Source organism: Psychrobacter sp. SHUES1 (assembly GCF_001652315.1).
Taxonomy (GTDB): Bacteria; Pseudomonadota; Gammaproteobacteria; order Pseudomonadales; family Moraxellaceae; genus Psychrobacter; species Psychrobacter faecalis.
This window is the reverse complement of sequence record NZ_LXWA01000037.1, coordinates 1-42167: the sequence shown is the minus strand read 5'-3', so window position 1 is coordinate 42167 and position 42167 is coordinate 1. Positions and strand designations below refer to the sequence as shown.

The 42167-nt window shown below is 44.7% G+C and carries 32 protein-coding genes and 2 tRNA genes; 22 read left to right on the top strand and 12 right to left on the bottom strand.

Going from position 1 to position 42167, the window contains the following annotated elements; all coding sequences use genetic code 11:
• Positions 1-239: 239 nt before the first annotated feature.
• From A7325_RS04390 to A7325_RS04380, 3 genes are all read right to left on the bottom strand, one after another.
• Complete coding sequence (locus A7325_RS04390) at positions 240-1496, bottom strand: cytochrome P450 (protein ID WP_227514938.1); 1257 nt, start codon at positions 1494-1496, stop codon at positions 240-242.
• Between the two features lie 165 nt (positions 1497-1661).
• Complete coding sequence (gene narL / locus A7325_RS04385) at positions 1662-2321, bottom strand: two-component system response regulator NarL (RefSeq protein WP_068404992.1); 660 nt, start codon at positions 2319-2321, stop codon at positions 1662-1664.
• Between the two features lie 134 nt (positions 2322-2455).
• Positions 2456-4507, bottom strand: a complete 2052-nt coding sequence (locus A7325_RS04380; protein ID WP_068404991.1) for a histidine kinase — start codon at positions 4505-4507, stop codon at positions 2456-2458.
• Positions 4508-4796: 289 nt separating this feature from the next.
• Here A7325_RS04380 and A7325_RS04375 point away from each other — a divergent pair, with 289 nt between their 5' ends.
• From A7325_RS04375 to modB, 16 genes are all read left to right on the top strand, one after another.
• The gene (locus A7325_RS04375; RefSeq protein ID WP_068404990.1) at positions 4797-6176 is read left to right on the top strand and encodes a NarK family nitrate/nitrite MFS transporter; all 1380 of its coding nucleotides are present in this window, start codon (positions 4797-4799) and stop codon (positions 6174-6176) included.
• Positions 6177-6561: 385 nt separating this feature from the next.
• Positions 6562-10320, top strand: a complete 3759-nt coding sequence (locus tag A7325_RS04370) for a nitrate reductase subunit alpha (RefSeq protein WP_068404989.1) — start codon at positions 6562-6564, stop codon at positions 10318-10320.
• 73 nt (positions 10321-10393) lie between these two features.
• Positions 10394-11932 (top strand): nitrate reductase subunit beta, encoded by a 1539-nt coding sequence (narH, locus tag A7325_RS04365; protein WP_068404987.1) that lies wholly within the window; start codon positions 10394-10396, stop codon positions 11930-11932.
• Positions 11933-11978: 46 nt separating this feature from the next.
• Positions 11979-12788, top strand: coding sequence for a nitrate reductase molybdenum cofactor assembly chaperone (gene narJ, locus A7325_RS04360; RefSeq protein WP_068405004.1), 810 nt, complete (start codon positions 11979-11981; stop codon positions 12786-12788).
• Between the two features lie 14 nt (positions 12789-12802).
• The gene (gene narI / locus A7325_RS04355) at positions 12803-13528 is read left to right on the top strand and encodes a respiratory nitrate reductase subunit gamma (protein ID WP_068404985.1); all 726 of its coding nucleotides are present in this window, start codon (positions 12803-12805) and stop codon (positions 13526-13528) included.
• 230 nt (positions 13529-13758) lie between these two features.
• Positions 13759-14940 (top strand): globin domain-containing protein, encoded by a 1182-nt coding sequence (locus A7325_RS04350; protein ID WP_068404983.1) that lies wholly within the window; start codon positions 13759-13761, stop codon positions 14938-14940.
• A 289-nt stretch (positions 14941-15229) separates the two neighbouring features.
• Positions 15230-16252, top strand: coding sequence for a peptidylprolyl isomerase (locus A7325_RS04345; RefSeq protein WP_082894284.1), 1023 nt, complete (start codon positions 15230-15232; stop codon positions 16250-16252).
• Between the two features lie 377 nt (positions 16253-16629).
• Positions 16630-17925 carry a gephyrin-like molybdotransferase Glp gene (gene glp, locus A7325_RS04340; RefSeq protein ID WP_068404981.1) on the top strand — a complete coding sequence of 432 codons (1296 nt, stop codon included), beginning with the start codon at positions 16630-16632 and terminating at the stop codon, positions 17923-17925.
• 272 nt (positions 17926-18197) lie between these two features.
• The gene (moaA, locus tag A7325_RS04335; RefSeq protein ID WP_068404979.1) at positions 18198-19301 is read left to right on the top strand and encodes a GTP 3',8-cyclase MoaA; all 1104 of its coding nucleotides are present in this window, start codon (positions 18198-18200) and stop codon (positions 19299-19301) included.
• Between the two features lie 67 nt (positions 19302-19368).
• Positions 19369-19899: a molybdenum cofactor biosynthesis protein B gene (gene moaB, locus A7325_RS04330; protein WP_068404978.1), complete on the top strand. Its 531-nt coding sequence runs from the start codon at positions 19369-19371 to the stop codon at positions 19897-19899.
• A gap of 3 nt (positions 19900-19902) precedes the next feature.
• Entirely contained in the window at positions 19903-20673 is a 771-nt protein-coding gene (locus tag A7325_RS04325) for a molybdenum cofactor guanylyltransferase (protein ID WP_068404976.1), read from the top strand.
• A 71-nt stretch (positions 20674-20744) separates the two neighbouring features.
• Positions 20745-21290 (top strand): cyclic pyranopterin monophosphate synthase MoaC, encoded by a 546-nt coding sequence (gene moaC, locus A7325_RS04320; RefSeq protein ID WP_082894283.1) that lies wholly within the window; start codon positions 20745-20747, stop codon positions 21288-21290.
• A gap of 79 nt (positions 21291-21369) precedes the next feature.
• A complete protein-coding gene (locus A7325_RS04315) occupies positions 21370-21660 on the top strand; it encodes a MoaD/ThiS family protein (protein ID WP_068404975.1) in 291 nt (96 codons plus the stop codon).
• A gap of 135 nt (positions 21661-21795) precedes the next feature.
• A complete protein-coding gene (locus tag A7325_RS04310) occupies positions 21796-22287 on the top strand; it encodes a molybdenum cofactor biosynthesis protein MoaE (protein ID WP_068404974.1) in 492 nt (163 codons plus the stop codon).
• 173 nt (positions 22288-22460) lie between these two features.
• Entirely contained in the window at positions 22461-23366 is a 906-nt protein-coding gene (gene modA / locus A7325_RS04305) for a molybdate ABC transporter substrate-binding protein (RefSeq protein WP_082894282.1), read from the top strand.
• A gap of 209 nt (positions 23367-23575) precedes the next feature.
• Positions 23576-24277 carry a molybdate ABC transporter permease subunit gene (modB, locus tag A7325_RS04300; RefSeq protein WP_068404973.1) on the top strand — a complete coding sequence of 234 codons (702 nt, stop codon included), beginning with the start codon at positions 23576-23578 and terminating at the stop codon, positions 24275-24277.
• A 49-nt stretch (positions 24278-24326) separates the two neighbouring features.
• Here modB and A7325_RS04295 read toward each other — a convergent pair whose 3' ends face one another.
• The 5 genes from A7325_RS04295 to msrB form a co-directional block, all read right to left on the bottom strand.
• Positions 24327-25343, bottom strand: a complete 1017-nt coding sequence (locus A7325_RS04295) for a D-cysteine desulfhydrase family protein (RefSeq protein ID WP_068404971.1) — start codon at positions 25341-25343, stop codon at positions 24327-24329.
• 189 nt (positions 25344-25532) lie between these two features.
• Positions 25533-25609: transfer RNA gene (locus A7325_RS04290), tRNA-Asp, on the bottom strand.
• Positions 25610-25660: 51 nt separating this feature from the next.
• Positions 25661-25736, bottom strand: a tRNA-Val gene (locus tag A7325_RS04285).
• Between the two features lie 296 nt (positions 25737-26032).
• Complete coding sequence (locus A7325_RS04280; RefSeq protein ID WP_068404969.1) at positions 26033-26518, bottom strand: glutathione peroxidase; 486 nt, start codon at positions 26516-26518, stop codon at positions 26033-26035.
• A 131-nt stretch (positions 26519-26649) separates the two neighbouring features.
• Positions 26650-27072, bottom strand: coding sequence for a peptide-methionine (R)-S-oxide reductase MsrB (msrB, locus tag A7325_RS04275; protein WP_068404968.1), 423 nt, complete (start codon positions 27070-27072; stop codon positions 26650-26652).
• Between the two features lie 424 nt (positions 27073-27496).
• On the opposite strand from msrB, the gene A7325_RS04270 reads away from it, so the two are divergent.
• Entirely contained in the window at positions 27497-29128 is a 1632-nt protein-coding gene (locus tag A7325_RS04270; protein WP_068404966.1) for an aminotransferase class I/II-fold pyridoxal phosphate-dependent enzyme, read from the top strand.
• Between the two features lie 95 nt (positions 29129-29223).
• On the opposite strand, the gene A7325_RS04265 is transcribed toward A7325_RS04270, so the two are convergent.
• Both A7325_RS04265 and A7325_RS04260 read right to left on the bottom strand, forming a co-directional pair.
• Entirely contained in the window at positions 29224-30834 is a 1611-nt protein-coding gene (locus A7325_RS04265) for an inorganic phosphate transporter (protein WP_068404964.1), read from the bottom strand.
• A gap of 667 nt (positions 30835-31501) precedes the next feature.
• The gene (locus tag A7325_RS04260; RefSeq protein ID WP_068404962.1) at positions 31502-33187 is read right to left on the bottom strand and encodes an ATPase; all 1686 of its coding nucleotides are present in this window, start codon (positions 33185-33187) and stop codon (positions 31502-31504) included.
• Positions 33188-33469: 282 nt separating this feature from the next.
• Between A7325_RS04260 and A7325_RS04255 the strand changes: the two genes are divergently transcribed.
• From A7325_RS04255 to A7325_RS04235, 5 genes are all read left to right on the top strand, one after another.
• Complete coding sequence (locus A7325_RS04255; RefSeq protein ID WP_068404960.1) at positions 33470-34180, top strand: FFLEELY motif protein; 711 nt, start codon at positions 33470-33472, stop codon at positions 34178-34180.
• Between the two features lie 451 nt (positions 34181-34631).
• Positions 34632-35441 (top strand): bifunctional demethylmenaquinone methyltransferase/2-methoxy-6-polyprenyl-1,4-benzoquinol methylase UbiE, encoded by an 810-nt coding sequence (gene ubiE / locus A7325_RS04250; protein ID WP_242465429.1) that lies wholly within the window; start codon positions 34632-34634, stop codon positions 35439-35441.
• A gap of 200 nt (positions 35442-35641) precedes the next feature.
• Positions 35642-36337: an SCP2 domain-containing protein gene (locus tag A7325_RS04245; protein ID WP_068404996.1), complete on the top strand. Its 696-nt coding sequence runs from the start codon at positions 35642-35644 to the stop codon at positions 36335-36337.
• 90 nt (positions 36338-36427) lie between these two features.
• Positions 36428-38086 (top strand): ABC1 kinase family protein, encoded by a 1659-nt coding sequence (locus A7325_RS04240; RefSeq protein WP_068404951.1) that lies wholly within the window; start codon positions 36428-36430, stop codon positions 38084-38086.
• A gap of 179 nt (positions 38087-38265) precedes the next feature.
• Positions 38266-39702, top strand: coding sequence for an FAD-binding oxidoreductase (locus A7325_RS04235; RefSeq protein ID WP_068404949.1), 1437 nt, complete (start codon positions 38266-38268; stop codon positions 39700-39702).
• 222 nt (positions 39703-39924) lie between these two features.
• Here the strand turns inward: A7325_RS04235 and ruvB are convergent, their stop codons facing one another.
• The gene (ruvB, locus tag A7325_RS04230; RefSeq protein ID WP_068404994.1) at positions 39925-40905 is read right to left on the bottom strand and encodes a Holliday junction branch migration DNA helicase RuvB; all 981 of its coding nucleotides are present in this window, start codon (positions 40903-40905) and stop codon (positions 39925-39927) included.
• Between the two features lie 197 nt (positions 40906-41102).
• On the bottom strand, positions 41103-41723 hold the full coding sequence (gene ruvA, locus A7325_RS04225; RefSeq protein WP_068404947.1) for a Holliday junction branch migration protein RuvA: 621 nt from the start codon (positions 41721-41723) through the stop codon (positions 41103-41105).
• Positions 41724-42167: the final 444 nt, after the last annotated feature.

Below are 42167 nucleotides of genomic sequence, written 5' to 3'. Positions count from 1 at the left end.
GAGCTATCTAATCGTTGTTATGACAGTTATGAGGCTATTGTCGATGCCACTTGCTTGGCTTGGAATAATTTGCTTAAACAGCCACAAAGAATTCGGTCGTTAACTGCTCGTGCTTGGGCGCAACTTTAATTGTTGGGTTTGGTATTAGTTATTCATAATAGCTTTTTATCGAAAACAAAAACCCACTTAGCAAACGTTAAGTGGGTTTTTAATGCACGCTACACTTATCGCAATTTACTCTAGCCTAACACCACAGGTACATGACTGTAACCACCTAAGGGCGGCTGCTCACGCTCCAAAGAAAAACCCGCCGCTAAGGTGATATCTGTGAAATGGGCTAATAGTGCTTGAGTAGCAATTCTAAGCTGCCAAGTAGCAAGCAGGCGCCCTGGGCAGACGTGCTTGCCAATACCATAAACCACGTTAGCAGCGGCATGCTTTTGAGGGTCGAAACTGTTATCACCAAACACCGCTTCGTCGCGATTGGCTGATGTCCAGTTTAATTGTACACGCGCGCCTTTAGGTAGCTTATGCGCGCCAATAGAGACGGGACACGTAGTGATACGGCGGTTTGAGACGAAAGGATCATCAATTCGTAATACCTCGTCGATAATAGTCTCAAGTTCGCTATCAGTAGCCTGCGACCAGAAATTTACTTGCTCAGGATGCTTGACAATATGAGCGATGATAACGCCGACACACAAAGCGATAGACCCCAAATCGCCGCCAGTCCAATTACGCAAAATAGACACCAGTTCGGCTTCGCTCAGCTCCCGCCCATCGATGCGCTCACGGCACAATTGAGCGGTGACGCTATTCATATCAAGGCTGTTTTTAGCGATATTATTTTTAGCGATGTTGTTTCCAGCAGTGTTATTTTCAGCAGTGCTCGCTTTAAACATGCCAGCCACTTCGTCAGTATTGCGGTACGGCTGTAACACCGAGCGGATAATATCATCGAAGTCTTGCGCGACTTTTGCCATTTTTACGTCGTCTTTTGAGCGAGTAGCGCTGTGATTATTGCGCATCCACTGTAAAAGTTTCGGTTCTAATTCAGTAGGCCAGCCAAGCCACGCGCACTGCGCGCGGACCGCAAATACCGCGCCGATATCATCGACTGCATTGAGCATTTTACCTTTTGGTAGCTCACTCATTAATTCGGTTGCGACCTTTTTAAACACAGGGACATAAGGCATTAGCGCTTCTTTACTAAGGTAGCTATCAATCAGCGTCCTGAAATGCTCGTGCTCTGCGCCGTCCAAACCATTGGGTACTTGCAAAAAACGCGACACCTGACTAGAAAAACGCTTATCATCTAAAGCCGCCGCCACCACATCAGCATGGCGTAGTAACACCCACTCCCCTGCGTCATTTTTTATCACATCATGCGCTTGCCGTAAGTTATCGGTCAGGGCGCGCAAATCACTGTCTTTACAAATAGTGACCTCAGCAGTCGCATGAACGGTTTTTTGATCAAATAAGTTAGATGTCATCATAAATCCTTACAGCAGGTATTCGGTTTTGTAGCGCCTCTCAATTCTCTACATGTTGAGTTTATACTGCTAGGCAGCTTTATAAACAATAACCATCATACACGCAAATCCATAAGTTTTTAATGAACAAGGAAGTAATGGATAAGGAAGTCACGCTTAAAGCTTTCTTTATTTAGATAAATGATTGACCGTCCACACCGCCGCTTCTACACGCGTGCGCAGACCCGTTTTATTGAGGATATGTTTGACATGGACTTTTACTGTCGACTCGGCAATATCCAAATTATTGGCAATCATTTTATTACTCAGCCCTTCAGCAATCATCTGAATCACTTGCAGCTCTTGGCTGGTCAAATTACTGGCGATATCTTCGATACTGGGTGTGCGCAAGGTTTGGGCAAGTATCGATGCAAGGTTTGGACTGATGACCAGCTCGCCGCGCAGGATTTTTCTGATATCAATGATAATCAGCTCAGGCTCCATATCCTTTAATAAGTAACCATCGACGCCCAATTTTAATGCCTCTTGGACGTCCTCACCGCTATCTGAAACCGTGAACAATACGGTCTTGGTATTGATATTTCTGGCTTTTATTTCGCGTAAAGTTTCGATACCGGTCAGTACCGGCATTTTATGATCAAGTATCACCAAATCCACGTCGTTATTTTCTAAAAATGCCAATGATTCTTGACCGTTGCTGGCTTCGCCAACGACTTCGACATCGTCCTCAAGGCTTAGTAGTTCAGAGATACCGCGGCGTAACATCGGATGGTCATCGACCAATAGTAGGCGCGCAGGCGACGTGCTGGTATAAACTTTAGTGCTCATAACATACTCACAAATTAGAAAAAATGGTACAAAAACTCTCTTACTCAAAAAAAACTGCTTAAAAAATCAAAAAATGGCAAAGTAAAAACAGCGAAAATGATAAATCTATTATCTAAAAGAGTAATTTTATTCGATTATAAATAAGCGTCTTGGGTATTTTTTTCATCAAAGAAGTTGGGCGCAAATCTAACCGTGACGATGGTACCCTGCGGTTGATTGTCTGTGACAATAAGCTCACCGCCGATGTTATGGGCGCGCTCTTTCATAATGATGAGGCCGTGGTGTTGGGTTTGATCGACACTTCCTGACATGCCAACACCATCATCGATGATACTCATGACGATATATTTATCACCGTCCTCATACGCCAATTGAATCTCTACATTTTTTGCTTTGGCATGACGGCTGATATTCGATAGCGCTTCTCTGGCAATCTGTATCAAATCTATCTGTTCAGTGGCGCTTAAATTGAGCGTCATAATTCGATTGTGCACGGTCATATTAAAATCGCCCTTGGAGGCAAACTCACTGGCAGCATCACGTAGTGCTTCATCAAAATTATCATTATCAATGGTCAAGCGGAACGTCACCAACAAGTCTCTTAGCTGCTGATAAGCGGAACCCAAACCTATTTTTATCTGCTCAATGTTTTGATAGACAGGCGCTTGTACTGGCTCGCTACCCGCATTTTTTAGATGTCGCTCAAGGACGCTGACTTGGATTTTTAAATAAGATAACGACTGCGCCAAGGAGTCATGCAACTCTCTGGCAATGGTTGAGCGCTCTTCAAACAAAATCAGCTGATGCTCTTGCTGTCTTTGTTTGCGCAGTGATAAGGCGGTACTGATTAAATTGGTCAGCGCCACAATCAGCTCGTCATTTTGCGCATCCAACTCGGCACTGACAAACGGGAAAATGCTGCCCGCTTCGGTCATTTGAATACGCTGTTCTGGTGTTATATTACTATGATTATCAGCATTATCGTCGCCATCCGTGACAAAAGAGCGATTCATCACCAGCGTCGACTTTGGACGTACGCGTAATTCCCCAAAGGTTTCTTGTTGATGGACGATAGGATAAGACTTGGTATGTTCGCCATTTTTAATGCCACAGCTTTCACAGCTCAGCTTTTTGCACAGCTCTTTCATTTTTTCGCCGTGCAGCACGATAGCATTTTTATTGGTGATATATTTATTTTGAATACATAAGGTAAATTCTAAATGCGGCAGCGCCTTGCTAAAGTCTGCAATCAAGTCATCGAGCTGGTATAAGCTCACTTGGCTGGTGGTCAGCGATTTTGAAAAGTCATAAAACAGCGATAGCACTTGATTGGCTTTGACCAAATGCTGAGTTTTTATTTGTACTTCACTCTCAAGCGAGCGCTGATAGGTTTCAATCGTGCCCGCCATGTCATTAAATGAGCTGCCCAATACTTCAAATTCTCGGTAGCCCTTGATGCACACACGCGTCTGAGTCTGCCCTCGTTTGAATTGGTTATTGGCTTTAATCAATTGCTGAATGGGCAGCAGTACCGATTTTTGCAAACGGCGCATGCCGATTAATACGATAATAGCGATAAGCAGCAATGAGAGGATTTGTAAGTTTTGTTGCCATGTCTGGCGCTGCTCGTTTCGGTATTGCAGCTCACCGACGAAGTCATTGACATCTTCGATATAACGCGACGAGACGCTATAAAACCCTTGCTTATCTTGCGCCAATAACGCTGGCTTTAAATCTTGATACCACTGCTCTTTTATCTCTTTAAGCTGCTCATTGATGCGCACATGTCGATTGGCGCTCGTTAGCTGATAGACCTGCAATTCTTCGAGACGATTTTCCATATCGCGGCTGAGAATATCTACCTTTTCAGCGGTCGTTTTATTGGCAAAGTCTAATTTATCCTGTTTGGCGCTCTGCGCATTGGTTTTATCGCCTACGCTGTTTTGTCCAACATGTAAACTTGGACTAAAAGGATGGTCATCTGAAAAATCCGTCGCTATCTGAAAATTGAGTCGGTAAGTTGCCATACGCACCGAACCTGCCACATTAATGGCCTCAGCATCCGACCTTGCTACCCATGCCAGCGCGCCACTTCCTAGCGTAGACATCACCGCCAAGGTGGCTATGATCAAAATAGCGCCCCAAGCATGCAGCGATAAAGACTGTCTGTGTTGTTTAGACCTCATGAATGGCATTCACCTAGCAAATTAGCGAAAACAGGGGATAAATAACACTATTAGAATCGTTCATTTTAAAACCGTCGACATTCAAAACCATCCGTATTCAAAATAACAAATGCGCTTATTAATCATAAAAAAAACCAAACTTTTGGTAATAATTCTATGACTACTATACCCCTTTTAGCCATCAGTATACCACTATGTATGAATACTCATTATCCCGATAACAAAGTACCGTGAGTTATCATTTTTTATAAATACTTATTTTTTATAAAGACAATAAGTGAGGAAGAGTATGGGCAATAAATACAACTTCAAAGGTGGTACGCTCATTACTGACTGGCGACCTGAAGTAGAAGATTTTTGGCAAGGCGGCGGCAAAAAAGTCGCCACGCGAAATTTATGGATATCTATTCCATCTTTGCTATTGGCGTTTGCAGTATGGATGGTATGGAGCGCGGTCATCGTGCGCTTGCCAGAGATTGGCTTTGCTTTTGATGGCGGACAGCTATTTTGGCTGGCTGCATTACCGGGGCTGTCAGGGGCGACGCTGCGGATTTTTTATTCTTTTATGGTACCTATTTTTGGTGGACGTCGTTGGACAGCGATATCCACCTTATCTTTATTAATACCCGCGTTATGGATGGGTTTTGCGGTACAAAACCCTGATACACCGTTTATTATATTTGCCATTATCGCGCTGCTGTGCGGCTTTGGCGGTGGTAACTTTGCGTCGTCTATGTCCAATATTTCGTTCTTTTATCCAAAAGCCGAACAAGGTACAGCGCTTGGGCTAAACGCTGGTTTGGGTAATTTGGGCGTCTCGGTGATGCAGTTTGTGGTACCGATGATTATCTTGGTTGGTGCCTTTGGTAGCTTGGGCGGCGACCCGCAAGTATCTGACAGCGGTCGATTGTTTTATCTCCAAAACGCGGGCTTTATTTGGGTGCCTTTTATCCTGCTGTTTGCTGCATTGGCATGGTTTGGCATGAATGACATTGCCACCGCTAAAGCCTCGTTTAAAGACCAATCGGTTATCTTTAAACGCAAACATAACTGGATTATGTGTATTCTTTACATGGCGACGTTTGGCTCTTTTATTGGCTTTTCTGCTGCCTTCCCGATGTTGATTAAAAACTCCTTCCCTGCTATTGACGCACTTAAATTTGCCTTTTTAGGGCCTTTGGTTGGTGCGCTATTTCGCCCATTAGGGGGCTGGATATCTGATAAAACCAGCGGCGCAAAGGTTACATTCTGGAACTATATCGTGATGGTATTGGCGGTATTGGCAGTGATGTACTTCTTACCTAGTGAGACCAGTGATGGCAGCTTTGTCGGCTACTTTATCTCCTTTATGGTGCTCTTTATCACCACCGGTATCGGAAACGGCTCAACCTTTACCATGATTCCGGTTATTTTTAGAACCTTTCATGACCGCCGTGAGCCTGAAAAAGCGGGGACAGAAGAGTTGTTTGTCGAGATACGTAAAGAGTCAGCAGCAGTGGTCGGCTTTACCTCAGCCGTTGCCGCCTATGGTGCGTTCTTTGTGCCCAAAATGTTCGGGTCAGGACTGGGAATAGATGGCACCTTTATCACACTTATCATCTTTTATGTCCTCTGTATTGCATTAACTTGGTGGTTTTACAGCCGCCCGAATGCTGAGATTCCTTGCTAAAACGGCTGTGTTATAAGTCCTTTAAAGCGACTTTTATACAAGCAAAACTAAATCTATAAAGTGCTACTTGCCCATGTAAGTAGCACTTTTTTTATTTTAAATTTTTACTGCTCATGATTGGCTTAACAATCAGCGTCACACGCCGTCACTGAGCAGCTATTTAGCCGCCATTTTCCAGTGCTTTTATTTTTAGCAGCTACTACTAAGGTGGTAGTGCTCTGCTCATGTTAGCGGATAGTAAGGGTGCTATGGCTTACTTAAAATGACGCTATTGAAATAATATTTACGGCTTAGGTGCATACCAATATCGAGTCAAGTACGACGATACCAGCATGCGGCACTCAGCTTTAGATACACCATAGGCAATAAAACAGAGGATAGCGAAATGAGCCATTTACTCGACCAATTCCGTTTTTTTAAACGTAAACAGGGCGAATTTTCCGATGGGCATGGCGAGACGCGTGATGAGTCTCGTGACTGGGAAAACGTGTATCGTAGCCGTTGGCAGTATGACAAAATTGTGCGCTCAACGCATGGGGTCAACTGTACCGGCTCTTGCTCGTGGAAGATTTATGTCAAAAACGGCTTGGTGACGTGGGAAACCCAGCAAACCGACTATCCTGAAACCCGCCCTGACTTACCAAACCATGAACCACGCGGCTGTCCTCGCGGCGCAAGCTACAGCTGGTATATGTACTCTGCCAACCGTGTCAAATATCCAAAGGTACGTAAACCCCTACTAAAATTATGGCGCGAAGCCAAAGCTCAGTATCCTGACCCTGTCGATGCTTGGGGCAGTATCGTTCAAGACCCTATCAAAGCTGAACAGTATAAATCTAAGCGTGGTCTTGGTGGCTTTATTCGCTCAACATGGGCAGAGGTCAACGAAATCATCGCTGCCAGCAACGTTTATACCGCTAAAACCTTTGGGCCGGACCGCATTATTGGTTTCTCGCCGATTCCTGCGATGTCGATGGTCAGTTACGCCTCTGGTAGCCGCTATTTGTCGCTTATCGGCGGTGTTTGTTTGTCATTTTATGACTGGTATTGTGACTTACCTCCGTCATCACCGATGGTTTGGGGCGAGCAAACCGACGTACCAGAATCAGCCGATTGGTACAACTCTGATTATATCATCGCGTGGGGCTCAAACGTGCCGCAAACGCGGACGCCAGATGCGCATTTCTTTACCGAAGTACGTTATAAAGGTACCAAAACCGTCTCTATCACCCCTGACTATGCAGAAATCTCTAAGCTGACCGACTTATGGCTCAATCCTAAACAAGGTACAGATGCGGCAGTGGCGCAGGCGTTTTGTCATGTCATTATCAAAGAGTTTTACCTCAAGCAGCCAAGTGATTATTTCTTAGACTACGCCAAGCGTTATACCGATTTGCCGGTGCTTGTAATGCTAGAAGGTGAAGATGGCGCGCGCCGTGCGGGTCGCTACCTGCGTGCTTCTGACTTGGTCGATGACTTGGGTCAAGAAAACAATCCTGAATGGAAAACCATCGCCTTAAATAATGACGGCGAATTGGTTTCTCCGCTGGGCTCAATCGGCTACCGTTGGGGCGAAAAAGGCAAGTGGAATCTTGAGCAAAAGAACGGCACCACAGGCGAAGACATCGATCTGACGCTTACCTTAAAAGACAGCGCTGAGACTTGTGTCGTGGGCTTTGACTACTTTGGTCATGTGGATCATCCGCATTTTACCTCGGTGCCAGGCGAGCCTATCCAGCAAAAAACCGTCCCTTGCAAAACCATTACCCTTGCCGATGGCAGCACCGCCATCGTTGCGACAGTATTTGATTTAACCGTGGCCAACCTTGGTGTTGACAATGGCGTCGGCGGCGAGCACGTCACCGATGATTATAACGATGCAAGCGTACCGGGCACGCCAGCTTGGCAAGAAGTAATTACTGGTCTTAGCCGTGAGCGCGTGATTCAAGTGGCTCGCGAGTTTGCTGAAAACGCCCATAAAACCCATGGTAAATCGATGATTATCATCGGTGCGGGTATGAACCACTGGTATCACCTCGATATGAACTATCGCGGCGTGATTAATATGCTCATGCTGTGCGGCTGTATCGGCAAATCTGGCGGCGGCTGGGCGCACTATGTTGGTCAAGAAAAACTGCGCCCACAAACTGGCTGGTTACCCCTTGCCTTTGCTCTTGATTGGCATCGTCCACCGCGCCAAATGGCCGGTACCAGCTTCTTTTATGAGCACAGCTCACAGTGGCGTCATGAAACCATCTCAGCTCATGAGATTCTCTCGCCAAATGCCAATAAAAAATTCTTCCCAGAGCACATGCTTGATTACAACATCCAAGCAGAGCGCGCAGGTTGGTTACCATCAGCGCCGCAGCTCAACCGTAATCCATTGACCATAGCCGCCGCCGCAAAAGCCAGCGGTAAAGACGTAGAAGAGTATGTGGTCGACTCATTAGAAGACGGCAGCTTACGCTTTGCTTGTGAATCACCCGACAACCCGGTGAACTTCCCGCGCAATATGTTTATTTGGCGCTCAAACCTCTTGGGTTCATCAGGTAAGGGTCATGAATATATGCTCCATTACTTCTTGGGCACCAGAAACGGTCTGCTTAACGAAGAAAACCCGACGGGTCATTTGCAGCCAAAAGAAGTCGATTGGGTAGAAAAAGGCCCTACTGGCAAGCTTGATTTGGTCGTAACGCTTGATTTCCGGATGTCCTCGACCTGTTTGTACTCTGATATCGTCCTGCCGACCGCGACTTGGTATGAAAAAGACGACATGAATACCTCAGACATGCACCCGTTTATTCACCCATTAACTGCCGCCACCGACCCTGCTTGGGAATCTAAATCGGATTGGGAGATTTATAAAGGCATTGCTAAGAGCTTCTCTGAGCTATCAAAAGGTCATTTGGGCGTGGAAACCGATGTGGTTACTCTGCCTATGCAGCATGATAGCCCAGGCGAGCTTGCGCAGCCATTTGGTGGCACCGACTGGAAAACGGCTGGCGAAAAACCGGTTCCTGGTAAAAACTGCCCAATGATTAAAATCGTTGAGCGCGACTATCCTAATACCTATAAGAAATTCACCTCTATGGGTCCGGCTCTAGAAAAACTGGGCAATGGCTCAAAAGGTTTGAATTGGGACATGAAAACCGAGGTCAAACAACTGGGTGATTTAAACCACCGTGTCACTGAGCCGGGTATCTCTGAAGGTCGTCCTCGTCTAAATACCGCGGTGAATGCGTCTGAGATGATTTTGATGCTGGCCCCTGAAACCAATGGCCACGTTGCCGTTAAAGGCTGGGCGGCACTGTCTGAATTTACCGGTCGCGACCATACGCATTTGGCCAAATCCAGTGAGCATGAAAAGATTCGCTTTAAAGATATCGTCGCGCAGCCACGTAAAATCATCTCAAGCCCGACGTGGTCGGGTATTGAATCTGATGAAGTGAGCTATAACGCCGGTTATACCAACGTCCATGAGCTGATTCCTTGGCGTACGATTACCGGTCGTCAACAGTTTTATCAAGATCACCCTTGGATGCAGGCGTTTGGTGAGCAAATGCAGCAGTATCGTCCGCCTATCGATACCAAGACGACGGAGATTATCCAAAATACCAAGCCCAATGGTAATAAAGAGATAGTGCTGAACTTTTTAACACCGCACCAAAAATGGGGTATTCATAGTACTTACTCTGAAAACTTGCTCATGCTGACATTGAGCCGCGGTGGTCCTTGTGTGTGGTTATCAGAAGTCGATGCTGCAAAAGCCGGTATCGTCGATAACGACTGGATTGAAGTCTTTAACGCTAACGGTGCCATTACCGCGCGCGCCATCGTTAGTCAGCGCGTCAAAGAAGGCATGACGATGATGTACCACGCCCAAGAAAAATTGGTCAACGTTCCAGGCTCGCAGCAAACCGGTATTCGCGGCGGTATTCACAACTCAGTGACCCGTACTATCCTAAAACCGACGCACATGATTGGCAGCTACGCGCAGCAGTCTTACGGTTTTAACTACTATGGCACTGTCGGTTGTAACCGTGATGAGTTTGTGGTGATTCGCAAAATGTCGAAAATCGATTGGTTGGAAGAAAAACCAGATGACTCATTACCACGCCCATTGCCAACCACCCTTGATGGTTAATAGCACGTTTATACATTGCTACTGATAAGTACTTATATTAATTGCTTTTATACAAAAGCTTGGAGCACACCCCATGAAAATTCGTTCACAAGTCGGCATGGTGCTTAACCTCGATAAATGTATCGGTTGTCACACCTGCTCGGTCACCTGTAAAAACGTTTGGACCAGCCGCGAAGGTATGGAATACGCGTGGTTCAACAACGTTGAGTCAAAGCCTGGTATCGGTTATCCCAAAGAGTGGGAAAATCAAAATAAATGGAACGGCGGCTGGATACGTAACGCCAACGGCACGATAAACCCGCGTATCGGTGGTAAGTTCCGCGTGTTGGCAAATATTTTTGCCAACCCTGACTTACCAGAGATTGATGATTATTACGAACCCTTTGATTTTGATTATCAGCATCTGCATACTGCTCCGCTCGGTAATTACTCGCCTATCGCCCGCCCGCGCTCAGCCATTACTGGCAAGCGTATGCAAAAGATTGAGTGGGGTCCGAACTGGGAAGAGATCCTCGGCTCAGAGTTTGAAAAACGCCGTAAAGATAAAAACTTTGACAATATCCAAGCCGATATTTACGGCCAGTACGAAAACACCTTTATGATGTACTTGCCGCGTCTGTGCGAGCATTGCTTGAACCCAACCTGCGTGGCGTCATGCCCAAGCGGCGCGATTTATAAGCGTGAAGAAGACGGCATTGTCTTGATTGACCAAGAAAAATGCCGCGGCTGGCGTATGTGTATCTCAGGCTGCCCGTACAAAAAGATTTACTACAACTGGAAATCGGGCAAGTCTGAAAAATGTATCTTCTGTTATCCGCGTATTGAAGCTGGTCTGCCAACGGTTTGTTCTGAAACCTGTGTTGGCCGTATTCGCTACTTAGGCGTCCTACTTTATGATGCGGACAAAATCGCCGAAGCCGCTAGCACCCCTAACGAGCAAGATTTGTATCAAGCACAGTTGGATGTATTCTTAGATCCTAATGATCCTGCGGTCATCGCCCAAGCGTTAAAAGACGGTGTACCACAATCGGTGATCGATTCAGCTCAGCGCTCGCCAGTTTATAAGCTGGCGATGGATTGGAAACTTGCTCTGCCACTGCATCCTGAGTACCGTACGCTACCGATGGTTTGGTATGTACCGCCATTATCACCAATTCAAAACGCCGCCGAAGCCGGTAAAGTTGGTATGGATGGTCTGATTCCAGACGTCGACAGCTTACGTATCCCGCTGCGCTATCTTGCCAACATGCTAACCGCGGGCGATGAAGAGCCAGTACGTTTGGCGCTAAAACGCCTACTTGCCATGCGTAGTTATAAGCGTATGCAATTGGTAGAAAAACAAGAAGTGCAAAGTATCTTGGACGATGTTGGTCTGACCAAACTGCAAGTAGAAGAGATGTATCGCTACTTGGCAATCGCCAATTACGAAGACCGTTTTGTGATTCCAACCGCGCACCGCGAAGAAGCCTTAAGTGACGCTTTTGCTGAGCGTAACGGTTGCGGCTTCACCTTTGGCGAAGGCTGTTCAGGACATTCTGACAACAGCATGTTTGGACAACGTAAAGCCAATCGCCGTGATTTCATCGATACTGTCCAAAAGTGGGAGTCATAAGATGCAAACTACTCAATTTCCTAACAGTCATTCCGTGCCTGAGCCTATGACGCCCCCGACTATCGGTGCTTCGGACTTGAAGCTGCTCAAAGTATTAAGCTTGCTGATAGATTATCCAAACAATGAGCTATTTAGTGGTGATACCCTCGCCGATTGTACCGAGATTGTCGCGCGCTCGACGCTGATTAGCCCAGAAGTACGCACGCAAATCATCGACTTAATCGAAGATTTAATTGATACCGGCTGCCTTGAAGCACAAGCGCGTTATGACGGTTTGTTTGAGCGCGGTCGTTCGCTATCGCTGTGGTTGTTTGAGCACGTACACGGCGAATCGCGTGATCGCGGTCAAGCGATGGTCGATTTGATGGGTCAATATGAAGCAGCCGGCTTTGAGATTAGCGTTAAAGAATTGCCCGACTATCTGCCTTTATACCTTGAGTTTTTAGCCTATCAAGCGTCGGTGATTAATGACGATATTCAGATTCGTATGGATATTGCCGATGTCAGCCATATTATCGCCCTGCTTGCTGCCCGATTAGAGGATCGCGGCAGTATTTATCAAGGCTGCTTTAATGCGCTATTGCAAATCGCTGGCAAGCCACTTGCTATCGTTGAAGAGTATCAAGAGCAAATCAGCAAAGAGCAGCGCGATGATACTTTTGAGGCGCTAGATAAAGAATGGGAAGAGGAAGTGGTGACGTTTTTGGATGCGCAGCAAGAAGATCGCTGCCCATCACAAACAAGCACCCAAAATCTTGCGGCCAAAGCGGGGGTTCGAACCACTCCCGCGACAAATACGGTCGATGCCCCTGTACATTGGGTCGATTTTAAAACCAGCCAACCGGTTAAACAATAATAAGGAGAGATGACATGAATATTGCAGATCCGAGTGTACAGTCTGTCGCCAACCTCAATTGGCTACAAATCTTCCTTTTTGGTGTTTATCCGTATATTGCGTTGACCATTGCAATCATTGGTACTTGGGTACGTTTTGATTTATCTCAGTATTCATGGAAATCGGGCTCAACGCAGATGCTCAGAAGCAAAAACATGCGCCTTGCCAGCAACCTCTTCCACGTCGGTATTATCGTCGTGTTACTTGGGCATTTATTTGGGATGTTGACGCCGCACTTTCTTTACGACCGCTTTATTAGCGCCGGTCATAAGCAGATTTTAGCGGTGGTCGTCGGTGGTATCGCAGGGGTATTTTGTTGGTTTGGTCTGGTCATGCTGCTATGGCGACGCTTTACCGATGAGCGTATCTCACACACCTCGACGTTCTCAGACAAGCTGGTACTGGTATTGTTATTTATTCAGCTTAATCTTGGCTTAATTTCTATCTTTACCTCAGTCAAGCATTTAGATGGTTATACCATGATGAATTTGGCCGGCTGGGCACAAGACATCACCATTTTAAGACCTTGGCAAGCAGCGGCACGTATTGAGCAGACTGACTTGATTTATCAGCTGCATATGGCGCTCGGTATCACACTGATTGCGATATTCCCGTTCACACGGCTTATTCATATTATCAGTGCACCAATTTGGTATTTCGGTCGCCGTTATCAGATTGTGAGAGAGAAACGTTCGCAATAGAAACGTTGCCAATAGAAATAGCCACAATAGTGATACAGCATTCAAGTTTAGATAAAGCTACGATACCATAAGATTCATTTCTAATGAATCTTATGGTAAAATATTAATTATTAGACCGCTAAACGCTCAATCCCAGCGTTTTTTAAAGCAGTTTAATCAAGGTTAATACGCTCATTTATTGAGCTAACGCTTCTAAACTTATCACTGTGTAAATCACTAAAGGATCCACCATGGCGTCACCAAAAACACTAGAGATCGTAAAAGCAACCGTTCCTGTACTTGAGGAGCATGGCACAGCAATTACGACCGTCTTTTATAAAAACATGTTCAACCAACACCCTGAACTCTTAGATATCTTTAACGAAACCAACCAAAAACTAGGCCGTCAGCAGACTGCACTAGCCATGACAGTTTTGGCCGCGGCAAAGCACTTGGACAAATTGGCTGTACTACTACCGCAAGTCACGCAAATCAGTCACAAACACCGCGCCTTGCAAATTTTGCCCGAGCACTACCCGATTGTTGGTCATCACTTAATAGGCGCTATCAAAGAAGTATTGGGCGAAGCCGCCAACGATGACATCATCGATGCGTGGACTGAAGCCTATGATGAAATTGCTGATGTTTTTATTCAGCTAGAAAAAACCATGTATGAGCAAGAAATGTGGGAAGGCTTTGCACCGTTTACAATCACTGAAAAAGTAGAAGCCGCGACAGATATCGCCGCCTTTACTGTCGTTCCCGTGAACGACGATATTGATTTAAGCAAATTAAGCCTGACCGCCGGTCAATACATCACGGTCAAAACCGACCCAGAAGACAGCGACCATCTTGCTCTACGTCATTATTCTTTATACTCAGCCACGAGCGATAAAGGCATCCAATTTGCCGTTAGACGCGACAACCGTAATGAGCATTATGGCTTGGTATCAAACCACTTACATGATCACTTAGACGTTGGCGATACGATTTTATTATCTGCACCCGCTGGTGATTTTGAGCTCAACCAAGACTTAATTCAACAAAATGATATTCCGTTGGTACTGGTGAGCGCAGGCGTTGGTGTCACCCCGATTTTGTCGATGTTAGAGGCGCAAGTCACCGCCAATCCAAAACGCCCTATCGTTTGGGTTTATGCTTGTCAGAATAAAGAGCATCATGCCTTTGATAGTAAAGTTAACGAATTACTTGCCGCCGCCGACAACGTAGAAAAGCACATTTTCTACTTTGAAGCTGGGCAAATCCTAGATGAAGCATGGCTTGCTAATTTACCGAAGCCTGCTGATATTTATGTCTGTGGTTCTATGATATTTATGGAAAGCATCATCGACGGCTTAATGGACTTAGACCACGGCGTTGATAGCGTTCATTATGAGCCGTTTGGCCCTAAAATGAGCCTAGAGCTGGCTTAAATGATCCATTTAATAAAGTATTGAGGGTGCGAAAAATACGCTCGATGCTTTATTAAGGAGATATAAAGTCAGTGTGCAATTGCCATAGAGCCACCTTTAAACGCTTCATTAGTGAGTAAATATTTAAAGGTGACTCTATTTTTTTGTTTAGACTTTTACAAATAGTCTTAAGTCTTATAGTTTTCATAAAACTTGTTTTAAAGCGAATTTTTATTAGCCATATTTTTCTCAGTAACATGATATCGTATTTTAAAATTTCTATTACCAAAACCCTTAGTGGAGTAACGCCATGACTGTCAGTACTTATAATCCAGCCGACCATGCAAACCATCAACACACTCATGGGCATAGTGACAATCATCATGGTCATAGCCATGCTCCGACGGGTCGTGGTGATGATATCTTGCGGGTTATGCCAACCTTAAATGATTTGCAAAAACCGCATTCTGACCAAGAGTTTATCGAAAAAGCCATGGCAGAAGAGCGCAGCAACCATAAAAATCTGATTGCCTCTAGCCGTGATGAGTTGCCATCGGTGACCGTCAATGGCGTGATGATAGATAGAACCACGATTGCCCAAGAGCTGCAATACCACCCTGCCCCAAATAAAGAAGATGCGGTGTTTTTAGCGACGCAAGCTTTGGTGGTGCGTGAACTCTTGCGCCTTGCCGTTTTAGATGAGCCAAGCCTTGGCGAGACAGCATGGCTTGACGATGAAGAAAAAGCCATCTCTGAATTAATAGAAAAAAACGTGCAAGCAACGATGCCCGATATGGCAACCTGCGAGCGCTATTATAAGCAGAATATCACTGACTTTAAGACCGACCCTATTATGAATGTCCGTCATATTTTGTTGGCATGTCCGCCAGAAGACGGCGATGAGCGATTAAAACTTAAAAAAACCGCTTACGAATTTATCGAACAAATCAAAAACAATGCCAACCCCGATGCCGAGTTTATCCAACTGGCGCGCCAGCATTCAGCTTGCCCATCAAAAGAGCAAGGCGGCGAGCTTGGTATTATTAATAAAGGTCAGACTGTACCAGAATTTGAAGGCGCGTTATTTAAAATGGATGCAGGACTGGCACCAAGCCCTATCGAGAGCCGTTATGGTTTTCATGTTGTCGACGTGCTAACCAAAGAGCCTGGCATTCAGATGACTTATGAGCAAGTCAGCCCTGCCATTCATAATAAGCTGAGCCAACAAGCCTTTCACCAATCCTTGTGCGATTACTTATTTACCTTAGCAAATGATGCCGATATCGAAGGTATCGAGATGTCACTTGAACAAGAAAACATATTCCGCGGCTAAACAATCTATTTTCATTCAATTAATTTTCATATGATAAAGCCGCATTATGATAGGTAGTGATGATATAAAATAGCTCGTATGGTATAACGTATCTTGTTAGGTTATACCATCTCGATAGCTAGATGACTTTAGGGCGTGTCTACATTTTAAAAATGGTGATAAAAATGAGATAAATTGCAGTCAAACAAGGAAAATAGCGCCGTTAATATCGGGATATTACCTAGCTATTTGATGAAGTTTGGCAAAATTTAGCCATTTTTAGCCCATTTAGATGTCCATCGATTGAATTGAAGACACGCCCTAGTCGTTGTATAAGCTAAATAGCTATCTCAGTTCAATATCAGTTCAATATATATAAATAAAATAAGTAGGGATTTATGATTACTGTCGCAGGGCTTACCGCAAAAATAACGCAGCGTATAGAAACGTATAACAATGACGATTTTCCGCTCAGCAGAAGAGACGTCGTAAGCTACGATTTATTAGACAGTCGCAATCAGATCTTGGCAACAGATATCGTCTCGCCGTTTGCTATCCCTAGACAAAATCTGTCGGCGATGGATGGTTATGCGTTGGCACAAGGCAGTACGCTTGACGCCGAAAGCACGATTGCAATCGTCGGTGAGTCGCAAGCGGGCAGTCCTTATAATGGTGACATTGTCGCAGGACAAGGGGTGCGTATCTTTACGGGTGCCGTCGTTCCTGACAGCTGTGATACGGTCGTCATGCAAGAAAACACCAATTTTGCCGCTATAAAAGACCGTATTGATAAATCAAAGCCTTATGATATGACGCTTAGCAAAACTGCTAATCCTAATGACAATATCCGTAAGCAAGGCGAAGAGATTGAAGCTAGGGATGTGGTATTACAAAAGGGTAAACGCTTAAATCCTACTGATATCAGCCTATTAGCGAATTTAGGCTTTGATAAGGTCGATGTTTATCAGCCTTTAATCGTTGGTGTACTTGCAACAGGCGATGAATTGGTGGCGATTGGCAATGAGCTAACCAGCCTAGCGCAAATCTATAATTCCAACACCCCGACGCTAAAAACCTTACTCTCAAGCTTACCCGTTACTGTTCGCGATTATGGCATCATTGCTGATGATTTAGATAAAACCACCGCTGCCGTAACCCAAGCGATGCAAGAGTGCGACGTCCTTATCTCTACCGCTGGCGTATCGGTTGGTGACTATGACTTTTTAACCACCGTCATTGAGCAGCTGGGGCAGATTAATCATTATAAAGTCGCCATGAAACCCGGCAAACCGTTTGTCTTTGGCGAGTTGACGCAAAATCTTGCCAAGCCGGTACTATACTTTGGTTTACCCGGCAATCCCCTATCAACTGTCGTTGGCAGCTTACAATTTGTCATTCCCGCTTTGTGGCAAATGGCAGGCGCTGCGCCCCAAGAGCGACCCATGCAGCTTAGCCTGACCGCCACCCTTAAAAACGATATCAAAAAATCAGCCGGACGAATGGACTTTCAAAGGGGCATTATGTCGCAGAATGCAGCCGGCGATTTTGAAGTGGAAAGCTTTAGCAAGCAGCAATCGCACCGTATCAAACAGCTGAGCCACGCCAATTGCTTTATTGTCTTGGCGCAAGATTCTGGCAATGTAGCCGCTGGCGAGCAAGTATTAGTTCAGTCTTTTTCTTGGTTATATAGTTAAGCGCTGCGTTATTAATAAGGGCTGCACTATTAATCCTTACATAGTGACTTAATGGTTACATAGTTAATAACTCTTTATGCCATTAATCGTGAGAAACTGAGGGTTTACTATCAAGTGCTATCTACTACTTTGGTGGTAGTTTTTAGCTCACTTACGGTGAATGGTTATTTGCGCGCAAGCTGTCATAATTAACTATAAATAGAATTTTCCACTCACAACCTGAGGCAACGCCTAAAAGTACACACTATACTTAATATTAATGGTAATCATCTATGAACCATCTTACCCCCAACGCAGGCAATGTGCAATTGTACTCGCCTGCCGCTGCACCTGCTATTTTTGACGGTGACTTGTCGTCGAAAACAGCTCTCTCGTCGACGTCTTCTCCGGTCACGCTCTCTCAACCATTAACCGATGGTTTCGCACGACGTCTTACCTATTTGCGTTTATCGATTACTGATTTTTGTAATTTTCGCTGTGAATATTGCCTGCCAAATGGCTATCAAGGCAAACCCCCACAAAACGAGCTCAGCGTCACTGAAATTGCTACCTTAATCCGCAGCTTTGCCCAAGTTGGCACCAAAAAAGTCAGGATTACCGGCGGTGAACCTTCTATACGCCGTGACGTGGTAGACATTATTAAAATCATCAAAAACACCGAAGGCATTGAAACGGTTGCTATGACCAGCAATGGCTATAAGCTTGGCAAGCATTTGGCTGCTTGGCAAGCGGCTGGACTGAATCAAATCAATATCAGTATGGATAGCTTTGATGCCGCGACTTTTCATAAGATGACAGGCTTTGATATGTTGCCGCAGCTGTTGGCTGATATGGATACCTTACTTGCGACCACAGATATTAAGCTAAAAATAAACAGTATTTTAATGGCAGAAACCGCCTTTGAAAATCTAATGAATGCGATCGACTATGTCAAAGACAGAGCCGTTACTTACCGCTTTATTGAATTTATGCAGACCAGTGACAACAGCGATTTGTTTTTTGCCCAGCACGCACAGTCTGACATCATCACCAATTATCTAATCAAGCACGGCTGGCAAACCCATGTCCGTGGCAGCAATGACGGTCCAGCGATAGAATATAGCCATCCAGATTATAAAGGCCGTATCGGTATGATTGCCCCTTATGCTGCCCACTTCTGTGACAGCTGCAATCGTCTGCGGGTTAGTAGCCAAGGTAAGGTGCATCTGTGTCTATTCGACCAAGGTAACTACGATATTCGTCCGTATCTCGAGCAAGACGATGTGGCCGGGCTTGTGAATACCTTGCACAGCTTTATGCCGATTAAACCTGAGCATCATCATCTTCACGAATCAAACAGCGGCATGATGAATAACTTGTCGATGATTGGCGGTTAGAATCAAAAATATACTAATAATCAAATTTTTCATTTTTTACCACAAGCGTATTTATTAAGGAACATTCATGAGTAAGCTGCAAGCACCCTTTACCCCGCTTAATATCGCCATCTTAACGGTTTCTGACAGTCGTACTCTTGCAGAAGATACCTCAGGGCAATATTTGGTCGACCAAGTGTCCGCAGCAGGGCATCAGCTGGCAGATCGTCAACTGATAATTGATGACATTTATAAAATCAGAGCCGTCATCAGTAACTGGATTGCCGACCCAGATGTGCACGCTATTATCACCACGGGCGGTACTGGTTTTTATATCCGCGACAGTATGCCAGAAGCGGTTGGCGTATTATTTGATAAATCAGTCGATGGCTTTGGCGAAATGTTCCGCTTAATCTCAAAAGACGATATCGGCATGTCTACCATCCAATCTCGCGCCGTTGCTGGTATGGCAAACGGTACGGGCATTTTTTGCCTGCCCGGTTCGTCAGGTGCTTGCCGCACTGCGTGGGAAGGTATCTTACAAGAGCAGCTCGATAGCCGCACGCGCCCTTGTAACTTTGTGCCGCACTTTATGCGCACCAATCCAGGTCACGATTGATTGATGCTGGAAGTTGCAGACAGCTTAATCAAAGCTGATGAACTCAGCCGCTTAGCCGGTATCGTTATCTTAGCAGGCGGCGCCTCCAAACGTATGGGGTCGCCAAAAGCTGAGCTTATCTTGCCAACAGCTGAGCGTTTGCTTGATTATCATGTCAGACAAGCGCTTGAATTAAGCGCTGCGATGATGAGCAATCTACCTATTATGATTGCTGATAACGGACGTGGTTTTAGCGTCAATGCAGATTTGTCTAAGAAAAAACTGCCGTCGCCAATTTTCCATATTACTGATTATCTTTCTACTAACACTCTTTCTAGTAAAAGTGTTTCTAAAAAAGATGATAAACCGATTGAAACCGGCGGCGCGTTGGTAGCGATTGAGGCAGCGCTGCAATCATTAAAGCGTTTGGCAAGTTCAAACCCATTAACGAAAAACGCAAACTGGCAGCAATCTTGGCTACTGGTCATTAGCTGTGATAGCTTGATTCCTATCAGCGATTTATGGCAAAAACTGCAACCTTATATCACGCAAGCTGACGACAAGTCTGTCATTTGCCTGACCGATGACAGTCATTTATATCCATTATTAGGTTTATATCGTTTAAGTATTGAGACTGAGTTAAAGCAATATATTGACGACGGACAGCGGCAAGTAATGAAATTTATTAAGCCGATTGTGCAGCCTGTACCCTTTACCAAAGCATGGCAAGCGTTAACCAATTTTAATAGGCCTAAAGATTTTGCCCGTGCTTGTTTAGCCTTGAACAACTTATAAAAAGGTTTATTTAAAGGTTTGGTTAAAGAAAGCAACTTTAAGAAAAATGAGCCCTTTAAGAGAAATAAAGAATGAATAGCGATAGTCAAAAAGACAACAACCAAGCGACCAAACAAGCAACTAAGCTACCAAGTAACCAGTCTGGCTTATCGCATCTAGATAGCGACGGTGATATCACCATGGTCGATGTGAGTGGTAAAACGGCTAGTACCAGAGAAGCCCATGCAAGCGGACAGGTCGTTTTTCCTGCGGACATCTATAAGCAAATCAAAGCTGCTGATGGTATGACCAAAAAAGGCAGCATTACTCAAACCGCTCATATTGCTGGTATCATGGCAGCCAAACGCACCCACGACCTGATTCCCCTTTGTCACCCCCTGCCCTTAGATAAAATTGGTCTAAGCTTTGCATACGATGATGCCCATCATAGCATTACCGTGACCGCCACCGTGAAAGTCACTCATAAAACTGGGGTGGAAATGGAAGCATTAACCGCCGTTAGCGTCGCCTGCTTGACCATTTATGATATGACCAAAGCCATCTCGCATGACATTGTGATTGATAATATCCATCTCATGAAAAAAACTGGCGGTAAATCCGACTATCAGCATAAGTAAGAATGATTTAAAAAAATAAAGTTCTGAAAAGCATACCGTTAGACAGTGAACAAGCAGTTTATAAATAAGGGAGATTGCTATGAGCAGCTTAGTAGAAAGCAATACAGACTCTAAGTTAGAAACCATGATGAATATCAACGTCTTATATTTTGCCAGCTTAGCCGATGAAGCCAATTGCCATGAAGAAAAAATCACGGTGCCACAGTCGACTTCATTGACCGAACTCTATGAGCAGCTGCGCCAAAAGCATCGTTTTAGCCGTCCGCAGTCGGAGCTACGGGTGGCGGTAAATGACTATTTTGCCAAGTGGACGGATGAGATTTATGATGGCGATAGTGTGGTTTTTATCACGCCAGTTGCTGGTGGTTAATTTAACATAGCTTTTTATTAACCTACTCATTTATCCTTTTTTATCAATCTACTTTTTATGAGCGTCGTGACTTTACGCGATGCTTAAAAGTTAAAAATCTTGTTAAACGAAATTGCTAAATAATAGGCAGAAAAAATGACAGACAACGTACATGGCCAATCGATGAGCATTAAACGCAGTATCGATGAAGCGTACCTCATCGCTGAACGTGATGGTTTTGCGCTGTTAGATACCGATATTGACGAAAGTCGCCTTAAGAAAACGCTCGATAATGACAGCTGCGGCGCCTTTGTCTGCTTTGAAGGCCGCGTACGCAACCATAATAATGCCACAAGCGTCAATCGTCTAACCTACTATGGCTATGAAGATTTGGCCATCAATCAAGGCCGCGCCATCATCAAAGAGGCCAAAAAGCGCTTTGAGATTCTCGATGCCATTGCTATCCATCGCATTGGCGCGCTAGAGATTGGCGATGTAGCGGTTTGGGTTGGTGTGGTTTCTGCCCATCGCTATCCTGCTTTTGACGCTTGCCGCTGGATATTAGATACCATTAAAGCCGATATTCCGGTGTGGAAACAGGAATACTATCAAGATGATTCTTCAAAATGGCTGAGCAATAATGGTTAATTAACGGTTAATTAATGATGACTCACTCAATAACATTGATGAAAAATAGGTAGTCGTGATATGCATATCGTTTAGAAAATAATTAAGCCAATAACTATAAAAAACTGATGTATACTGCAAAATTATTCATTTTTACTGACTATTGTTCTTTTTTAAAGTAGAGGATATAGGTTATGCAATCAAAACTATCAAATGCTCAGCATCAACCCATTACCAATTTTTCTTATTTAAAACGGTATAAATCGATAGCAACATTGGGCGCATCCGCGTGCTTGGCTTTGGCACTAGGCGCTTGTAGCCAAGAAAACAGCCCTAATGAAACCGCAGTGGTTACAGAAAACGCACCACAGACCACTCAACCTAGTGAAGCCATTCGCATTGCTGCCGCCGCCAATTTATCGGACGTATTGCCTGAAATCATCGAAGGTTATAAAAAAGATAAGAACCTGCCCAATCAAGAGATCGAGGTTACCTTTGCTTCTTCAGGTAAGCTATATTCGCAAATCACTGCCGGCGCACCTTACGATATTTTCTTAGCAGCCAACCAAGAGTTTCCGGCCAAATTGGTCGATGATATGTTTAAAGGTGACAGCAGTCGGACGCCGTTTACCTATACTCAAGGTCAACTCTCCATTTATAGCGCGGCCAAGCCGGTTGATAGTTTGAATCAGAGTACACTGACTGAGTTATTAAAGCGTGATGACAAGACGAAAATTACTATTGCCAACCCTGAGCTTGCGCCTTATGGCGAATCTGCCAAGGCTTATTTACAAGCACAGAACCTTTACGACTCTCTAACGGCACAAAAGCGCATCATTCAGGCGGAAAATATTGGCCAAGCCTTTCAATATGCCCACACAGGTAATGTCGATTATGGCTTTGTCGCCCAGTCGCAAGTGACCGCCATCAAAGCGACGCCTGAGCAATTTTATATTTTACCAGCCGACTCTTATCCTGCTATCCTGCAGGACGGTATCGTTATTACCGATGTTGCTAGCGCAGCAGATTTTACTGATTACCTGCGCTCGCCTGCTGGACAGGCTTATTTTGCTAAAGCGGGTTATTTGGCTGTTAAGTAGCTTGTTTGCAGCAATCTATCGAAAGAATAGGTACGGCTTAGGTTTGCTCAAGTGAGTACTTTAGCCCTTGATATGCTTGCCTTCGTGAAATAAGTGAAATGTGACATAAGTGACACGTTATCAAGGCAAGCTATCTATAAATAACATGGCATCATAAATAATGTCCTATCAGTGGCGCACTGGATAAAAGGTAGATAGATAATCACGCTATGACGTCCCAGTTTCTTATTTCAGACATGCTGCTGCCGGTATGGGTAAGCATCAAGCTTGCCAGCATTACCACCCTTTGCTTATTGTTATTTGCAACGCCACTCGCCTATTGGCTTGCCAAGCCTAGCCGCGGAAATATCGTTGGGCGCATAAAGATTCTATTGATGGGCATCATTGCGATGCCCCTTGTTTTGCCCCCTACCGTCATTGGTTTTTATTTATTATTATTACTCAGCCCGAGCGTCGGTATTGGACAATGGCTTATCGAGCATAATATCAGCCCTTTGGTTTTTACCTTTGAAGGGCTGGTGATCGGCTCTATCATCTACTCCTTACCCTTTTATATTCAGCCCGTCTATGCTCAGTTTTTGCGTATTCCTCAAAGCGTAATGGAAGTGGCAAGCTTATTAGAGCCTAGCCGTCTTAGACGTTTTATAAAAATTGTCCTACCGCAAGCGCGTATCGGTATTATTCTAGGCGGCTTAATCAGTTTTGCGCATACCATTGGCGAATTTGGCGTGGTACTGATGATAGGGGGCAGCATTTCAGGTGAGACCAAGGTTGTCTCTATTGCGATATATGAGCAAGTAGAGGCGCTAAATTATGAAGCAGCGCACCTGATGTCGGGGATTCTTATTATTATGGGTGTTATTATGGTGGCGCTGATTGCTACTGTCAGTCGGCTTAATCAGCGCCCATAAGCACTTGTTTTATAAACCAATAACAAGTCAAATTTCTTGTTGTAAGCAATCAAACTTCTGGCTTACGGCTTTTTTTCGCCAAATCCAAATCGCTGGCATAAGCAAATAAAGCCGGCGCACCGCCAGTATGCCAAAACAACACACTATCGGTTTTCTTAATCTTCCCCCTACGAATCATATCGATAAGTCCGCCCATCGCGCGACCAGTATAAACAGGGTCGACCAATATCCCTTCTGTTTGCGCCGTTAAAGCAATCGCCTCATTTTCTAATGCACCCACTACGCCATAGCCTGCGCCAACATAATCAGAGTTAAGAATCAAATCTGACGCGGTAAATTCATAATCTGTCTTGATTAATTTTGCCGTGCTATTAGCAAGCGCTAGCGTATATTGATCAAAGGCGACTTTATCGGTTTCGCTTTTATCAATATTAATACCGACGATTTGATAAGGTGAGTTAAAGATTTTATTGCCAAGCATTAGGCCTGCTTGCGTACCGCCAGAGCTTGAGGCAAATACGATATGGGTCAAGGATATATCCAGGCTTTGACGCTGCAATTCTAGCTCTTTAAACGCCTCTACAAAGGCTAACGCCCCAAGCTCGCTTGAACCACCGTACGGCACCACGTAGACGTTTTTACCTTGGTTGGTTAATTGCTCAACGATGCTAGGAATGTCCTCGCCTTTGCGATGATTGCCTGCCCAGTGGATATGACAACCAAACAGCTTATCTAGTAAAAGGTTGCCATTTGCCTGCTCCGGCTCTTCACCGCCCAAGACTAAATGACACTCTAGTCCTAAGCTTGCCGCCGCCGCTGCTGTCTGACGGCAATGGTTTGACTGTATCGCGCCCGCAGTGATGATGGTATCGGCACCTTTGGCAAGAGCGTCACCGAGGATAAATTCAAGCTTGCGGGTTTTGTTGCCACCCAATGCCAGCCCCGTATTGTCATCTCTTTTCATATAGATTTTGGGACCGCCCAAGGCTTGACTCAATCGTTTCAGCTCAACCAGCGGGGTTGGAAAAAAGCCTAACGGCTCTCTAGGTATGTGGTTATATTCCATGTTATTTTCTATCCTTATTAACAATAGCCATGTAAAATTTAGCTATTAGCACAGCATACAATAGAAATATAAGTCACGCCGCTACTATTTAAAATGAGCAGACACAAAAAAACCCCAAACAATCTAATGTTTGAGGCGAAACTTGCTTAGACTTAACAGTCTAAATTCGTTTTCTAATACTACAGAAAATGGCGCAGCGGACGGGACTCGAACCCGCGACCCCCGGCGTGACAGGCCGGTATTCTAACCAACTGAACTACCGCTGCTTAGGTCGTCTTTAGCATGTCGTCTTCTAAAAGACCCACTCGCTAAATGAGTGGTGGGTGATGACGGATTCGAACCGCCGACATTCTGCGTGTAAGGCAGACGCTCTACCAACTGAGCTAATCACCCTGAAAAGCGTTAAAAAATTGCACTGCAATTTTAGCTTCGCAAGGGAAATCCTTTAAATAGAATTTCCTGAAAGTTTTAACATTCAAAGCTGTCACCCTTTAAATAACTTTCAACAGAAGAGAACTAACTAAAGCCTCGCTCTGTGGGTGTGTATTATATAGATTTACACATGGCTGTCAAACCCTATTTGCCTTTTTCTTGCGTATTTTTTCTTAATTTAGCAGCAATTTATGCAAACCTATGTTTTTATTGGCTTTATATTTTACATAAAATTAATAATTTCTCTAGCTTATTATTTATTTGGCCGCTAATGCTTGTTCAATATCTGCTTTCAGGGCTTCAGGCTTCGTCGTTGGCGCATAACGGTCAATCACTTGCCCATCGGCACCAATCAAAAACTTAGTAAAATTCCATTTGATACCATCTGTCAGCAGCCCGCCTTTTTGGTCTTTAAGCCAATCAAAAATCGGATGCGCATCTTTACCGTTGACATCAATTTTTGCCATCATTGGAAAGCTGACGCCATAATTTTTTTGGCAAAACGTGCCAATCTCCTCGTTAGTCCCAGGGTCTTGCGCGCCGAACTGATTACAAGGAAAGCCAATCACCACTAATCCTTGCTCTTTATATTGTTGATACAGCGCCTCTAGGCCTTCAAACTGCGGCGTAAAGCCGCATTTACTGGCGGTATTGACGATTAATAATACTTTGCCCTTATAATCAGCAAAGGCTTGCGAGGTGCCATCCATACGTTCAGCGGTAAAATCGTAAATAGTGCTCATGATTCATCCTTAAATTGATTGTTTTATTATTTTTACTATTAACGTGCGTACTGATAAGAAAAAAGGAAGCACCGCGTACTTCCCTTTTATCATGCTAACTTTGACTAAAACATTGATTATATTAATACTTATTATTCAGCTTTATCCAAATCGATAGACACTGAGTTGATACAGTAGCGCATACCAGTGGTCTCACGTGGGCCATCAGGGAATACGTGTCCCAAATGCGCGCCGCAATTGCTACACGTCACTTCGGTACGGCGCATGCCAAGTGAATTGTCTTCGTGCTCATCGATAGCGCTATTATCGATACTCTGATCGAAGCTTGGCCAGCCGCAACCGGCGTCAAACTTATTGTCCGACTCAAACAAGCTGGCACCGCAGCCTTTACAGCGGTAGATACCTTTATCATTGACATCGTTATAAACGCCGGTAAATGGACGCTCTGTGCCCTTCTCGCGCATGACGTGATACTCGTCGGCACTTAAACGCGCTTTCCAATCTGCGTCGGTCAATTGGCTGATTTCTTCTTTGCTTAATTGATTGTCTTGCATCTTTTATCCTTATTAAATGATTGGTTATCTCATTTGCGATATGTCAGTTACTGACCAATTTATCGTACGTTTTTATAAAAACGCTAGGCTTTATCTGCTGCTGATTGTCTGACTATTCAAGGTAGTGATTATAAAAGTCCTCAATCTAGCAGTGTAAAGTTTCAGGTTTAAAGAAATAACATTAGAGATAGAGAAGTAAAATATAGCAAATTACGCTGCCGCCTAAATCAGTAAAGTTGTAATTTTATTAAACGCGCATTTGGCTCATTTTTTTATTGCTGAAAAATCACGATAGATTGCAAGTTATTCTTGCATTAAATATCAACTTTATAAAAATTCTGTCTTTAGACTTGCATTAATAAAGTGTATGCAATAATATCTTGCATTAGGAATAGATTATCTTTAATAAAAGGCTCAAACAACAATGTCTGATAGCGAATTTTCCCAAACTTCTCAAAGTATGCAAGCCGAACGACTGGTACAGCTGCGCCGCGATAAAGGCATGACCGCCGAACAATTGGCGCAGGCGATGACGGCAGCAGGGGCCAAGGTGAGTCGCGGTGCGATTTCTAATTGGGAGCGCGGCACCAATGGCATCGTGTCATCGAAGCTGCCGACCCTAGCGCGTATCTTAGGCTGTAGCGAAGGCTATTTATTACGTGGCGATTTGCAAAACGACATGGATAGCGTTGCTAATTCAAATCAACCTATCAATTCTTATAATACAACCAATATTCATAATAAAAACGAAACCCCTGGGCAGCAAAGCGTAGCCCCTACTTCTACCGCAAATTTACAACCCAACCCGATAAGTGGTCACTCTATGAATCCAATTAAAAAATCCGATAAATTACAAAACGTTTGCTACGACATTCGTGGTCCGCTTTTGCAAACAGCCAATAAAATGGAAGCTGAAGGTAAGCGCATTTTAAAGCTAAATATTGGCAACCCTGCGCCGTTTGGCCTTGAAGCACCGCATGAGATTTTGCGCGATGTAGCGATGAACCTGCCAGAAGCGACAGGATACTCGGACTCGCAAGGGATTTTTGCGGCACGTAAAGCGGTCTTACAATATTATCAATCAAAAGGTCTGCTATCAGCTGTCGATGTGCGCGATGTATATTTGGGTAATGGTGTCTCTGAGCTGATTGTGATGACCATGCAAGCACTCATGAACGATGCCGATGAGGTGCTTGTGCCAATGCCCGACTACCCGCTTTGGACAGCCGCGGCCAACTTAGCAGGCGGTACAGCGGTACATTATCGCTGTAATGAAGACGACAATTGGCATCCTGATATCGAAGATATCAAGTCTAAAATTACGTCCAAAACCAAAGGCATTGTGGTGATCAACCCCAATAATCCAACGGGCGCGCTGTATAGTGATGAGGTGTTATTGCAAATTATCGAAGTCGCCAAAGAGCATGATTTAATCATCATGGCCGATGAGATTTATGACCGTATTCTTTATGATGACATGACGCATACGCCGATGAGCACCTTGACTGATGATGTACTGGTGCTGTCTTATAACGGCTTATCAAAGTCGCACCGCATCGCCGGTTTCCGTGCTGGTTGGATGATGGTGTCTGGTAAAAAAGACCACGCTGCCGACTTTATCGAGGGCTTAGATATGCTAGCGTCTATGCGTCTATGCTCAAACGTTCAAGGGCAATATGCCATTCAAACGGCAATGGGCGGCTATCAAAGTATGAAAGAGCTCACTTCAAAATCAGGACGGCTATCAAAGCAGCGCGAACTGGCCGTTTCACGTCTTAACGCAATAAAAGGCATTTCTTGTACCATGCCGCAAGGGGCGTTTTATTGCTTTCCAAAGATGGATCCTGAGGTTTATCCTATCAAAGACGATATGCAGTTTATGATGGATTTATTGATAGAAGAAAACGTTTTAATGGTACAAGGGACCGGCTTTAACTGGGATGCACCCGACCATTTCCGCTTGGTGTTTTTGCCCAATCTGCATGATTTAGAAGATGCGATGGACAGATTGGACCGCTTTTTTGCCAAAAAACGTAAGCAGTTTGGTACCGAGTAAACATTCAAACTTGTATAAAAAAACGCTTATCAGCAGCTGCCGATAAGCGTTTTTTATTTATTAATAGAAAACCATAATAAATAACGATAAAACTTTTATTTAAAAATATTACTTAATAACAGATAGCTGATAGCCGACATCGAAGCGGCCGCAGGCAGGGTAATTACCCATGCCAAACCGATAGGCTTCATCAGCGCCCAATTGGTATCACGATTGACGATGCCAATCCCCAATACCGCACCAACCAGCGTATGCGTACTCGATACGGGCAGACCCATGGTCGACGCGCCCATGACGACGGCAGCCGCAGCCAATTCCGCGGAAAAGCCTGAAGCTGGGTGCATTTTTGCTAGATTAGTACCAACGGTTTGAATAACTTCTTTACCGATAAACCAAAGACCAACGATGAGCGCCACACCAAAGGTCAACATCACCGCAGGCGGTACAGCCGCTTCAGTCGCTATACTATTGGTACGGATAACGTCCATAATCGCCGCAAAAGGACCGACAGCATTGGCGATATCGTTTGAGCCATGACTAAAGGCAAAGGCGGAAGCAGTAAAGACCTGCATCCAGCTAAACATAATAAACGTCGCTTTGGTCAAATCTTCTTTATGCTTGCCGCGGATACTTTTGGTATAAATAAAGGTCGCAAGCCACACCAGCGCCGCGATCATACCCATGATGAAAAAGCCTTGAATCGTCGTCATGTTACCGTTGACGTTTTTTAGGCCTTTGAACACCACCAAAGAGGTCATGACCGCGCCGCCTGCACCAGCGATGAGCGGTACCCACTGTTTGAGGGCTTTTAGGGTATCAAGGTTGCTACGTTCGTGCTCAATCTTATAAAGCTGTTTGTAATAATCGGTTTCTAAATCCTCGATGTCACAATCATCATCTTTATAGATTTCTTGATCGCGCAGCATCGCTGAGGTATACGCCAATTGCTCTGACTCGGTTAGACTTTCTAGATACTCTTTGTGGTTTTGCTTGACGGTTTTTTTATCGTCTTTTAGCGTCGCAATATGCGCTTCGGTTCTATCATTATATTCAATGATTTTTTTCTTAATTTGGCCGTATAACAGGTAAGAAAATACGCCGCCTAACACTGGTGAGATGACCCAAGAGATGGCAATTGTTCCAATCGTACCCCAATCGACGGTCGATAGTGCCATGTCGGTACCACCTAAAGAGATACCGAGTACAATAGAGCTACCAACGACGCCACCGATAATGGCATGCGTAGTCGAAACGGGCAAACCTTTTTTGGTGGCAAACAACAGCCAAAATGCCGCCGCGATAAGCGCTGAGAGCATGACATAAATAAACTGATTGGGCGAAACCGATAAACCATCTAAGTCAACGATGCCGCTGCGAATGGTATCGGTGACTTCACCGCCCGCCAGTACCGCGCCCGACACTTCAAATATCGCGGCGATACCCAAAGCTTGCGGAATCGTCAACGTCCCTGCTCCCACCGAAGTACCGAAGGAGTTGGCGACGTCATTACCGCCGATATTGAATGCCATAAACACACCAAAAGCCGTCGCTACGATAAATAGCGTCGTCTGCTGATGCATGGTGTAATCTAGACCCCACCATAAAAAGTAGGCGGTCATCGCAATCAGTAAAATGGCAAAAAATAGATTGATTCTCATAGAACCGACTGCTTTGGTTGGTCCTGTAGAACTGCTGCTAATACCCATACGTTGATACGTCCTGCGTAAGCTGATTGAAATTATAGGTGATTAATGACGTTGCGGCGCTAACGATGGCGTTGTTTTCACCATCCAACATTATGATAGCGCGTCCGCAACGTGGTTTTGACATACTATGTTGAATTTGTTTCTCGAAATACTGTTTTGAATGTATGAATTTGAAAATACGTTTATAAAGAATTGCTATCTACTGCGCTCTATATTGTCCTGATAGTTTTGCGTACATGTAAATATTTACGCGCCAGCTTGCTCACCTATCAGCGAAAAACCTAAGCCACAAAATGCCATAAAGCCGCAAGTAGTCTTGCCAAATCGTCCGATTACAGCAGCTTGCGGCTTAGGTTTTATAGTGATAGCGTTGGTTATAAAAAATCTGTTGTTAATAATTAAAACATTTATAGGATAAATACCATCTCTGACTGTGCAGCTATTTTGTGAGCAGGCAGAAGTTATTACGCGCCTATTATATTAAATATAGACACAGATTGCATGATGATATTGCGAGATTTGTAACTACAAATATATCAAACAAAAAAGCCGCCTATTTAAAAGCCGCCTATTTAGTAGAAAAATGTTGTTAGTTTTTCCTAAGACTTCAAATAAAAATAATACTAACTTTTAAACTCGTATAAAGCCTTTATCACTTATCATGCATTTATTTAGTATCAGCAGTGATAGACAATGCCGCGGATAGCTGTTTAATAGCGTGGTCTAATACCTCTAGGCGCGCTTGACGCTTTTCATTAGTCGCGATGATTGCCCAAGGTGCATCCTTGGTATTGGTACGTGCCAACATATCAGCCGCCGATTGCACATAATCCACCCATTTATCACGATTACGCCAATCATCATCGGTCAGCTTAAATTGCTTATGCGGCGTCTCTTCACGCGCCTCAAAGCGTTTGAGCTGCTCCTGTTTATCAATAGCAAGCCAATATTTGATGACTATCGTTCCAGCGGCGACCAAATCTGCTTCAAAACGATTGATTTCGTCATAAGCGCGCTGCCATTCTGCGTCAGTCGCAAAGCCCTCGATACGTTCGACCAATACGCGTCCATACCACGTACGATCAAAGATAGCGATACGGCTGATACGATCGATTTGCTCATTGGGCAGCTTGGTCCAAAAACGCCATAAATAAGGATGCTGCAATTCATATAACATCGGCGCGCCAATATTATAAATCTGATATTCGCGCGGATCGAGTGGCGCAACCAGCCTTTTAATAGCGCCGCCTTTGCCAGCGGCGTCCATCCCTTCAAAAGCAAAGACCACATGCCGACCCTGACGCGCCCGTAGCAATTTGGCAAGATGTGCTTGCTTGTCAGCAAGCACTTTATGATAGTCAGATTTATCTATCTCGGTATCGTTAACCTCTATCAAAATTTTAGGGATTTTTACAGGCTCGAATTTTGCTGCTTCTTTTATATTCTGACTTTCTGCTTCACTACTGTCTGCTTTACTGCTTGCTAACGCGGTTTGCATCGCTTGCAATACTTGATGACAAAAATGAGTGGCAGCCTCTGATTTATCATCGCCATTGATAATAACCCAGTCATTCTGCTGGCGTAATAGCGCGGTTGCTACCTTATTAAAAGTGTCGACGACCTGTTTGCTTTTCCAATCGATTTGATATAAAAACTCTGGATCAGCTTCATCATCATTAAGCCGCGCCTGCAAGGTTTCAATATCGACATGAAACCAACATTTAAGCAACTTGGTTTGATTAGCAGCAAGATCTTGTTCAAAGGCTTGTAGTTTGGTGAGTTCTTGCTTTAAATAGTCTTGCCATTGGCCAATAGGCAAGGCGTTATTTTTCAGCGTCTTATTATTCTTATCTTCACTTTTTTTCATCTTATCGTCATCACTTTCATTGTCATCATCATCTAGGGTCGCCATGCGCATGACGTTATAGAGTAAGTCGGCATACCAGTTGCCAAAATACACCATCACATCGCCATGACGTGGCAGCGCTTTGGTATGCGCTTGCCAAATCGGCTGATGCTCTAAGGGACAATCTCCGATAGTCGCCTCAACCTTGAGTAAGCGCGGGTCAACCCATTGCCGCAGCTGGGTGACTGCGGTGCCCTTGCCCGCTTGCTCCATGCCGTTGACCAACACCAAGAGCCCAGTTGGTTTATTGGTAGTCGGCGGTGTTTGCTGCCGCGTGGCGCGCAGGGCAAACTGAGCGGTGACTAATGCCAAGCGCAATGTATCTTTGTCCATAGCAAAGATATTTAACGGATTGGGCGTTAAACGCTGCTCGACGACTTGCTTACTAAACTGGTCACTTACTGCTTCTGGCGCTTGGCTTTCAGTCGATTTATTTTTTTTGCTCATGTCCATACTCGCTTTATTATTAGATAATTTTTATACATCTCTTATTTATAGTTTTTATAAGCTGTCTTATTTATATAGTGAATCATAGCATTGCGTAAAACCAGTAAATAACCCTGCTATGTAACAGTTTGGCATTTGTATTCTGTGGTATTTTCTTTTAAGGTGAACAAAATCTTGCGCGCATGCTTTAATAGCTGCCCACAAAGATAAGAATTTAGTATCATTTCCACTCTTTTATTAGCAATTTTATTGCCATTTTTACTTTTTATAGGATTACTTGCCATGTCTGCGTTAGCCAATTTACAACAGCACTTAAACCGTTTTTGGGCGCTGCCACACCATAAAGATGCTGCCTTAAATACCAAGCTCAAAGAAGTGCAAGCATGGCAACAAGCACGTATTAAGCGTACCCATAGCGCGCTGTTTGAACAACCAAAAAACAAACCGATGGCAGAGTATTTTTTAACGCAGCTATATGGTGGTGATGAATTTAAAGTATTGGCAGAGCAGTTAGATCGTATTCTTCCCAAAGCCAAAAAATTAGAGCGCCTTGCTAAAGAAGCTTCTTTAGAAGCGGGCAGCATGGGCATTCAAGCGTCTATCTTGGCCATTGAGCTGGATTTACATTTGGCCGAGTGGTTGGTTGCGCAAGATTTAGCAGTCAATGAAGAGAATATGCTTGCCGCTTACCGCGCAGTCGATGAGGCCAATGAGCGCCGCGTGCAGATTAACAATCTAAAAGAGGTCTGCTACCGTACCGATAAAGATTTGAATTCATTTATGCTCAAAAAAGCCTTTGGTCTCGCAAAAGGCACGGCTTATCGCCATAACTTCCAGCCGCTTTACGACTTTATCGATTCAGGCTTTAAAGCGATGAAACCGCTAAAAAGTGTCAGCAGCTTTATTGAACCGTTTTGTGAGCGCGAGCTTGAGATTATTGACGAAGTTCATGACACCAATAATGGCGGTAAGGCAGTAGCGTTTGGTGTATGATAGGGTCAATAATGCCCGTGGCTAACTGACCGCTATAGTGCTTAAATAGGGTTTAAACCGTATGCAATCGGTGTTTAAACCCTATGCAAACAACGCTTAAATACGCCATCATAAAAACAAATAATAGGATAATCGTATGACTGATAACTCAAATAACAACCCTAGCCAAGCCGATCAAACCCATACTGATAAACCTACTTCTCATGGTCATCTGCAAGATAAATTGGTTAAAGATAGTATTGCTCATAATCAAAGCATCACCGCGCAAGTAAAAGCGCGTCAAAACCAAAGCGCTAGTACGACGCTGAATGCCAATGCTGCAGCCGATAGCAGCAATAATAATGACTTTACCCAAGTGCACGACTTACCAACCGGAACCCCACAAGGTCAACAAACGACTATGCCAAATACCATAAATAACAGCGCCAATCCTACTGCTGCGCACGCACAAATGGCCAAGCAAACGCTTTTTAACCAACGTGATGACATCAATAATCCCCATACGCCTGATACCGATGGTAATGAGCAAACACATTTCGGCTATAAAACGGTTAATAAAGCAGAAAAACAAGCGCGCGTTGCCGATGTTTTTACCTCAGTTGCCAAAAAATACGACATTATGAATGACTTAATGTCGTTTGGTATTCATCGCCTGTGGAAACGTTATGCGATTAGCCTGTCGGGCGTACGCGCCGGCCAGCAGGTGCTCGATATCGCTGGCGGTACGGGTGATTTGGCCAAAGTATTTAGCCGTGAAGTGGGTCGCAACGGCCATGTGGTATTATCAGATATCAATGCGGCGATGCTAGAAGTTGGCCGCGAACGCCTCATCAACGCCGGCTGTAATAACGTTGATTTCGTCTTAGCAAACGCTGAAACTTTAGCGCCATTTGACGATGAAAGCTTTGATTTGGTGACTATCAGTTTTGGTCTGCGTAACGTCACAGACAAGGATGCGGCGCTAAAATCTATGTATCGCGTCCTCAAGCCAGGCGGTCGTTTATTGATTTTAGAATTCTCAAAACCTGTGTTTGAACCATTATCGAAAGCTTATGACTTGTACTCATTTACGGCGTTGCCGATTATGGGTAAGTTGGTTGCTAATGACTCTGAGAGCTATCAGTATCTGGCAGAATCAATTCGTATGCACCCCGATCAGCAAACGCTTAAACAAATGATGCAGCAAGCAGGCTTTGAGAATTGTGATTATCATAATTTGACCGCTGGTATCGTTGCGGTGCATCGCGGTTTTAAAGCTTAGTTTTAAAAAATCACAGTTTTAAAAAAGCACAGGTTTAGAAAAGAATAGCTGTAGAGCTTAGTTTTGACAGCTGCTTAGATAAACACACTTTTTATGATACAAAAACGTCTGTCATTGAGCAGGCGTTTACATCGTTATAACAGCCAATATTGAAATATGCGCCGCGCTTATGGCGCTCAACCAAACATTGTGAGGGCCTTATGCTGACTGTCTTACTTTTGGCAGGTGCCGAAAAGCTGATTAATATCGCCATTGCCAGCGATGAGATTACCAAAGCTGGGCTAGCGCCGCTTGCGGGCAAAGTGCTGCGTCTCAATATGGACATGCCTGAGATTAATATAGACGTTTTATTTACCGAAGAGCGTTTGCGCTTTGAGCCGATCATGCCAGAAAGCGTGTTTGAACCAAGCGGCAGTATGAATGAGCGCCAACAGGCCAGCCTAGAGCGTTCGCGACTTGGTCATAGTCGACCAGATTGCACCATTACCGTTGATAATCCTGCGCAGCTGCTGAACCTGATGCGCGGCACAGAAGGCAACTTACCGATTGCAGGGGATTACAAAGTGCTGATGCAACTTAAGCAGCTGGTTGCAGGATTTGACCCTGATGTTGCCGGCCAGCTTGAGCCGTTTATTGGGAAACCGATGGCCAGCCAATTACACCTGCTTATCTCGCAGCTAAAAGGCAGCTGGCGTCATAGTGCCAAACGCGCCTTTAACGATGTCAGCGCCTGGGCCAATGACGTAGCGGGTAATGTTACTCCTGACCCGATGGAAGCCGCCGAAGTCAATGATCTAAAGCAGCAGTTATTAAAGCTGCGTGCGGATATCGAACGTGAAGAAGCCAAGCTTGCCGCTATCAAAGATGAGCAAGCACGTTTAACCAATCATAGATAATAATAAATAGAGTCTATGACGACCTAAACGCTAACTATGCGCCATCATAGACTCTGCCCTATTTTCGACTTTTTAGAGTAACCCTATCTCATGCTACTATCCCATCGCGCCCGCTTGCTTGAACTTTGGCGTATTGCCGCCGCTTATCGCATTGATACCCACCTTTCTGTCGAAGAAGCGCCGCAATTGCAACCTTTGGCGCGTTTAATCCGTTTACACCCGGCGGCTTGGGGTAAAAAACATCAGCCCAATGCCATCAAGTATGCGCTTGAGGATATGGGTACGCTGTTTTTAAAACTGGGACAACTGCTCTCGACGCGCCGCGATTTGGTGCCGCCTGAGATTATCGAGCAATTGGTGCAGCTACAAGACAAAGTCAAGCCTTTCGACTCTGACGTTGCTATTGCCCAGATCCAAGATACCAGATATGGTTTGGGTCAATCTATCGCCACGCTATTTGCCCGCTTTGATTTTAAACCATTAGCAGCGGCTTCTATCGCTCAAGTACATACGGCCGCTTTGCACGATGGCCGTGAGGTAGTGGTAAAGGTCGTTCGCCCTGATATTCGCACCACTATCGTGGCAGACTTTGAGCTACTGCGTGAGCTTGCTAATTGGGCATCGGCGCGTATCGAAGCGGCGCGCGCCATTCATATCGTTGATATTGTCGAAGATTATCGCCAAGTGATGCTTAATGAATTAGATTTGACCTTAGAGGCAGACAATACCACCCAGATGCGCAACAACTTCTTAGGTTCAGCACTGATGTATGTGCCTGAAGTTTATGACGCTGCTAAAAATGTCATGATTATGGAACGTATCCAAGGCGTTCCTATCTCGCAGGTTGAGGTCTTTGATAAGCTTGGTTATGACCGTGCAGCACTGGCAGAAAAAGGCTTAACGATATTTTTCACCCAAGTATTCCGCGATAACTTTTTTCATGCCGATATGCATCCGGGTAATGTCTTTGTAGAAACGCCGCCGGTTAAAACGCTCACTGCAGATATGACAGCAGTTGACCTAGATCATGAGCCACGCTATATCGGGCTTGATTGTGCCATTATGGGTACACTATCAAAAGACGACCAGCTTATTGTCGCGCGCATGCTTTTGGCGGTAATGAATAATAACTTTACCGCGATGGTTGATATCGTCAGCCGTGCTGGCTGGATACCTCCCAATACCGATAAGCATGCGCTCATGCGTGATATGAAACGCACTGTCGGTCCGATGCTGCAAAAATCTATCAATGATATCGACTTTGCTGGCGTCTTGATGCAAATTTTAGATATCGCCCGTCGCCATCATATGAGTATCCCGCCGCAATTGATGCTGCTGCTGAAAACCTTGGTGCATGTCGAAGGACTCGGTCGCGATTTATATCCTGAGCTGGATATTTGGTCGCTTGCTAAGCCCATTTTAAGCGGCTGGATTAAAGAGCAGCTCGATCCGATGCGTAATTTACAACATCTGCGTCAGCAGTTGCCAGAGATTTTATTATCAACGACTGATATTCCTAAGCTACTAGACCAAGGTCTACAAAGCCTTGCCTCACAAGGCTCGCGCCAAGATAGTCAGCTGCGAGAAATACAACAAATTCGCGCCGACATGCTCAATGATCGACGCCGAGATTGGTTAGCACTATCAGGTTTTGCGGTGTTTATTGCTATCGCCACACAAGTCGGTTGGTTTGCGCCTATTTTTTACCTATTGGCTATCATCGTCGTTATTTGGCGGGTTTTAGCTTAGGCTATTAATTTTTAACGAAAAAATATCCGTTAATTATTATCAAAAAATCCCACTTGAATAAGCTCTAATGCATTTTATTGTCCTTTATGGACAATTAAAATGCATTAGAGCTTAACTTTTTATTTTATTTAGCATGTCGTTTACCCAGTAAATATACGTCTTATATGGAGAATTTACCTATGTCGACCATATCATCTACATCACCTTCCAAGTCTCATGATTTAATCAAAAAAGATCATAGTGACGCGATTGCCGCTTTGCAAACACGCTTTGGCAAACAACTTAGCACCAATATCACCGTACGTGAACAGCATGGACATACCATGACCTGGCTTGCTAACCAGCCACCCGACGCGGTATTGACCGTGCAGGATAAACACGAAGTCGCTGCAGCGGTTGAGATTTGCAATCAGTATGAGATGCCAGTCATTGCCTTTGGTATTGGCTCATCTTTAGAGGGTCAATTGAACGCTCCCTATGGCGGACTATGTATCGATATGCATGCCATGGATGCGATATTGCAGGTTAATAATGAAGACCTGACCGTTACCGTACAACCTGGGGTCACGCGCGAGCAGCTCAATCATTATTTACGCGATACTGGCTTGTTTTTTCCGATAGACCCCGGTGCCAATGCCAGTATCGGCGGCATGGTCGCGACCCGTGCTTCAGGCACCAATGCCGTCCGTTATGGCACCATGAAAGATGTGGTACTTGCCCTTGAAGTGGTGACCGCGAGCGGAGATATTGTGCGCACAGGTACTCGCGCCAAAAAATCTGCCGCTGGTTATGATTTAACACGCTTAATGATAGGCTCTGAGGGGACACTTGGCATTGTCACCGAGATTACGCTTAAACTATTTGGTATTAGCGAGTGTATTGGTAGTGGTATTTGTCATTTCCCAACGGTTGAGGATGCTTGTCAGGCGGTGATGTTGACTATTCAAATGTGCTTGCCAATTGCCCGTATCGAGCTGCTCGACGCGATGCAAATCAAAGCTTGTAACCAATATGCCAATTTGAATTTAACAGAAACGCCTACGCTATTTGTAGAATTCCATGGCACAGAAGCCAGCGTCGCCGAGCAAGCGCAAATCTTTACCGATATCATCGAAGAGTTCGGCGGTACAGATTTTGCTTGGGATACCAACGAAGCCGAGCGGAAACGTCTGTGGCAAGCGCGCCATAACGCCTATCACGCTAGCTCTGCCCTACGACCTGAAGCCAGCGCTCTATCGACTGATGCCTGCGTGCCCATTTCACGCTTGGCAGAATGTGTTAGCGCTACGGCAAAAGACATCGAAGCGTCGGGTATGATTGGACCTATCGTCGGTCACGTCGGCGATGGTAATTTTCATGTTCTTTTATTGGTCGATACCAACAACCCTGAAGAAGTCGCTACCGCTGACGGTATTATCAGCCGCCTTGCCTCGCGTGCGATTGAGATGGATGGTACTTGTACCGGTGAGCACGGTATTGGACAAGGTAAGCAAAAATATATGGAGCAAGAGCATGGTAATGCCTTATTGCTGATGCAAGCGATTAAATCTGCCCTTGATCCCAAAAACATCCTGAATCCTGGGAAAATATGGCCTGAAGCTTTACCTAAAGCTTAATTTTAAAAAACTGCAGTATGAAAAAGCGTTTATCTTTAATCTCACAATTAAAGGTAAACACTTTTATAGTTTTAATATGGTTCATTTATTTTGAAATAAATGCGTGATTGCAGGTATCAATTTTTCGAAGCCTCTGGAGTGCAAAGCACACAGCAAGCGAGGAAAATTGATACCCGCACCATGCTATTAAAGACACGCTTCGTGCGTTTTGAACTGACTATCCTACAACATCTGGTCAATCGCCATCTGCGTCAATACCCGACCACGCGCCGTACGCAGCACATAACCTTGCTGTATTAAATATGGCTCAATCACATCTTCAAGCGTACCGCGATCTTCGGCCATCGCTGCTGCTATTGCTTCAACGCCTGCTGGGCCACCATCAAAACGCTCGTGTAATATTTCGATATAACGTCTATCTAAATGATCAAGCCCGCGTCTATCAACGGCAAGCATATCAAGCGCACTACCCGCTATCGCGCCATTGATACTACCATCGCCTCTGACTTGCGCATAATCACGCACACGGCGTAATAGCCGATTGGCAATCCTTGGCGTACCGCGCGAACGGCGCGCAATCTCTACTGCGCCATCTTCGCTCATCGGTACCCGCATCAAACGCGCCGCACGGCTAACAATCGTTGTCAAATCAGCGATATTATAAAACTCTAAGCGCTGCACGATGCCAAAACGATCACGCAGTGGTGAGGTCAATAGCCCAGCGCGCGTAGTTGCTGCCACCAAAGTAAAAGGCGGTAAATCTAGCTTAATAGAGCGAGCAGCTGGTCCTTCACCAATCATAATATCGAGCTGAAAATCTTCCATTGCTGGATAAAGAATTTCTTCAATGACCGGACTTAGACGATGAATCTCATCGATAAAGAGGACATCGCCCGCTTCTAAATTGGTCAGCATGGCGGCCAAATCCCCTGCACGCTCAAGTACAGGCCCTGAGGTAGAACGCAGATTGCCACCCATTTCACGAGCGATGATATTAGCAAGTGTGGTTTTACCAAGCCCCGGCGGACCAAAAATCAAGGTATGATCTAATGCCTCGTCGCGACCACGTGCCGCGCCAATAAACACTTCCATTTGCTCACGCACCACCGGCTGACCGATATATTCAGCCAATAATGCCGGTCGAATATTAGAGTCAGGCGCATCACCTGCCCCTTCTAACGGATTAATCAAACGATCTTGCATCATAGGTTTTATCATTTTATTAAAATCATTATTTTTAAAGGACTAAATCATAAACAGCATAACCAAACGCTGCGCATAAGTCATGCAAAACATCATAAAACAGGTAGTCTATAAAACACAGCCCAAAACGAAAATAAGCGACAATGAATGTCGCTTATCTGTTTAAAATTTAACATAATTACTTATAGTTTAAATAATTAAAAGCCAGAGAGCTGTTGCAGAGTAGCTTTTAACAAGCTCTGCGTATCGGCAAAGGTATCACCATTACTTTTCGCTGCTTTAATCGCTTGCTGCGCTTCTCGTTCTTTATAGCCCAAGCTAATCAACGCGCCCTCGACCTCAGCGATGATACTGCCTTCAGCAGACATAGGCGCAGGCTGAAGCGCAAATTCTAAACTGCTATTATCCACTTCGATATTTTTCAGCTTATCTTTTAACTCAATCAATAAACGCTGTGCAGTCTTTTTACCGATACCGGGAATACGCGTTAATGCCGTCTCAGACTCTTGCTCGACGTGCATTTTTAGCTCAGCCGCTGACATCGCAGACAGCATCGCCAGCGCCATTTTTGCCCCAACGCCATTGATTTTAATCAATTGGCGAAAAACATCACGCTCTTTACGATCGATAAAACCAAAAAGCAGCTGCGCATCTTCACGCACGTGAAAATGCGTCCAAATGCTCGCCTGCTCATTAAGACGCAACTGACAAAATGACGGCAGCGGCAGCTCTATATCGTAGCCTACGCCAGAGGCAGTCATGACACAGGCAGTCGGCGCCATCAAATATTGCACCTGCCCCGTAATCAATCCAATCATTAATCCACCACCTTTTATAAGATTTAACTCTGCACACGACAAAAAAACAAAAAAGTCTGTTAAAGCAAAGGCATAATAGTAATTTTTAAGACGAATCAGACCATGCCAAACTTTAACAGACTTAGTGAAACTTTAACCCAAAACCTGAGCATGAACAAGGCAAGAATCAATTGTTTGAGCCTAATGATAATAGCCCTGATTACTGCTCAAAGCAGTAACCTTAAAAAAAATAGCAAGACACCTTCCTAAGGGTGGCAAGACCGACAGTCACTATCGCAGACTACAGCGATTTTTTGCCGAAGCGAGGATAGACTACGATCAATTAGCTTTAATGATATATCGACTATTTGGGCTAGGCAAAGTCACCTTAACCATTGACCGCACCAACTGGAAATGGGGTAAAAGTAACCTCAACATCTTTATGCTAGGGGTGGTATATAAAGG

What these genes read in the sequence shown, in the direction of transcription:
- A7325_RS04240 (WP_068404951.1), top strand. Translation starts at nt 36,428, where the DNA reads ATGCTACTATCCCATCGCGCCCGCTTGCTTGAACTTTGGCGTATTGCC.
- A7325_RS04350 (WP_068404983.1), top strand. Translation starts at nt 13,759, where the DNA reads ATGGCGTCACCAAAAACACTAGAGATCGTAAAAGCAACCGTTCCTGTA.
- narI (WP_068404985.1), top strand. Translation starts at nt 12,803, where the DNA reads ATGAATATTGCAGATCCGAGTGTACAGTCTGTCGCCAACCTCAATTGG.
- A7325_RS04345 (WP_082894284.1), top strand. Translation starts at nt 15,230, where the DNA reads ATGACTGTCAGTACTTATAATCCAGCCGACCATGCAAACCATCAACAC.
- A7325_RS04235 (WP_068404949.1), top strand. Translation starts at nt 38,266, where the DNA reads ATGTCGACCATATCATCTACATCACCTTCCAAGTCTCATGATTTAATC.
- narJ (WP_068405004.1), top strand. Translation starts at nt 11,979, where the DNA reads ATGACGCCCCCGACTATCGGTGCTTCGGACTTGAAGCTGCTCAAAGTA.
- A7325_RS04370 (WP_068404989.1), top strand. Translation starts at nt 6,562, where the DNA reads ATGAGCCATTTACTCGACCAATTCCGTTTTTTTAAACGTAAACAGGGC.
- A7325_RS04280 (WP_068404969.1), bottom strand. Translation starts at nt 26,518, where the DNA reads ATGAGCACTATTTACGATTTTACCGCTGAACGTATGGATGGCACCTCG.
- modB (WP_068404973.1), top strand. Translation starts at nt 23,576, where the DNA reads ATGACGTCCCAGTTTCTTATTTCAGACATGCTGCTGCCGGTATGGGTA.
- A7325_RS04375 (WP_068404990.1), top strand. Translation starts at nt 4,797, where the DNA reads ATGGGCAATAAATACAACTTCAAAGGTGGTACGCTCATTACTGACTGG.
- A7325_RS04295 (WP_068404971.1), bottom strand. Translation starts at nt 25,343, where the DNA reads ATGGAATATAACCACATACCTAGAGAGCCGTTAGGCTTTTTTCCAACC.
- A7325_RS04380 (WP_068404991.1), bottom strand. Translation starts at nt 4,507, where the DNA reads ATGAGGTCTAAACAACACAGACAGTCTTTATCGCTGCATGCTTGGGGC.
- A7325_RS04245 (WP_068404996.1), top strand. Translation starts at nt 35,642, where the DNA reads ATGCTGACTGTCTTACTTTTGGCAGGTGCCGAAAAGCTGATTAATATC.
- modA (WP_082894282.1), top strand. Translation starts at nt 22,461, where the DNA reads ATGCAATCAAAACTATCAAATGCTCAGCATCAACCCATTACCAATTTT.
- ruvB (WP_068404994.1), bottom strand. Translation starts at nt 40,905, where the DNA reads ATGCAAGATCGTTTGATTAATCCGTTAGAAGGGGCAGGTGATGCGCCT.
- ubiE (WP_242465429.1), top strand. Translation starts at nt 34,632, where the DNA reads ATGGCCAAGCAAACGCTTTTTAACCAACGTGATGACATCAATAATCCC.
- A7325_RS04315 (WP_068404975.1), top strand. Translation starts at nt 21,370, where the DNA reads ATGAGCAGCTTAGTAGAAAGCAATACAGACTCTAAGTTAGAAACCATG.
- A7325_RS04310 (WP_068404974.1), top strand. Translation starts at nt 21,796, where the DNA reads ATGACAGACAACGTACATGGCCAATCGATGAGCATTAAACGCAGTATC.
- ruvA (WP_068404947.1), bottom strand. Translation starts at nt 41,723, where the DNA reads ATGATTGGATTGATTACGGGGCAGGTGCAATATTTGATGGCGCCGACT.
- A7325_RS04390 (WP_227514938.1), bottom strand. Translation starts at nt 1,496, where the DNA reads ATGATGACATCTAACTTATTTGATCAAAAAACCGTTCATGCGACTGCT.
- A7325_RS04255 (WP_068404960.1), top strand. Translation starts at nt 33,470, where the DNA reads ATGTCTGCGTTAGCCAATTTACAACAGCACTTAAACCGTTTTTGGGCG.
- narL (WP_068404992.1), bottom strand. Translation starts at nt 2,321, where the DNA reads ATGAGCACTAAAGTTTATACCAGCACGTCGCCTGCGCGCCTACTATTG.
- A7325_RS04325 (WP_068404976.1), top strand. Translation starts at nt 19,903, where the DNA reads ATGCTGGAAGTTGCAGACAGCTTAATCAAAGCTGATGAACTCAGCCGC.
- A7325_RS04270 (WP_068404966.1), top strand. Translation starts at nt 27,497, where the DNA reads ATGTCTGATAGCGAATTTTCCCAAACTTCTCAAAGTATGCAAGCCGAA.
- glp (WP_068404981.1), top strand. Translation starts at nt 16,630, where the DNA reads ATGATTACTGTCGCAGGGCTTACCGCAAAAATAACGCAGCGTATAGAA.
- msrB (WP_068404968.1), bottom strand. Translation starts at nt 27,072, where the DNA reads ATGCAAGACAATCAATTAAGCAAAGAAGAAATCAGCCAATTGACCGAC.
- A7325_RS04265 (WP_068404964.1), bottom strand. Translation starts at nt 30,834, where the DNA reads ATGGGTATTAGCAGCAGTTCTACAGGACCAACCAAAGCAGTCGGTTCT.
- moaA (WP_068404979.1), top strand. Translation starts at nt 18,198, where the DNA reads ATGAACCATCTTACCCCCAACGCAGGCAATGTGCAATTGTACTCGCCT.
- moaC (WP_082894283.1), top strand. Translation starts at nt 20,745, where the DNA reads ATGAATAGCGATAGTCAAAAAGACAACAACCAAGCGACCAAACAAGCA.
- A7325_RS04260 (WP_068404962.1), bottom strand. Translation starts at nt 33,187, where the DNA reads ATGAGCAAAAAAAATAAATCGACTGAAAGCCAAGCGCCAGAAGCAGTA.
- narH (WP_068404987.1), top strand. Translation starts at nt 10,394, where the DNA reads ATGAAAATTCGTTCACAAGTCGGCATGGTGCTTAACCTCGATAAATGT.
- moaB (WP_068404978.1), top strand. Translation starts at nt 19,369, where the DNA reads ATGAGTAAGCTGCAAGCACCCTTTACCCCGCTTAATATCGCCATCTTA.